Here is a 57,047-nt window from a genome sequence, read left to right as displayed (position 1 = left end):
TTCTCCTGGTCGGGGCCGACGCGCGCGGGCGCCGGCCGCATCGCGCGGGACGGTTCAGTCGAGGCCGAAGCCGATCATCGCCTTGGTCTCGAGGTATTCCTGGAGACCGGCCTCGCCCCATTCCCGGCCGTTGCCGGACTGGCGGTAGCCGCCGAACGGCGCGTGGACGTCCGGGGGCGGGTAGTTGATGTGGACCTGGCCGCCGATGAGCCGCCGCGCCACGGCGCGCGCCCGGTCGCGGTCCCGTCCCTGCACGTAGGCGGCGAGCCCGTAGCGCGAGCCGTTGGCGATCGCGATCGCCTCGTCCTCGCTGTCGTAGGCAAGGATCGACAGGACCGGGCCGAAGATCTCCTCCCGCGCGATGGTCATGTCGGGAGTCACGTCGGCGAAGATTGTCGGGCGGACGTAGAAGCCGCGGTCGAGGTGGTCCGGCCGCTCCGGGCCGCCGGCGACGAGCCGCGCGCCCTCCGCGATGCCGGTGCGGATCAGCCCGACGACGCGCTCGTACTGGGTGCGGTTGACCACCGGGCCGAGATCCGTCTCGGGGTCCGCGGTCGGGCCGAGCCGGAAGCCCGCCGCCGCCTCGGCCGCGATGGCGGCCGCCTCGTCCATCCGGGCCCGGGGCACGAGCATCCGCGTCGGGATCGAGCAGGACTGGCCGGAATTGGTGCAGCAGGCCGCGACGCCGCGCCGGACCGCCCGATCGAAGTCGACGTCCTCCAGCAGGATGTTGGCGGACTTGCCGCCGAGTTCCTGCGCGACGCGCTTGATGGTCGGGGCTGCCGCCCGGGCGATCTCGATCCCGGCGCGGGTCGACCCGGTGAACGAGACCATGTCGATCCCCGGATGCGCGGCGATCGCGGCGCCGACGCCGGGGCCGTCCCCGTTCACGAGGTTGAACACGCCCGGCGGCACGCCCGCGTCGTGGAGCACCTGCGCGAACAGCATCGCGCTGACCGCCGAGTACTCGCTGGGCTTCAGCACCATCGTGCAGCCGGCCGCGAGCGCCGGGGCGATCTTCACGACGATCTGGTTGATCGGCCAGTTCCAGGGGGTGATCAGGCCGCAGACGCCGATCGGCTCGCGCCGGATCCGGGTGGTGCCGCGATCCTCCTCGAAGGCGAAGCGCTCCATCACCGCGATGAGCGCGTTGAGGTGCGCCGGGCCCCGCGCCGCCTGCCCCTTGCGCGCGAAGCCGATGGGCGAGCCCATCTCCTGCCGGATCGTCTCCGCGAAGATCTCGAACCGCTCCTCGAAGAGCGCGAGGATCCGGCGGAGGAGCGCGACGCGTTCGGCGGGCGCCGACTCCGAGAAGGCCGGGAAGGCGGCGCGGGCCGCGCGCACGGCCCGGTCGACATCCGCGGCATCGCCGAGCGCGAGGGTGCCGAACGCCGTCTCGGTGGCGGGGTCGATCAGCGGGAACGGCTGAGCCGAAACCGGCTCGACCCAGGCGCCGTCGATGTAGAAGCGGCTCAGGTCCGTAAGCGCCATGGTCTCAGGCTCCCTCGGCCAGCAGGCGGTACATCTCGGTGTGGTCGGCCGCGGGCCCGACCTCGCCGGCGATGGCGTGCCAGGTCTCGATGCAGTGCCGGCCGAAGCCGAGCGGGTAGTCGACCGAGTCAGCCAAAGCCCCAGCGATGCCGAGATCCTTGTCCATCAGCTTCAGCGAGAAGCCCGAGGCGAAGCTGCCGCTGAGCATGAACTGCTTGACCTTGTTCTCGGAGGTGTTGCTGCGCCCGGACGAGGCGTTGAGCACGTCGGTCATGGCCTCCGGCGCGATGCCGAAGCGCTGCGCCACGTGGAGCGCCTCGACGGTGGCGAGCAGGCCCGCGGCGGAGACGAAGTTGTTCAGCGCCTTGGCGGCGTGGCCCGATCCCGCTTGGCCGATATGCAGGACGGATGAGCCCATCGCCTCCAGCACCGGCCGCCAGCGGGCGAGGAGATCCGCCTCGCCGCCGACGAGGATCGCGAGCGTGCCGTCCACGGCCCGCCGCACGCCGCCCGAGACCGGCGCGTCGAGATAGCCGAGCCCCTTCCCGGCGAGCGTCTCGCCGAGCGCGCGGGAGCGCACCGGCTCCGACGAGCTCATGTCGATCACGGTGGCGCCGGCCGGGAGCGCGTCGGCCCAGCCCTCGTCGAGCAGCACCGCCTCGACGATGGCCGAGTTCGGCAGCATCGTGATCAGCAGGTCGAGTTCGGACGCGTTGTCCCGCGTGAGCGTCGCCGCGCCGAGATCCCGGGCGAGCGCGTCGGTCCGGCCTGCATCCGCGTCCAGCAGGCGGAGCGCGTGCCCCGCTCGGGCCAGGCACCGGCTCATGGGATCGCCCATCATGCCGAGGCCGATGACGCCGATGGTTCTCTGTTCCATGCCGTGAATATCCCTCTGAGCGACGGCCGGACTGGCCCGGCGCCGCGTGTCCCCGTCAGCGCAGGGCGGAGAAGTCCGTGGGGGCGAGGAAGGTGTTCTCGATCCGGGCGACGATCGGCCGGTCCTTCTCGGTCTCGGCGCGGGCGGCGATCCAGTCCGGATCGGCCTGGAAGGCGTTCCAGCGCGCCTCGCGCTGGGCCATGTCCTCCCACTTGAGCAGGTAGGTGAGCGCGTGGTTGTCGGGACCGACGAGCGTGGTCCAGAAGCCGACCTGCTCGATGCCGTATTTCTGGAAGAAGCCGAGCGTGGTGGAGCGGAACCGCTCCAGCAGGGCCGGCAATCGGGTCGGGGCGCAGTAGTAAACGCGCATCTCGACGATCATGGAATCCTCCGGTCAGTAGGTCGGTGAAGCGGTCGGAGGCAGGTCGACGCGCGCGATCCAGCCGGCAACATCCGCGGACGCCGGCGGGTAGATCGCGAGAACCTGCGGATCGTGGCCCGGGACGATGTGATTTTCGGACTCGGCCAGATGCCGGACCGTCCGATAGCCCTCGAACATGTCGCCGACATTGTAGACGATGGGATAGGCGAGCCGGCGACCGATATTGGCGTAGAAGTGCGCGGCGTCGGAGGCCAGTACGACCCAGCCGCGCGCGGTCCGGACTCGGACGATCTGCAGGCCGTCCGAATGGCCGCCGACCCGGTGGAGGGTGATCCCCGGATACAGCGTGTCGGTCGTCTCGCGGAAGCGGACGCGGTCCTCGAACAGGCGGTCCACCATCGCTTTCACGTCCTCGGCGGCGAAGGGGTGGCGGACCTCCGGATGGCACATGCACCGGCCGGTGCAGAACGCCATCTCGCGTTCCTGGACGTGGAAGCGGGCCGTCGGGAACAGGTCGTGGTTGCCGGCGTGGTCGTAATGCAGGTGGGTCAGGACGACGTCCTCAACCCGCAGCGGGTCGACACCGATCCGCGCCAGGCCCTCCTCGACCGGCCGCACGATGCTGCGGCCCCGCTTCGTCGCCATCGCGCGGTCGAAGCCGGTATCGACGACGATCGTCCTGCCACCGCCGACGACGACCCAGACGAAGTAATCGATCGGCATCGGGCCGTCGTGGATGTCCCCGCCGATGAAGTTCTCGCGGGCCATACGGTGATGATGCGCGTACTTGATCGCGTAGATCTCGTAGATCTCTGCGTCCATGCGGGCGTTTCCTTCGGACGGCCGGTTGACCCGGCTCATCCTCGCGGATGCCTCTCATCCGCGAGCCGAATGGAGCACATCGTCCGACAATCTGTCAATCTGGCAAAATCTGGTCCGCAATCGCCGGTCAGGCCGGCGCCCTCGGGCGACGCATCGCGAAGCCGAACACCCACAGGGACAGGCCGAGATTGATCGCCGCCACGGCCAGCATCACCTCCAGCAGGGGCAGCAGGCCGAGTCGTTCGGCGACGTAGCCGCAGGCCAGGGGCGTGATCGCCTGGCCGAGGAGCGGGAGGCGGGCGAGCCGGCCCATCGCCGCCGCGTACTGGCCCTGTCCGTAGAGCGCCAGCGGCAGCGTGCCCCGCACGACGGTGCGCATGCCGTTGCCGGCGCCGTAGAGCACCATCGCGAGCCACGCCAGGGACGGGATCGTCGCCAGCAGCAGGAGCCCCAGCCCGACGCTGGCGCTCGACAGGAGCAGGGACCAGGCCGGATGGGCGCGGCGGCCGAGGGCCAGTTCGACGACGCGCACGCCGACCTGGGCGGGACCGATCAGGCCGGTCAGGGCCACCGCGGCGGTCGCGCCGACGCCCAGCGTCTGCAGCAGGTTGAGCAGTTGCACCGAAGTGGCGGTCATGATCATCGCCGCCATCGTGAAGGTCACGGCGAGCAGGCGCTCCGCCGGCAGGCGCGCCGCTTCGGTCGAGCCGGTCGGCTCGTAGGGCCGGGGCGCCGCGGCGGGCTCGACCGCGCCCCGGCTCCGGGCCGGCAGAGCCCAGGCGAAGAGTGGGACCACGAGCGCGACGGACAGGATCGCGTAGGTGAGGCAGGCCCCGCGCCAGCCGACATGGTCGACCAGGAACCGCGTGGCCGGCCAGCAGAGCGAGACCGCGAAGCCCGACGAGATCGCGATCTGGGTCATCGCCCCGCGCGCGTTAGCGCCGTAGGCCTGGCCGATCGCCGCGAAGAGCGGGTCGTAGAGTGCGGCCGCCATGCCGAGACCGGCGACCATCCAGGCGAGCAGGAAGACCGGGAGGGACTGCGCGACCGCCATCAGCACGAGGCCCGCCGCGATGATCGTGGCGCCGGCTACGAGGACCGGCCGCCCGCCGTGACGCCGGATCATGCGGCCGACGAACGGCGCGGGCAGGCCCGACACGAAGATCGCGAGCGAGAGCGCGCCCACCACCATCGCCTGCGGCCAGCCGGTCTCGGCGACGATCGGGTCCGAGACGACGGCGGTGAGGAAGAACGTGCCGCCCCACAGGACGATCTGCGTGACGCCGAGGGCGACGTTGCCGGCGATGGTCGGACGCGGCAGCGTATCGGGCGGCTCTGAGCCGCGCGCGGTTGGGGCGCCGGGCACGATGATGATGTCTCCACGTGGTCGTCTTCGAGGCTGCAGGGCCTCGAGCCTCACTAGCGCGCTACCGGGCCGATCAGCCCCGCAATCCTCGATCTGCAGCCGTGCGCGGGGTTCGGAGGTGACGGCGGGGTCGACGGCGACCGGCCTCAGGGCCGCGACGGATCCTCCGGCAGGAACCGCGCCACCGCGTCGTGGATCGTCGCGGCGATCTCCATTTCCCGACGCTCGAACTCGTCGAGCAGGCCGGACACGGCGACCGCCAGCGGGCGGCCCTTGCCGTCGATGCGCCTGGGCAGCGGGACCGCGATCGAGCCTGCGCCCGTCGTGACGAGCCCGCGGGAGAAGAAGTGCCCGTCCCGACGCAGCCGCGCCAGATTGGCCAGGACGGCCGCGAGCGCGATGGGCGGCTGCTCGGCCGGCGCCTCCGCGTTCGTGCGGCGGACCAGCGGACCGATCTCGGCCTCCGGGCTGTCGGCGAGGAGCGCGGTCCCGGTCGCCGACCAGACGACGAGGCGGCGCGTCCCGGGCGGGACGTGGAAGCGCATGGCGGTGCGGGCCTGCAGGACGTGGAGGTACTGCGAGAAGATCGCGTTGCGCGCGGCGAGGATCACGGTCCCACCCGTGCGCTCCGAGAGGTGCTCGAGCATGCGCACGAGGCTGCCGTCTCGCACCGGTCCCTTGTCGAGCCACGCGCCGAGGAGCGCCACCCGGGGCGACGGCAGGAAGCTGCGGCTCGCCGGGTCGTAGTCGAGATAGCCGAGCCGGACGAGGCTCTTCAGGAGCACCGAAGTCGAGGATTGCGGGACGCTCAGCCGCTCGGCGATCTCGGAGACCCTGGCTTCCCGCTGGATCTCGTCGAACAGCTCCAGGATCTGAAGCACCCGTCCGGCGGACTTCACCAGGGCCACATCCGAACCGGCGGGATCGGCCCCCACCGTCAGGTCGGTGGACGCAGTGCCCCGCGGAGCGATGCGCTCAACCATGACGCGACGCGCGAAACGACAGTCCCGGAGGCCGCACAGCTCGAAACGGCCCTGGTCGCCCACGCCCGGATCCGTGGTGATCGCAGCGCATCGCAGGCACGTTCCCTCCTCCGCCGCGCCAACAGCCCGCGCCGCTCGCCGGCACTATAGATCCGGCATGCCCGGCGACTCCCATCATATACGTGATATTCTTCAGCATATGGGCGATGGCGGTTGATGCCGGGTTCGGGCTCTGCCCTACTCGTGCGCGGTGTCGGACCCGCCTGACTGACCGGCACCGGGAGACCGCGCGGCAAGCGCGGCCCTGCTCGGGAGGAATGCCGATGTCGCTCCGCCACGCGGCCGTCGCCGCGCGCCTCCTCGCCGCCGCGCTGATGCTCCCGGCCCTCGGCGGGGCGGCGCGGGCCGAGACGGCCTCTGTCCGCATCGGCCTGCAATACGGCCTCGTCTACCTGCCGGTGATGATCGCGCAGAGCGAGGGGCTGTTCGACAAACGCGCCAAGGCCGCGGGGCTCGACGGCTTGTCGGTCACGCTGACGCGTTTCAGCGGCTCGACCGCGATGAACGACGCGCTGCTCTCCGACAGCGTCGAGCTCGGCACCCTCGGCTCGGCCGGTGCCCTGATCGCCTGGGACAAGACCCGCGGGAGCCAGCAGATCAAGAGCCTCACCGCCCTGAGCTCGGTCGTCTACACGCTGTTCACCGGCAAGCCCGGCGTCGCCGCGCTGAAGGACTTCACCTTCGGCGACAAGATCGCGGTCCCGGCCTTCAACTCACCCCAGGCGATCCTGCTGCGGGTCGCGGCGGCCCAGCAGCTCGGCGGATCGGCCAAGGCCGACGCGCTGATGGTGAGCCTGCCCCATCCGGACGCCACCGCGGCGATGCGCGCCGGACAGGGGATCGCCGGCTACTTCGCGACGCCACCCTTCACGCAGGTCCTGCAGGCGGATCCCAAGATCCGGACGGTCATGACCTCGACCGGCCTGATCGGCAGCGGCGACATCACCGCCGCGACCCTGAACGCCAAGCAGGGCTTCGTCGACGCGAATCCGAAGGTGGCGCAGGCGATCCGCGCCGGGATGGAGGACGCAGTCGCGCTGATCCGCAGCGACCCCAAGCGCGCGGCGTCGATCTACCTCGCCTCCGAGCAGGTGCAGATCGATCGCGCGCAGGTCGAGACGATCCTGACCGACGGCTCCATCGTCTACGACGTGGCCCCGAAGGGCATGGTCGCCCTCGCCAAGGCCATGGCGACGCAGGGCTTCCTGCGGAAGGTGCCGGGCGACTGGCAGGAGATCTTCTTCCCCGGCCTCGAGGGCCGCGACGGCAGCTGAGCGCCGCGGATTCGGCGCCGCCAGCCCGTCCCGCCGCTCAGGGAGCCCCGATGCACAGTTTCCGCTTCAGCGCCGAGCCGCTCCCGCCCGAGGCCGAGGCCGCCCGCGCGTCCGTCCGCGCCTTCCTCGACGCGGAACGGGCGGCCGGGCATTTCGTCCCGCACCGGACCTCGTGGACGACCTTCGACGCCGCCTTCAGCCGGCGCGCGGGGGCCGCGGGCCTCATCGGCCTGACGATGCCGGAGGCCTATGGCGGCCACGGCCGCTCCGACCTCGTCCGCTTCGTCGTCACCGAGGAGATGCTGGCGGCCGGCGCCCCCTGCGGCGCGCACTGGATCGCCGACCGCCAGTCGGGCCCGCAGATCCTGCGGCACGGCACCGAGGCGGCCAAGCGGGCGATCCTGCCGCGGATCTGCCGGGGCGACTGCGCCTTCGGCATCGGCATGAGCGAGCCGAATTCCGGCTCGGACCTCGCCGCCGTCCGGACCCGCGCGGTCCGCGACGGCGACGATTGGGTGATCAACGGCTCCAAGATCTGGACGACGAACGCCCATCAGGTCGACTACCTGCTGGCCCTGGTCCGGACCGGCGAGCCGGGGCCGGACCGGCACGGCGGGCTGACCCAGTTCATCGTCGACATGGCGGCCCCCGGGGTGACGGTGCGGCCGATCCTCGACCTATCGGGCCATCACGAGTTCAACGAGGTGTTCTTCACCGATTACCGCGTCCCCGACGCGATGCGGGTCGGCGCCGAGGGCGCGGGCTGGGGTCTCGTCACCGAGGAGCTCGCCTTCGAGCGCTCGGGGCCCGACCGCTTCCTGTCGGATTACCGGCTGCTCGTCGAACTCGTCGACCGGATCGGGCCGGAGCCGGACCGGTTCCAGGCGGTCGAGACCGGGCGGATGGTGGCGCAGCTCACCGCGCTGCTGGGCATGTCGGCCTCGGTGGCCCGCCTCCTCGACCAGGGCGTCGTGCCGGGCGTCGAGGCGGCGCTCGTCAAGGATGTCGGCAACGGCTTCGAGCGCGCGGTGCCGGAGATCGCCCGGCGGCTGGTGCCGGTCGAGCCGAGCCTCACCGCGCAGGGCGACGCCTTCCGCGAGGCTCTGGGCGGCGTGACACTGCGGGCACCGTCCTTCACGCTGCGCGGCGGCACCCGCGAGGTCCTGCGCGGCGTCATCGCCCGGGGGCTGGGGCTGCGATGAGCCGGATGGAGCACGCCGAGGCCGGCGACGCGGTCGACGGGATCGTCCTCGATCAGGTCGAGCGGCTGCTCGCCCAGCACCTCACGCCGGCGCTGCTGGCCGCCTGCGACGGGGCCGCGGGCGCGGCCGCAAGGGCGGCGGATCTCTGGCCGGCGCATCTCTGGACGGCGCTCGCCGAGAGCGGCCTGCCGCTGGTGCTGGTGCCCGAGGCGGAGGGCGGGATCGGCCTCGCCGCCGCCACCGCCGCCCGGCTGATCCGGCGCTGCGGCCGGGCCGCCCTCCCCCTGCCCCTGCCGGAGACCGTCGCGGGCGCGGCGCTCTGGGTCGCCGCGGGGGGACAGGCGGGCGACGGCGCCCTGTCGCTGGCCCCGGGCGGTGGCCCCGTGCGGATCGCGCCGCACGCGGAGGGCTTCGTCCTGGACGGACGGGTCGCGCAGGTGCCCTGGGGCGGTTCGGCCGCGGCCCTCCTCCTCGACGCCGTCGACGCGGCCGGCATCCCGCACCTCGTGCGGATCGCCGCGCCCGGGACGCTCCGCGACACGCACCACAACCTCGCCGGCGAGCCGCGTGACACCCTCGATCTGACCGGCTGCACCGTCGCGGCCGCCGACGTCCGGGCCGCGCCGGGCTGGGCCGCCGGAGCGGACGCGCCGTCCGTCGAATCCGTCGGCGCCTGGGTCCGGGCGCAGCAGATGGTGGGCGCCCTGGAGACCTGCCTCGGCTTGGCCCTCGCTCACGCCCAGGAGCGGCAGCAATTCGGCCGGCCGCTCGCCAAGTTCCAGGCGATCCAGCACATGCTGGCCGAGGCCGCGGGCCATGTCGCCGCCGCGACCGCAGCCGCCGACCTTGCCGCCGCCTGCTGGGGCGACCCCCGCTTCGTCCTCGCCACCGCCATCGCCAAGGCGCGCTGCGGCGAGGCGGCGGGCCACGTCGCGGCGATCGGCCACCAGATTCATGGGGCCATGGGCTTCACCCAGGAGCACCCGCTTCACCGCGCGACGCGACGGCTGTGGTCCTGGCGCGACGAGTTCGGATCCGACGCCCTCTGGCAGGAGCGGATCGGGCGCGCGGTCTGCGCGGGCGGCGGCGCGGCCCTCTGGCCGATGCTGGTCCGCCTGCGCGGCGGCGCCGGCTGAGATGGGAGACCTGTTCGTGCCGGATCACTCCGCCGAGACTCATCCCGCAGAGACGAACACGGCCGGGCCGCTCGCGGGCGTGCGGGTGGTCGACCTGACCAGCGTGATCATGGGGCCCTCGGCGACGCATATCCTCGCCGATCTCGGCGCCGACGTGATCAAGATCGAGACGCCGGAGGGCGATTCCTTCCGGCATTACCGGCCGGCCCGGGGCGCCGGGATGGGCGGCAACTTCCTGCACCTCAACCGCAACAAGCGCAGCGTCCGCCTCGACCTGAAGCGGGCCGCGGCGCGGGCCGCCCTCGACCGGCTGATCGCCACGGCCGACGTCTTCGTCCACTCCATGCGGCCCGACGCGATCCTGCGCCTGGGCTACGGCTACGCGCGGGTGCGCACGCTTAACGCCGACATCGTCTACTGCGGCGCCTACGGGTTCGGGGCCGACGGTCCCTACGCCCACAAGGCGGCCTACGACGACCTGATCCAGGCGGGCTCGGGCCTCGCGGCGCTCCAGACCGCCGCCTATGGCCAGCCCGGGTACCTGCCCACGGTGCTGTGCGACAAGATCGCCGGGCAGGCCATCGCCTGCGCGATCCTCGCCGCCCTCTACGAGCGCCGGGCCGGCGGCGGCGGGCAGGCGGTCGAGGTGCCGATGTTCGAGACCATGGTGGAGTTCAACTTCGTCGAGCACATGGTCGGCTACGCCTTCGAGCCGCCGCTCGGTCCGCCGGGCTTCAACCGGGTCTTGAGCCCGCGGCGCAAGCCCTACCGGACCCGGGACGGCCACGCCTGCATCCTGCCCTATTCCGACCGGAACTGGCGCGACTTCTTCATCCACACCGGCCGGCTCGAGTTCGTGGACGATCCCCGCTTCGCGCCGCTCGCCGTGCGGGTGGAGAACATCGAGATCCTCTACGCCCTGGTCGAGGAGGAGGCGGCGCGCCGGACCACCGCCGAATGGGTGGCGTTCTGCGACTCGGTGAGCATCCCGTGCATGCCGGTCCTCGGCCTGGAGGACCTGCCGGAGGACGCGCACCTGAAGGCGGTCGGCTTCTTCGGCAGTGCCGAGCACCCGAGCGAGGGGCGCTACCGCACCATGCGCCGGCCGGTCTCGTTCAGCGGCAGCCGCTTCGCGATCCGCCACCACGCCCCGCGGCTCGGCGAGCACACCGCCGAGGTCCTGGCCGAGGCCGGGCTCGAACCGGCCGAGATCGCCGCCCTGATGGACGCGCCGGACAAGCCCGACACCGCGCCCCTGGAGGCCGCCCGATGAGTGCTGAAGCCGAGACCGAACCCCACGGCGCGGGCGAGGACCTGCTGTTCTCCGTCGCCGAGGGCGTAGCCACCATCACGCTGAACCGGCCCGAGCGGAAGAACGCCTTCACCTTCCCGATGATCGAAGCCTGGACGGCTGCCCTGCAGCGCTGCCGCGCCGACGCGGCGATCCGCGTCGTGGTGGTGACCGGCGCGGGCTCGGCCTTCTGCAGCGGCGGCGACATCGTCGAGATGGGCGAGCGCCTCGACCAGCCGCCGGCCCGGCGCAAGGAGGAGCTCTACGGGCGAATTCAGCGCATCCCGCTGACGCTGGAGGATCTCGACAAGCCGGTGATCGCCGCCCTGAACGGCGTGGCCACCGGCGCCGGCCTCGACCTCGCCCTGATGTGCGACCTGCGCTTCGCCGCCAGGAGCGCCCGCTTCGCCGAGACCTACGTGCGGGTCGGCCTCGTCCCCGGCGCGGGCGGCGCCCATTTCCTGCCCCGCCTCGTCGGGACCGCGAAGGCGCTGGAGCTGTTCTTCACCGGCGATTTCGTCGATGCCGACGAGGCCCTGCGGATAGGCCTCGTCAACGGCGTCCACGCCGACGCGGACCTGATGCCGGCCGTGGCGGCGCTGGCGCGGAAAATCGCCAAGGCGCCGCCGCTGACGCTGAGCCTGATCAAGCGCGCGGTCTACCAGGGCATGCGCAACGACCTGCGCACCAACCTAGACCTGATCTCCTCGCACTACGCCGTCGTCACCGCGACGCCCGAGCATCGGGAGGCCGTGCAGGCTTTCATCGGGGGGCGCGACAGGACCTGACGCGTCGGGCCCCGGTCCCATTGCCGCCCGCATCAAGACCAAAACGTTTGTGCGGGCGACATCTTCCCCCCGGCGTCGCACTTTCGCGCTTGTCGCCACCGCGCCCACCTGCAAGTCTATCCAAAATTCAATCCGCGCAACGACGCGGAGCTAACGTCTGGGAGGACGCGATGACGGCTCGGATACTCGGTGCGCTCGTGTGTGCGCTCGCCTTCGTCACGCCGGCCGCGGCGCAGAGCCCCATCGTCATCAAGTTCAGCCACGTCACCACCACCGACACGCCCAAGGGCCAGGGCGCCGAGCGGTTCAGGCAGCTCGCCGAGGAGCGCACCAAGGGCGCGGTCAAGGTCGAGATCTACCCCAACAGCACGCTCTACAAGGACAAGGAGGAGGTGGAGATGCTCCAGCTCGGCGCCGTGCAGATGCTGGCGCCGTCCACGAGCAAATTCGGACCCCTCGGCGTGAAGGAGTTCGAGGCCTTCGACCTGCCCTACATCTTCCCCAACGAGCAGGTGCTGCGGCGCGTCCAGGACGGACCGATCGGCCAGGGCCTGTTCAAGAAGCTCGAGACCAAGGGGATCAAGGGGCTCGGCTACTGGGACAACGGCTTCAAGATCCTCACCGCCAACAAGCCGATGCACGCCCCCGAGGACGTGAAGGGCCTGAAGTTCCGGATCCAGTCCTCGAAGGTTCTGGAGGCGCAGTTCAAGCAGCTCGGGGCGCTGCCGCAGGTGCTCGCCTTCTCCGAACTCTACCAGGCGCTGCAGACCGGCGTGGTCGACGGCCAGGAGAACCCGCCGTCGAACGTGACGACCCAGAAGCTCAACGAGGTGCAGAAGCACGCCACGCTGACCTATCACGGCTACATCGGCTACGCGGTCATCGTGAACAAGGGCTTCTGGGACGGGCTGCCGGCCGACATCCGCACCACGCTCGAGGGCGCCATCAAGGATGCGACCGCCTACGAGCACGAGATCGCCGACAAGCAGAATGAGAAGGCGCTCGCCGACATCCGCGCCACCGGCAAGACCGAGGTCTACACGCCGACTGATGCCGAGAACGCCGCGTGGCGCAAGGCCCTGGCGCCGGTCCAGCGCGAGATGGCCTCCCGCGTCGGCAAGGATCTGGTCGCGGCGCTGAACAAGGAAGCAGAGGCGGCGCCGAACAACTGATCCCGCCGCCGCGCCCGGACCGACCATGTTGCTGAAACTGCTCGATCGGCTCGAAGAGGTGCTGATCGGAACCCTGATGGCGGCCGCGACCGTCATCACCTTCGCCACGGTGGTGCACCGGTTCCTCTCCGGCATCCCGGCGCTGCAGGACTACACCGACCGGATCGACTTCGGCTGGTCGCAGGAACTGTGCATCTACATGTTCATCTGGGTCGCGAAGTTCGGCGCGGCCTACGGCGTGCGCACCGGCATCCACGTCGGCGTCGACGTGCTGGTCAACCGCCTGCCGCCGGGCGCGCGCCGGGTGATGGTCCTGATCAGCCTCGCGGCGGGCGCGCTGTTCACCGGGATCGTCGGCACGCTCGGCACGAACTTCGTCTGGCGCATCGGCCACACCGACCAGACGACGCCCGACATGGAGATCCCGGTCTGGATCGTCTACCTCGCGATCCCACTCGGCTCCTACCTGATGTGCTTCCGCTTCCTGCAGGTCGCGTGGAGCTACTGGAAGACCGGACACTTGCCCGCCCGCGACCACGCCCATGTCGACGGCGTCCCGACCGTCGAGGGTGTCGACCCGATCCAGCTCGGCCGCGAGGGAGGCCCCGCATGAGCGGCCTGATCATCTTCGGGCTACTCATCGCCCTCATGCTCACCGGCATGCCGATCTCGATCGCGCTCGGCCTGACGGTGCTGACCTTCCTGTTCACCCTCACGCAGGTGCCGATCGAGAGCGTCGCGCTCAAGCTGTTCACCGGGATCGAGAACTTCTCGATCATGGCGATCCCGTTCTTCATCCTCGCCGGCAACTTCCTGGCCCATGGCGGCGTGGCGCGGCGGATGATCGCCTTCACGACCTCCCTCGTCGGGCACTGGCCGGGCGGCCTCGGGCTCGCGGGCGTGGTCGCCTGCGCGCTGTTCGCCGCCGTGTCGGGATCGAGCGTGGCGACGGTCGTGGCGATCGGCTCGATCATCCTGCCCGCCATGGTCGCGGAGGGGTATCCGCGCCGCTTCGGCGCCGGGGTGATCACCACCTCGGGAGCGCTCGGCATCCTCGTGCCGCCCTCGATCATCCTCGTGCTCTACGGGGTGTCGACGAATTCCTCGATCGGCAACCTGTTCCTCGCCGGTGTGATGCCCGGCATCGTCCTGTCGGCCATGCTGGCGAGCGTCACCTTCGTCATCGCCAAGCGCCGCGGCTATCCGCGCATGCCGAAGGCGTCCTGGGCCGAGCGCCTGCGCGCCTTCCGCGAGAGCGCCTGGGGCCTGTTCCTCGTGGTGATGGTGATCGGCGGCATCTACGCCGGCATCTTCACCCCGACCGAGGCGGCCGCGACGGCGGCCGTCTACGCCTTCGTCATCGCGGTGTTCGTCTACCGGGACCTGAAGCTGTCGGACGTGCCCCGCGTGCTCCTCGCGTCCGCCAACATGAGCGCGATGCTGCTCTACATCATCACCAACGCGGTGCTGTTCTCGTTCCTGATGACGTCGGAGAACATCCCGCAGACGATGGCGGCGTGGCTGATCGCCATGAACTTCAGCCCGCTGGTCTTCCTGCTCGTCGTCAACATCATCCTGCTGATCGCCGGCAACGTGATGGAGCCGTCCTCGATTCTGCTGATCATGGCGCCGATCCTGTTCCCGATCGCGGTCAAGCTCGGGATCGACCCGATCCATTTCGGGATCATCATGGCGGTCAACATGGAGGTCGGCCTGTGCCACCCGCCGGTCGGGCTCAACCTCTACGTGGCGAGCGGGATCGCCCATATGGGCATCTCCGAGCTGACCGTCGCCGTACTGCCCTGGCTGCTGACGATGCTGGCCTTCCTGGTCCTAGTGACCTACTGGCCCGCCCTGTCCCTGTGGCTCCCGCGGGCGCTCGGGGCGATGTGACGGCCTGACGACCGGCGGAAGGACCTGACCGTCACGCTCGGCGCCGGGACGGCCGCTCCGGGCGCCCGTCCCGATCGCACCGGCACGGGCCGGCAGGAAGCCTGAGCATCCCTGCCGTGTCCGGAAACCGCCGCTCAGGCAGGCTGCGCGACCGCGGTGCTGCTGTGCCGCAGGGTCAGCGACAGGCAGACGATGGCGAGGACGCAGGCCGCCAGCAGGAGAATGAAGCAGCCGTTCCAGCCGTAATGGTCGGTCGTGTAGCCGACCAGCGCGCTCGCCGCGACGGAGCCGCCGAGATACCCGAACAGGCCCGTGAAGCCCGCCGCCGTCCCGGCCGCCTTCTTCGGCACGAGCTCGAGGGCCTGGAGGCCGATCAGCATCACCGGCCCGTAGATCAGGAAGCCGATGCAGATCAGGGCCGCGAGGTCGACGCCCGGATTACCCTCGGGATTGAGCCAGTAGACCAGCGTCGCCGCCATGACGCCGAACATGAACACCACGCCCGTCGCGCCCCGGTTGCCGCGGAACAGCTTGTCGGACAGCCAGCCGCAGAGAAGGGTACCGGGAATGCCGGCCCACTCGTAGAGGAAGTATGCCCAGGAGGTCTTGTCGACCGAGAAGTGCTTGGCCTCCTTCAGGTAGGTCGGCGCCCAGTCCAGCACGCCGTAGCGGAGCAGGTAGACGAAGACGTTGGCGAAGGCGATGTACCAGAGCATCCGGTTCTTCAGCACGTGCTCGACGAAGATCTCGCGCGTGGAGAACTCGCGCTCGTGGTTCGCGTCGTAGCCGTCCGGATAATCGTCCTTCCAGGCCTCCACGGAGGGCAGCCCGCAGGATTGCGGCGTGTCGCGCATGGTGATGAAGGCGAAGACCGCGACGCCGAGCGCCACGGCGGCGGGCACGTAGAACGCCGCGTGCCAGTCGTTGAACCAGGCCAGGCCGAGCAGGAAGAGCGGGCCGATCAGGCCACCGCCGACATTGTGCGCCACGTTCCAGACCGAGACGACGCCGCCGCGCTCCTTCTGGGACCACCAGTGCACCATCGTGCGGCCGCTCGGCGGCCAACCCATGCCCTGGAACCAGCCGTTGAGGAACAGCAGGACGAACATGATGCCGACGCTGGAGGTCGCCCAGGGCACGAAGCCGAACAGGAACATCACCAGCGCCGAGAGCACGAGGCCGATCGGCAGGAAGTAGCGCGGGTTGGAGCGGTCCGAGACCATGCCCATCAGGAACTTGGACAGGCCGTACGCGATCGCGACGGCGGAGAGCGCGGTGCCGAGCTCACCGCGGCTGTAGCCCTGCTCGACGAGGTAGGGCATCGCCAGCGAGAAGTTCTTGCGCAGCAGGTAATAGCCCGCATAGCCGAGAAAGATGCCCGCGAAGATCTGCCAGCGCAGCTTGCGGTAGGTCGGATCGACGCGATCCGTCTGGATGGGTGGCCTGTGGGCCGCGGGAGCGAGAAAGCCGATCATGGCGCGCCTTGGTGCTTGAGACCGCGGATGGACCCGGGCTCATCCCGGGCGCATCTCGGATTGGACGGGGTGCTGAGGTGCAGCGCTCAGCGTCGCGCCGTATCGGCGCGCCGACGCGCGATCCGCGCGTCCGGTCTCGACCTGTGGCGATGGTGGACGGCATGGTCCGGTCGCGGCATCGTTTCCTCCTGTGATGCGGCGCCTCTCCGGCTCGGCCGGGTCGCCGTCTCTCGGTCTCGCTGCGTCCTTGCCGGTCTCAGACGGCGGCGGCCATCGCGCCGTCGGTGCGGCCGGTCATGGACGCGATCCGCGCTCGGAGCGCCGCGACCTCGTCGGGCGAGAAGGCGAGACCGAGCTTCGACCGGCGCCAGAGAACGTCCTCGGCGGTGCGGGCCCATTCCCGGTCCATCATCCAGCGCAGCTCGCCCTCGTGGAGGCCGTGTCCCAGATCGGGTCCCAGATTCGAGGCGATGCGCAGCGCGTCCGTCCCGTAGGCGGCCACCATGCGCTGGACCGTGGCGGCGCCGAGCCGGGGCGCGGCGCGGGCGAGGCGCGCCTCGAGCTCGGCCACCCCGTCCACCGGGAAATCGCCACCCGGCAGTGCGGCGCCTCCGGTCCACGAGCGGCCGCGCGCCCCGAGGCGCTGACCGATCTCCTTCAGGGCATCCTCGGCCAGCTTGCGGTAGGTGGTGATCTTGCCGCCGAAGATGTTCAGCACCGCCGCCTCGCCGGCCGCGCCGTCCGTCTTCAGCACGTAGTCGCGCGTCGCCTCCTGCGCCGCGGAGGCGTGATCGTCGTAGAGGGGGCGCACCCCCGAGAAGGTCCAGACGATGTCGTCCCGGCGAAGCGGCGTCGCGAAGTACTCGCTGGCGGCGCTCAGGAGATACTCGATTTCCTCCTCGGTGATCGCCGCGTCGGCGGGATCGCCGGAGAAGTCACGGTCCGTCGTGCCGACGAGCGTCGTGTCGTTCGCGTAGGGGATCGCGAAGATGATGCGCCCGTCCGCGTTCTGGAAGATGAAGGCCCGGTCGTGGTCGTAGAGCTTGCGCAACACGATGTGCGAGCCCTGCACGAGGCGCACGTGCTTGGCCTCGCTCCGGCCAAGCGGGCCCTGGATCACCCGGTCGACCCAGGGGCCGGCCGCGTTGACAAGGAAGCGCGCGGCGATCTCCTCCTCGCGGCCGGTCCGAAGCTCGCGCCGGACGATGCGCCAGAGATCGCCCTCGCGCCGGACCGAGACGACGCGGGTCCCCACCGCGATCTCGGCGCCCCGCGCCTCGGCGTCGCGCGCGTTGAGCACCACAAGGCGCGTGTCGTCGACGCGCGCGTCCGAGTACTCGAAGCCGCGCCGGAACTCGGATTTGAGCGGGGCGCCGACCGGGCCGGAGAGGTCCACGGGGCGCGTGCCGGGCAGGCGCTTGCGGCCGCCGAGATGGTCGTAGAGGAACAGGCCGATCCGCAGCAGCCAGGCCGGACGCAGGCCCGCGTGGAGCGGCAGGACGAAGCGCAGCGGGCGCACGATGTGGGGCGCGATCCCCCAGAGCACCTCGCGCTCGGCCAGCGCCTCCCGCACGAGGCGGAACTCGTAGTGCTCCAGGTAGCGCAGGCCGCCGTGGATCAGCTTGGTCGACCATGACGAGGTGCCGCTGCCCAGGTCATTCTGCTCGGTCAGCGACACCGAGTATCCTCGGCCGGCCGCGTCCCGCGCGATGCCGCAGCCGTTGATCCCCCCGCCGATGACGGCAACGTCGAACGTCCGCATGATCCTCCCCCTCTCGTGCCGCGGCGTCGGACGCGCGGCTGCGAAAGCAGAGGAATTGAATACGAAACCAAAGGAAAGTCAATCGAAACCAATACGCTCAGCGACCGGTTTCGACGAGCCGCACTCCGGACGCGCGGCACAGGTCGCGCAGCGTGTCGCTCGGGCAGCGATCGGTCACGAAGGTGCCGACCTGGCTGAGTTGGGCGAGCCGGACCGGCGCGCTGCGCTCGAACTTGGTGGAATCGGCGACCAGCACGACGTGGCGCGCGTTGGCGATGATCGCCTGCGCGACCCGGACCTCGCGATAGTCGAAGTCGAGGAGGGCCCCGTCCTCGTCGATAGCCGAGGCCCCGATCACCGCGAAATCGACCTTGAACTGGCGGATGAAATCCACCGCCGCCTCCCCGACGATCCCCCCGTCCGAGCGGCGGATCAGGCCACCCGCCACGATGCACTCGATCTCCGGGCTGGGCCGCAGGGCGAGCGCGACGTTGAGGTTGTTGGTGATGACCATGAGGCCGGAATGGCTCAGCAGCGCCCGGGCGACGGCCTCGGTGGTGGTGCCGATATTGATGAACAGCGAGGAGCGGTCCGGGATCAGGTCGGCGGCCGCGCGCGCGATCGCCGCCTTCTCGGGCGCCGCGATCGCGTTGCGTGCCTCGTAGTCGAGGTTCTCGGCGCCCGCGCCGAGCACCGCCCCGCCGTGGATGCGCGAGAGGAGGCGCGCGTCGCACAGGTCATTCAGGTCCTTCCGGATGGTCTGCACGCTGACCGCGAACCGGCCGGACAGGGCATCGACCGAGACGCGCCCCTCGGTCCGGGCGACGTCCATGATCGCGTTCTGACGCTCCGAGAGCATGCCTTCAGACCTCCGCGCGGCGAAAACGAAACCGGTTTCGGTGCGAACGCGCGAACGATGCCGGAAAGCGAAGGCGCGCTCTGAACCGGCCTTCACGCCTAGCGGATTCACCTCCGGGAGGAAACGTCCGGACCCCGCGGCCCGGCCCGGCGGATGTTGACGATGCGCACCCGCGCGTCGACAAGCGCCGCGATGGAACGGTTTCGGTATTCGCATCGATGACGCGCGCGGCCGTCCCGCAGAACTGGTCTCCGGTCGGAGGCGGAGATCTCGGCGACCTGATCCGCGATCATGACTGGGCGGCGACGCCGCTCGGGGCCATCGCCTCCTGGCCCGCGCCCGTCCGGACCATCGTCCAGACCCTGCTGCTCTCGCCGGTCCCGACGGTGGCGATCTGGGGAAGCGACGGGATCCTGGTCTACAACCGGGGCTACGCGGAGGTCTGCGGCCCGCGCCATCCGGAGGCCCTCGGCGGGCGTCTCCTGGAACTCTGGCCGGAAGCCCGCACCTTCAACGCGCACGTGATCGCCAGCGGCCTGTCCGGTCGCCCGCTCAACTTCCGCGCCCAGGAACTGGAGCTCTGGCGACACGGGCATCCGGAGACGGTCTGGATGGACCTCGACTACACGCCCATCCTGGACGACGACGGGACGCCGATCGGCACGCTCGCCACGGTGCGCGACATCACCGAGCGCGTCCTCAGCGAGCGTCGGATCGCCGAGAACGAGAGCCGCCTCGGCTTCCTCGACCAGCTGGGCCAGGCAACCGCGAACGCCCACGACGCCGGCACGATCCTGGAGATCACCACGCGCTGCGTCGGCGCACACCTGAACCTGTCGAATTGCGCCTACGCCGACATGGATCCGGACGGCGACGGCTTCACCATCCGCGGCAACTGGCACGTGCCGACGGCGCCCTCGATCCTCGGGCACTACAGCCTCGCCGATTTCGGCGCCCTGGCCGTCCAGGAACTCAATGCCGGCCGGCCGCTCATCATCAACGACAACGCCGCCGAGCTCGCCCCGCACGAGGCCGAGGCCTTCCGGGCGATCGGGATCGCGGCCACCATCTGCATGCCGCTGGTGAAGGACGGACGGCTCGCCGCCCTGATGGCCGTCCACCACGCGCGGCCCCACCGCTGGTCGCGCGCCGAGCTCGCGCTCATCCGCGAAGCGACCGAGCGCTGCTGGGCGCATATCGAGCGTGTCGGCGCGGAGGCGAGCCTGCGGCTCAGCGAGGCGCGGCTCCGCGCCCTGGTCCACGCGACCTCCGACGTGGTCTACCGCATGAGCCCGGACTGGCAGGAGATGCGCCAGCTCCACGGCCGCGGCTTCCTGTCCGACATGGCGGAGCCGAGCGTGCGCTGGCTCGACCGCTACGTCGATCCGGCCGACAGGCCCGAGGTCATGGCCGCCGTCAACGACGCGGTCAGCCGCAAGGGCCTGTTCGAACTCGAGCACCGGGTTCGGCGCGCCGACGGCGGCGTCGGCTGGACGCTGTCGCGCGCGGTGCCGCTGATCGATTGGCACGGGACCGTCACCGAGTGGTTCGGGATGGCCAGCGACGTCACGTTCCGCCACGAGGCCGACGCGCGGCTCAGGGAGAGCGAGGCCCGCTTCCGCGCCATGGCGGACGACGCGCCGGTGATGACCTGGATCACCGACGAGACCGGGGCGTGCATCTACCTCAACCGGCGCTGGTACGAGTTTACCAGGCAGGCGGAGGCCGAGGCGCTCGGCCTCGGCTGGCTGGACGCGATCCATCCCGACGACCGCGCCCACTCCGAGCAGGTGTTCCTGGCGGCAAACGCCGACCGGGCGTCGTTCCGCCTCGAATACCGCCTCCGGGACGGGGACGGCCGGTACCGCTGGGCGCTCGACGCCGCGTCGCCGCGGTTCGCCTCCGACGGCGCGTTCCTCGGCTATTTCGGCTCGGTCATCGACATCGACGAGCGCCGCGAGGCCGAGGCGCGGCTGCGCACGCTGACCGACGTCGTGCCGGCCTTCGTCTGGTTCGCCTCGCCGGACGGCCGCCTGCATTACCTGAACGACCGCTGGTGCGCGTATACCGGCCTCGACACGCAGGCGTCGCTGCCCGATGGCTGGATCGAGGCGGTGCATCCGGACGATCGCGCGCGGACGGCGGCGGTCTGGGCGGACGCGCGCGAGCGGGGCGTCACCTACGAGATCGAGGTGCGCTATCGGCGGCACGACGGCGCGTATCGCTGGTACATGGCCCGGGCCGAACCGCTGCGCGATCCCGGGGGGACCATCACCGCCTGGTTCGGGACATCGACCGACATCCACGACCGCAAGCTGGCAGAAGACGGCCTGCGCGAGCTGAACGAGACCCTGGAGAGCCGTGTCGCCGAGCGCACCGGAGAGCTGCTCAAGACCGAGGAGGCGCTGCGCCAGTCGCAGAAGATGGAGGCCGTGGGCCAGCTCACCGGCGGCGTGGCGCACGACTTCAACAACCTGCTCACCATCATCCGCTCGTCCGTCGACTTCCTGCGCCGGCCCGAGCTGCCCGAGGCGCGCAAGGCCCGCTACCTCGACGCGGTGTCCGACACGGTCGATCGCGCCGCCAAGCTGACCGGCCAGCTTCTCGCCTTCGCCCGCCGCCAGACCCTGGACCCGCAGGTCTTCGACCTCGGCGACCGGTTGCGGGCCGTGGCCGAACTGCTCGACACGGTGACGGGCGCGCGGATCCGGGTCGTCACCGCGATCCCGGAAGTCTCCTGCGCCGTGCGCGCCGACCTGAGCCAGTTCGAGACGGCGCTGGTGAACATCGCCGTCAACGCGCGCGACGCGATGGACGGCGAGGGCACCCTCACGCTGCGATTGACCTGCACCTGCCCTCTGCCGGCGATCCGCGGGCACGCGGCGAGCGCGCGGCCGTTCGCGGCGATCGCGCTCACCGATACCGGCTCCGGCATCGCCCCGAACGTGCTGGACCGGATCTTCGAGCCGTTCTTCACCACCAAGGAGGTCGGCAAGGGGACGGGCCTGGGCCTGAGCCAGGTATTTGGCTTCGCGAAGCAGTCCGGCGGCGATGTCGCGGTCGAGAGCGTGCTCGACGCGGGGACGACCTTCACGCTCTACCTGCCCGAAGTCGCGGCCGAGTCCGCGCCGTACGCCGCCGTCGCCCCCGCGGAGCCGGCCTCCCCCATCGGTTCCGGCCAGCGCGTTCTGGTGGTGGAGGACAACGTCGAGGTCGGCACCTTCGCCACGCAGATTCTGGAAGATCTCGGTTACGAGACCACCTGGGCGGCGAATGCCGAGGAAGCCTTGGACCGGCTCGGACCCGAGGGAACGGAGTTCGACGTCGTGTTCTCGGACGTGGTGATGCCGGGGATGGGCGGGCTGGCCCTCGCGCAGGAACTCAGGCGCCGGATGCCGCGGCTTCCGGTGCTCCTGGCCTCAGGCTACAGCCACGTCCTCGCGCAGGACGGCGCGCACGGATTCTCGGTCCTGCACAAACCCTACTCGGCCGAGCAGCTCGGACGCCTGCTTCGGCAAGTCACCGCGCGGAAGCAGGGCGCGACGGCGACGCCGTGAGCTGCTGCGGCGCGCACGCGCGCCCTCCGGCTGTTTGCTGATGCAACCGGCGGTGTAAGACGGGCGCCGACGACCCGGAATGATGACGGTGCCGTCCCCCCGCGCGCGACTGACATGACGACGCCTGAACACCCATACGCGCCCGCCACCGGCGACGGCGGCCCGTTCGACGCCGAAGGCCTGCGGCTGACGCTCGACGAGGCCGGCATCTGCGGCTGGGCCCTCGACATCTCGACCGGGCGCGTCACGATCCTCCCGTCCTGCATCCGCCTGTTCGGCGTGCCGCCGGACCGTCTCACCACCCTGGACGAGATCCAGGCGCGCGTTCACCCGGACGACCGCGCCGCCCGGGCGGCGGCGATCGGGCGCGCGCTGACGGACGGCGAAAGCTACGAGATCGACTTCCGCGCCGTGCATCCCGATGGACGCGTTCACTGGTTACGCTCGCGCGGGCGCGTGCAGGTCGATGCCGGCGGCCGGCCGTGCCGGCACCGGGGCGTGGTCTTCAGCATCCACGCGCAGAAGCAGGCCGACGAGGAGTTGCGGGCGCGCGAGGCGCACCTGCGCTCGATCCTCGACACGGTGCCCGATGCGATGATCGTCATCGACGAGCAGGCGCAGATCAAGTCGTTCAGCGCGGCCGCCGTGCGCCAGTTCGGCTACGGCTCGGACGAGATGGTCGGGCGGAACGTCAGCGTGCTGATGCCGGAGCCGTACCGCAGCCAGCACGACGCCTACATGGCCCGCTACCTCCGGACGGGCGAGCGCCGGATCATCGGCATCGGCCGCGTCGTGGTCGGCCAGCGCAAGGACGGCTCGACCTTCCCCATGGAGCTGTCGGTCGGCGAGATGCGCTCGGGCGGCGAGCGCTACTTCACCGGCTTCATCCGCGACCTCACCGAGCGGAACGAGACCGAGACGCGCCTGCAGGAGCTGCAGTCCGAGCTGGTGCACATGTCGCGCTTCACCGCCCTCGGCGAGATGGCCTCGACCCTGGCCCACGAGATCAACCAGCCGCTGACGGCGATCGCGAGCTACCTGAAGGGCTGCCGCCGCCTCCTCGGGCGCATGGAAGGCCCCGAAGTGCCCCTGCTCGCCGACGCGGTGAATCAAGCGGCCGACCAGGCCCTGAGAGCCGGGCAGGTGATCCGGCACCTGCGGGATTTTGTGTCGCGCGGCGAGAGCGAGCGCCACATCGAGGGATTGCCGAAGCTGATCGAGGAAGCGAGCGCCCTGGCCCTCGTCGGCGCCAAGGAGAAGGGCGTGCGCGTCCGCTTCGATCTCGACCCGGACGCGCCCCTCGTGATGGCGGTCCGGATCCAGGTGCAGCAGGTCCTGCTCAACCTCATCCGCAACGCGATCGAGGCCATGCAGGACGTCGCCCGGCGCGACCTGACCGTCGCCACGCGGGCGCTGCCCGCCGAGGGCCTGGTCGAGGTGCGCGTGTCGGATACCGGGACCGGCATCGCGCCCGAGATCGCCGAGCAGCTCTTCCAGCCCTTCGTGACGACGAAGGCGAACGGCATGGGCGTCGGCCTGTCGATCTGCCGGACCATCGTCGAGGCCCACGGCGGCAAGATCCAGGCCGGACCCGGTCCGGACGGCGGGACGACCTTCCGCTTCACCCTGCGCACCTTCGACCGCGAGGAGATGGCTCATGTCGAGTGACGCGCCCGTGCACATCGTGGACGACGATCTCGCGGTGCGTCAGGCGCTGGCCTTCCTGCTAGCGACCGACGGGCTGACCGTCCGCGTCCATGATTCCGCGACCGCCTTCCTGGCGGCGGAGCCCGAGCGCGTCGGCTGCGTCGTCACCGACGTGCGCATGCCCGGCATCGACGGCGTCGAGCTCCTGCACCGCCTCCGTCAGCGGGGCAGCCTGCCGCCGGTCATCGTCATGACGGGCCACGCGGACGTCGCCCTCGCGGTCGCGGCCATGAAGGCCGGCGCGGTCGACTTCATCGAGAAGCCGTTCGACGACGAGGTGCTCCTCGCCAGCATCCGCTCGGCCCTGGCGCGCTCGGACCGGACGGCCAAGCGCGCGTCCGAGCGCGACGCGGTGCGGGCGCGCCTGGCCGAATTGACCGAGCGCGAGCGGCAGGTGCTGGAGGGACTGATCGCCGGCAAGGCCAACAAGGTGATCGGCCTCGATCTCGGCATCAGCCCGCGGACGGTGGAGATCTACCGGGCGAACGTCATGTCCAAGCTCCAGGCCGGCAGCCTTTCCGAACTCGTCCGCATGGCCCTGATCGCGGGGCAGACGGACGGCGACTGAGCGCGGGAGCGGTCCCGCGGGCGGCCGGTCTCTCGGGCGCCCCGGGCGCAGCATCCGGGGGCGGTGGTCCGAGCCGGGATCCGCGTCGACGCCGTCTAGGTCGTGGCCAGCATGCCTTCCCCGAGGAAGGAGCCGGGCCCCGGCACGCCGGGCAGAGCGAAGAAATAGCCGCCGCCGATCGGGCGGATGTACTCTTCGAGCCCCTCGCCGGACAGACGGTTCTGCACGGTGATGAATCCGGCGGCGAGGTCGGCCTGGTAGCAGACGAACAGCAGGCCCATGTCGAGCTGGCCGGCGGCGGTCAGCCCGCGGGAATAGTTGTAGCTGCGGCGCAGGATCAGGCTGCCCTCGGTGCCCGGCAGGCGCGGATTGGCGAGACGGATATGGGCCGCGAGCGAGATCGCCTCGCCGTCCGGGTCGGCGGCGTAGTCGGGGACGTCGCGCTCGTGTCCCTGCCGGAGCGGCGCGCCGCTGCCCTTGTGCCGCCCGATGATGGCCTCCTGCTCGCCGAGCGGCGTGCGGTCCCAGCGCTCGACGAGGGTGCGGATGATCCGCACGACCTGGTAGCTTCCGCCCGTCGTCCAGGCCGGCTCGTCCTGCCCCGCTCCGACCCAGACGTAACGGTCCATCATCCGGAGGTCCCGCACGTCGAGGTTGGCGGTGCCGTCCTTGAAGCCGAGCATGTTGCGCACGGTGTCGGCCCCCATGGTCTTCACCACGTGGGGCGGGAGGAAGCCCTCCATCTTCCAGCGCGGCGTGAGGAGGCCGGGCGTCGCCTTGATGACGTCGCGCAGGGCGTGGATGTTGGTCTCGGCGGTGTTCGAGCAGAACTGGATCAGCAGGTCGCCGTGGCACTGCGCCGGGTCGAGGGCGTCGTTGGGGAAGCGCTCCATCGGCCCGAGATGGCGCGGGCGAGCGCGACCCAGGCCGAACCGGTAATCGAACAGGCTCGCGCCGACCGAGACGGTGGCGGTGAGATTGTCCGGGAGGATGGTCGGCCCGAGGATGCCGGAATTGCGCGGCGGGAGCTGCGGGTGAAGATCGGGCACGGCACCGCCGCGCGTCAGGAAAGCGAGGCGCTCGGTGAGCGTCCGGAACAGGTGGGGCAGCTCGCCGCGCCGCTCGGCCAGCACGTCGAAGGCGACGTACAGGGCGGCGGCCGGCTGCGGGGTGACGATCCCGGCCTGGTGGGGGCCGTAGAAGGGCTGAGCGAGGAGCGTCCCTTCCGTGGCGATGGTCGGCGTGGCGTCCTCGGCCCGGGCCGGGCCGAGGAGCGCGGCGGCTCCGAGTCCGCCGAGAAGCTGGCGGCGGGTGGTGACCGGTGACGGAAAACGCATCATCGCTCGGCAAGGTCTGTGTGTGTTGCCCCCTGTAGCCTCGAACAAAGGCCACAGGGCGGCACCTCGACAATGATATCAGTCTAGACCCAACCGGCCACGCAGCGTCGACAGATCTTCAGCCAGAAGGGTGATGGGCCCCTTCAGGGCGTTGCGGTCCCGGGCGGTGAGGTTGTCGTAGCTCTGGAAGCCGCCGTCCGGACTGCGGTAGCGCGCGAGCAGGTCCTCGACTCGCTTGTAGCTGCGCTCGACCCGGGCCACGAAGTCCCGGTCCGTCAGCAGCGGCCGCAGGAGCGTGAACACCACCTTCGAGCCCTCGATATTGGCCTGGAAGTCCCACAGGTCGGTGCGGCTGTAGCGCTCCTCCTCGCCGCTGATCTTGGTGGCGGCGATCCCCTCGATCAGGGCCGAGGCCGCCCCGACCGCCCGGGCGGGCGGGATGGCGAGCGCCGCGAGTCGGTCGCGCAGGGTCACGGTCTCGGCGGTGAGCCGCTCCGCGACCTCGCCGAGCCCCTCCGTGGTGCCGAGGGTGAACAGCGCCATCTCCAGCCGATGGAAGCCGACGAAGGCGGGATCGCGCTCGCGCAGCTCGAACTCGTCGCTGCGCACGTCGAGACGCTTGATCAGCTCGGGAAACAGGGCCGCCACCGGCTCGATGCGCTCGTAGGGCGCGCGCGCCGGGGCGTAGAGCCGGCGCGCCTCCGCGAGCTGCCCGGCCTGGATCGCCGCGACGAAGCGCGCGGTCTCGCGCACGAAGGCGTCGGCCTGGGCCACGACGTAGGTCCTGTACGCCGCGAGGGCCGCGGCCAGCTCCGGCGGCACCGGCCGGGACGGCCGGGCGGGACGCGGGCTGTCCGGCATGTCGAGGGACCAGCCCGGGCGGGGATCGCCGACGCCGATCAGCGTCGCCAGAGCGAGGGCCGCGATGCGGGATCGGTCCCGGGCGAGGCTTGGAGACGCGGGCATGGGCGGCGGCGCATCGTGACACGGGGCGCGGCCCGAGCCGGCCGCATCGACCGGCTAATCGAGGCCTCACCGGCGGGCAACTGCCGACCGCGGCGGCGGTTCGCGGCGGGCCCTGGTCGACCGGCCTTCCGGCGGCCTCGCGGAGCATGATCGCGGCGCGCTCAGACGAGGAGCGGGATCACGATCGCGAGCAGGACATTCCCGCCGACGAGCAGGATCAGAGGAAGCGTCTCCATACCGGTCAGCCCAGGCAGGACCGGGCGCGGATCCCGGCCATCGCGGGCTTGACCGGGCAGGCGGGCGCGTCCGCGGCGTAGCTCCGGGTGCCGGCCGGCTGCCCGGTGACGGCCTGCGAGAGCGCCGGCAGGTAGGTTGTGCCGACCATGATGCCGGCCGAGAGCAGGAGGCGGGCGATGACGTCGAGCATGGTGTTTCCCCTCATTCGGCCTTCGAGGACCGTTGTGCGGGGCGGTATCTACGCAAGCGGTGCTGCGGGAATATTGCGTCCCGTGTTGCTTCAGCGCTCTCGGGAAGTCATCGCGCCGATGGCACAATAACGGACTGTGTCGTCGCGGAATCAGCGACGGATCGGGGAGCGGGACGGGTGACGGGGCGCGGGACACGGTGCGCGGCGCGATGATCCGCGGGTTGGGGAGGTCCGGGATCGCGCGCCGCATCCTCGTGGTCGGCGCGATTCCGATTCTCGTCGCGGCCGCCATCGCGCTGGGCGCCTGGATCCTGCTCTACGAGGCCGAGCGGGCCCGGACCGGCGCCGTGGTGGCGACGGAGACCGCACAGACGCTGACGTCGATGAACCGGGCGCGGGCGGATGCCGTCAGCGGCGGCACCGCGCGGCGGGACGAGGCCGAGCGACGCTTCGACGAGCGGGCCGCCACGGCGGCCGGGCAGCTCGAACGTCTGGAGGGTCTCGCGCGCACCCGCGGCCAGTCGGCTCTCGTGGCGACCGTCACGGGCGATCTGAACTCGCAGGTGACGCGCATGCGCTCGCTCCTGCTCTCCGAGCGGACGGCGAACGCGACGATCGTCGATATGGCCCGGCGGGCGGACGCCCTGGTGGCGCTGACCGACGTCGCGCGCCGGCGCCAGCAGCAGGACAACGCTCAGCTGATCGCCGTCCTGGCCGTCAAGGATGCCGAGCTGGAGCGGAACCAGGGCGTCGTCACGGCCCTCCGGGAGCTCCGGGAGGCGATCAGCACCGCGGAGCTGAACCGGGCGCGCATCGGCCGCCCGGTCTTCCCGATCGAGTTCGATGAGCTCGCCGCCGACCTGCGGCAGCTCGATGCGGTGGGCGACCGGCTGCGCCGCGTCCTGCGGGTCGACGGCGAAGCGGGGGCGGCGGACCGGGCGACGGAGCTCCTGAAGGCGTACCGCGACCGGAGCCGGACCGAGGACGGCCTCAACAGGGTGCTCTCCGAGGGCTTCGAGCTGACCCGCGCGACCCAGGCCGGCCGCGTCCTGGTCGAGTGGTGCGACCAGCTCGTCCAAGTGAACGTCACCCGGCAGAACCGGCTGTACGAGGAGGTCGCGCTCCTGATCCGTCACTCGGTCCTCTCGAACGAGGCCGAGCTCTCCGCCCAGGACATCGCCCTCACGGCCCTGCGCCTGGCCCGGCGGACGGATGCGGCCCTGGCGCGCCGGGATACTGCGGAAGCGTCGCGGGTGCTGGAGGCGGGCGCGGAGCTGTCGGGCACGTCCCGGACGCTGCTCATCCCGGTGAGCATCCGGGACGAGATGGCGGAGGCGATCGACGGGTGGCGCACGCAGCTCGCCGCGACGATCGGGAAGATCGGCGAGCAGAACGAGACCATCGCCGACATGGACAGCCGCGCCGCCACGATGAGCGCCAACGCGCAGACCTTGAGCCGGGCCTTCATCGACGATGCCGACCAGTTCGGCAGCGTGATCCGGCAGTTGCTGGTCGTGGGGGCGGTCGGCGCCCTGTGCCTGGGGATCGGCGCCGCCGCCGCGGTGGCGCGCTCGATCACCCGGCCGCTGCACGCGCTCCAGCACAGCATCGTCACCGCCGCCGCCGCGCCCGCCCCCGAGGATATCGGCCGCGACAGTCACCTGCTCACCCGACGCGACGAACTCGGCGACATCGCCAGGGCGACCAACGCGTTCCTGGAGCAGATCCGCCGCCGCGAGGCGGACCGGCGCAACGCCTCTCAGCGCGCCGACGACGCGCTCACGACCCTGCGGCAGGCCCAGGAGGACCTGATCCGCGCCGAGCGGCTCGCCTCGCTCGGGCAGCTCGTGGCGGGCGTCTCGCACGAGATCAGCACCCCGCTCGGCATCGCCCTCACCACGGCGACGCAGGTCCAGTCCGACTCGGCCGCGTTCGCGCGCATGGTCGGGGACAACCAGCTCTCCCGGTCGCGGCTGACCCAGTATGCCGGGCGGATGCGGGAGGGCGCGCAGCTCCTGACCAGCAACCTGATGCGCGCGGCCGATCTCCTCTACAGCTTCAAGCAGGTGGCGGCCGATCAGGCCATCGAGGACCGCCGCCCGCTGAACCTCGCGGACTGGATCGACGAGCTCCTGAAGAGCCTGCGCGCCCTGGCGCGGCCGGGCCGCCACGTCTTCGAGGTCGACTGCCCGCCCGATCTCGTCGTCGACACCCTGCCGGGGATCCTGGCGCAGGTCGTCTCGAACGCCGTCAAGAACGCGATCGAGCACGGCTTCCAGGATCGGGAGGGCGGCCGCATCACCATCACGGGGATCCGGTCCGGGGACGGCATCGGCCTCTCCATCGCCGATGACGGGCGCGGCATCGACGGGGCCGACCTCGGCCGCGTGTTCGACCCGTTCTTCACGACGGCCCGCGCCCGCGGCGGCACGGGCCTGGGCCTGCACATCGTCCACAACCTCGTGGTGAACCGCCTCCAGGGGCGGGTCGAACTGCAGAGCAGCGCGGGTGCCGGCACGGTGCTGCGGCTGTGGCTACCGGAGCGGCTGGCATGAGCGGCGCGACGCACCTCACCCGGCGCGGCGTCGGCCTCCCGAGGCTGCCGAGCGCCGGCCTGCTCATGACGCTGCTCGTCGGGCTACTCGTCGGGCTGCCCGCCGCGCTGCGCCCGCTGCCCGCCGCGGCCCTCACCGAGATCCAGTTCTGGCACGCCCTGGACGGGCCGAACGGCGAGCTGGTGACCCGCCTCGCCGAGACCTTCAACGCATCGCAGCCGGACTACCGGGTCGTGCCGGTCTACAAGGGCTCCTACGCCGAGACGATCAGCAGCGGCATCACGGCCTACCGCACCGGCGCGGCGCCGCACCTGCTGCAGGTCTTCGAGGTCGGCAACGGCACCATGGCGGCCGCCGTCGGCGCCGTCAGATCCGTCGCCACCGTGATGCGGGAGGCCGGGCTCTCGGTGACGCCCGAGGACTTCCTGCCGGTCGTCGCCACCAATTATCGGGATGCCGAGGGCGGGATGCTGTCGCTCCCCTTCAACGTCTCCTCGACGGTGATGTGGATCAACCGCGACCGGTTCCGTCTGGCGGGACTCGACGCCAAGCAGCCCCCGGCGACCTGGCCCGAGGTCTTCGAGGCCGCGCGGCGGCTCAAGGCGGCGGACGGCAAGCGGTGCGCCCTGTCCTCCGCCTGGCCGACCTGGGTGCATCTCGAGCAGCTGTCCGTCTGGCACGACCGGCCGCTCGCGACCCGCTCCAACGGCCTGGACGGCTACGATGCCGAACTCGTCTTCAACGGCCCGCTCCAGGTCCGCCACCTGCAGAACCTCGTCGACCTGAAGCGCGCGGGCGTGTTCGAGTACAACGACCGCGTCAATCGCGGCGAGAGCCGGTTCGTCTCGGGCGACTGCGCGATCTTCCTCACCTCGTCCAGCCTGTACGGCAAGGTCGCCACCGCCGCCCGGTTCGACTGGACGGTCGTGCCCATGCCCTTCTATCCCGACGTCGTGCCGGAGCCGCAGAACGCGATCCTGGGCGGCGGCTCGCTCTACGTGATGCAGGGCAAGACGCCGGACGAGTACCGCGGCGTCGCCCGGTTCCTGGCCTTCCTGATGGACGGGCGGCAGCAGGCCGCGATGTACCGGAACACCGGCTACATCCCCACCACGCGCGCCGCCTACGACGACGCGGTGGCGGAGGGCTTCTTCGAGCGGCACCCGCAGCTCCACGTCGCCGTGCAGGAACTCACCCGGCGGCCGCCGACACGCAACACCGCCGGTCTGCGCCTGGGCAACATGCTGCAGATCCGGGACATCTGGGCCGAGGAACTGGAGGCGGCGCTCGACGGCGCGAAGGCGCCGCAGCGGGCCCTCGACGACGCCGTGGCGCGGGGCAATCAGGTGCTGCGGGTCTTCCAGCAGCGGACCAAGAAGTGAGCGTGGCGGGCGGTCGGCCCACACCGTCATCGCGCGCGCCGCGAAGCGACCCAGGGATGCGCGCCGTTAGTGGACGTGGCGCTGCTGGATTGCTTCGCTCCGCTCGCACGGACGGCGCTGTCGTTGCCGTCAGCGGGAGTCGCGGAACCGCACCGTCTCGAACAGGTGGCGGCCGAGGGGATCCATCGTCAGGCCGAGCACGTCGTCGCGGAGCGCCAGATGCACCTTGGTGTGGGCCAGGGGCACCCAGGGCATCGCGCGCCGGGCGATGGCCTGAGCCTGCCGGTACAGAGCCTGGCGCGCCTCCCGGTCGCCGGTGCGGCGGGCGGCCTCGACCAGCCGGTCGTAGGCCGGGTCGCACCAGCGGGCGAGGTTGGCGCCGCCGGTCTGGGCGGCCTTGCAGCCGAGCAGGACGTTCAGGAAGTTGTCCGGGTCGCCGTTGTCGCTCGTCCAGCCGTAGAGCATCAGCGTGGGCTCTCCGCCGTATAGGGCGGCGCGGTAAGCGTTCCAGGGACGCGTGACCGGGCGCGCGCGGATGCCAACTTGCGCGAGGTCGGCCTGGATCATGTCGGCGACGCGCCGGCCGTTCGGGTTGTAGGGTCGGCTGACTGGCGGATACCACAGGTCCACGTCGAAGCCATCGGCGAGCCCGGCCTCGGCCAGCAGGCGCAGCGCCTCGCCGCGGTCGAAGGGGGTGTCCGGCAGGTCCGCGTCGTGGGCCCAGATCCCGGGCGGCAGCGGCCCCTGCGCCAGGATCCCGGCATCGCCGTAGACGCCCGCCACGATCGCCCGCCGGTCGATGGCGAGGTTGACCGCGCGCCGCACCCGGACGTCGCCGAAGGGCGCACGGGTCGTGTTGAGGGCGAGATAGGCGACGTTCAGCTCGGCCAGCGCGAGCAGCGTCAGGCCCGGCTCTGCCCGGATCGCGTCGAGGTCGCCGGTCGCCGGGAACGCCATGGCGTGGCACTCGCCGGCCCGCAGCTTGTTCAGCCGGACCGCCGCGTTCGGCGTGATCGCGAAGACGAGACCGTCGGGGCGCTCGCCCGGCTCGTTCCCGTCCGCGGCGCGGCGCCAGTAATCCGGGAAGGCGCGGTAGCGGAGGACCTGATCCGGCCGGTACCCCTCGAAGACGAACGGGCCCGTCCCGATGGGCGCCCGGGCGAGGTCGTCCGACGCGTTGCCGGCCGCGAGGGCGGCCGCGTACTCGGCGGACAGGATGGCGCCGAAGGCCTGCGCGATGTTGGCGAGGAAGGTGGTGTCGGCCTCGCGCAACCGGAAGCGGACGTGGCGCGGATCCGGGGCGTCGACGGCCTCAATCAGGTCGGCGAGGCCGAGATCGTGGAAGTAGGTGAAGCCCTGCGCGGCGCCGTCGGGCCCGGAGCGCCGCTGCCGGGTGAACGAGAACACCACGTCGTCGGCGTTCAGGGCACGCGTGGGGGTGAAGCGCGCGTTGGCGTGGAAGCGGACGCCGTCCCGCAGAGCGAAGACGTAGGTCCGGCCGTCCTCCGAGACCGTCCAGGATTCGGCGAGGGCCGGGCGGATCGTCGTGGTGCCGGGCGCGAACTCCACGAGCGCATTGTAGACCTGCCACGCGGCGTTCATCGTGGTGGTGGTCGTGGCGCGGGCGGGATCGAAGGATTCCGGACTGCCTTCCGAGCAGAACACGAAGGTGCGCGCCGACGCCGGGCCGTGACCCAGGATCAGCGCCGAGATGAAGCCGGCCGCCAGGGCGCGCTGCCCGGCGCGGTATGCCGCGGCCGGCCTCACGGCGTCCGGATCGCGCCGGTCCGCGGCCGGGCGGCAGCTCCGGCACCCTGGGCGGGAAAGTCGACCTGCACGACGGTCCCCTGGCCGGGCTCGCTGCTGACCGCGATGCGGCCGCCGAGCTTGGCGGTCACGAGATTGTGGACGATGTGCATGCCGAGCCCCGTGCTGCCGGCGCTGCGAGCCGTCGTGAAGAACGGGTCGAAGATCCGGTCGAGGTGCTCCGGCGGGATGCCCTGACCGGTGTCGCGGACCTCCATCCGCACGAGGCCGCCCTCCCGCTCCGACACGTCCACGGTGATCCGTCCCGGCTCCCCCGCGCGGAAGCCGTGCACGACCGCGTTCGCGATGAGGTTGGTCACGATCTGCGCGAGCACGCCGGGATTGGTGTCGATGACGAGGTCCGCGGGGCAGGCGCGCTCCACCGTATGGCCGCCCTTGCGCAGCATCGGCCTGAGGCTCGCCAGCAGGTCGTCGAGCCAGGTCGCCAGCACGACGCTGCGGCTCTCGTCGCTGACGCGGTCCACCGCGACCTGCTTGAAGCCCTGGACGAGGTCGGCGGCCCGCGTGAGATTCGTGCAGAGCAGGGTGGCGCCCTCCTCGACCCGGTCGACGAAGTGGTTCAGCCGGGACCGCGACAGCGTGCCGGCAGACAGGCCGGTGCGGAAGGCCCGCGCCTCGTCGCTCATGAGCGTCCCGGTGGTGAGTGCGATGCCCAGCGGCGTGTTGATCTCGTGGGCGACCCCGGCCACGAGCTGCCCGAGGGAGGCGAGCTTCTCGGCGCGGACGAGGTTGTCCTGGGTCCGGCGCAGCTCGACCAGGGCGACGTCCGCCTGATCCTTGGCCCGGCGCAGCGCGCCTTCCCGGCGGGTGATCTCGGAGACGAACACCGCGGTGGCGCGGGCGATGTCGCCGAGCTCGTCCCGGCGTGCCGTGCCCCGCACGGCCGCCCCCGCCGGGTTACCCGTCAGCATGACCATGTCGCCCTGGAGGGCGCGCAGCGGCACCAGGATCGAGCGGGCGACGAGGATCACGACCAGCGCGCCGAACAGCAGGAGCCCGGCGGCGCCTGCGAGCAGGATCCGCTGGATGAAGACGCCGGACCGGTCGGCGTCCTCCACGAAGGCGTCGTTGAGCGCCTTGGCGCTGTCGATCATCGTCGCGGCGAGCCCGTCCATCGCGACGATCATGGCGTTCTGCTGCCGCAGGCCCCCGATGGTGGTGGTGAGGCGCCCGCGCCACCCGTCGAGGGCCTGGACCATCTCGGCCTGGATCAGCGGCGAGATCGGCAGCGAGGCGGCGCTCCGGGCGAGGCGCTCGCCCTCGTCGCGCATCCGCTCGGCGAGGGCCGCGTCCCGGTGCAGGAGGGCGCCCGCGGTGCGCGGCCCCAGCTTGAGGGTGCCGATCGCGACGTTCTGGGTGGCGCGCTCGATCTCGTTGGCCTCCACGGAATAGGCCAGCAGCTGCGCCACCTCGTCGTGCAGGCTCTCCTGGCCGGACGTCTCGATCTTCAAGGTGCGCTCGATCCAGGCGTCGAGCTTCGCGCGGAGGTCCGGCTTCCACCCCGCCGTCTCGGCGGTGAGCGCGTCGAGGGCCTCCGCGTCGGCGTCCCGGCCGTCGGCCCGCAGCGCCGCCGCGAGGTCGCGGCTGGCGGCGCGGAAGAGGCCCTGCGCGCGCGGGCCGTCGCCCTCCGAGACCGCCGCTCCGGCGGGGCCGGCCGCGGGGGCCTCGCTCCGGGCCGCGGCCTGGGCGGCGAGCACGGCGCTCTCCGCGCTGCGGGCTCTCAGGGCGTTGAGGCGGGCCACGAGGCCCCGGGCGACCCGCAGCGCCTCGACCTTCTCGGCCGTCGAGCGCGCGAGGTCGGCGTTCGAGGCCTGCTGCCGCAGGCGCGCCCGGTCGGTGAGGTCGATCAGGGTGTCGGCCCGCTGCGTCATCTCGCGGATCAGGCCGTCATTCTCCCGAGTCCGGCGGACGAAGGCGTCCATCTCGCCCCGGTAGCGGGCCAGCGCCCGCTCTACCGAGGCGGTCCGCGCGCGCTGCTCGTCGATGCGGGCGAAGCCGGCGAGCCGGCCGAGGCCGGCCTCGGCCCGTGCCGTCAGGCTGGCGAAGCGCTCGGCGTAGGCGGGCCGGTCCTGCGCGTCCGCGGCGGCGTACTGGTCGCGGACCAGGCGGGCGGTGGCGATGTCGTGGTACACGTCGGCGGCCAGGACCGCGCCGCGCCGGGCGCGCTCCTCCTGCGCCAGGAGGAGCCAGCCGGCCATGGCGATCGCGCCGGCGGCGAGGATCGGCACGCCACCGACCAGGGCGATCTTGGGTCCAACCCGCATCCGCGTCCCGACATAGGGGTCCGGCAGCAACTTAAGGCCGTGCCGGAGAGCGGTGCAATCGGGCGGCGCTCCGGCGACCGGATCACCCGGTGTCCGCGCGCAGTCTTCGGTCGCTGCCGCCCGCCTCGTCATCGCGCGCGCAGCGGAGCGACCCAGGGCTGCGCGCGCCCGGCCGATACGGCGCCGCCGGATCGCTTCGCTGCGCGCGCAGAGACGGCGTCGAAGCCATCCACCACGGGCGGTCTCAGCGATGTCGGGATCGGGGCGGCCGCGGGTCCGGGCCGGCCAGCACGGCATCCTGCGCGTCACGCGCGCGATCGCGCGGCGCCGGCACGCCGAACCGCTCGGTGCAGGTCGGCAGTCGCCGCGGAGCGCGTTCTCCGGCGCGCAGCATGCGGCGCAGTGCACCGAGCAGGTCGGGATCTTCGTCGGCACCGGGGTCGTCGCTGAAGTGCGGCATGGCGGTTCGCGCCCCTCACCGACGGCCGGGCGCGGCGTCGACCGCGATGAGCCGGACGCGACGGCCCGCCGGGTCGCCGACCGGGCCGGCACCCGCGCAGGCGCCGGGCGGGTACGGCCAGGCCGCCCCGCCACAGGCGGCGCCGTCACGGGCCGCCGCGGAGGCTTTTGCGCCCCCGCTGGCCTGCATCGGCACCGTGCTGGCCGCTTGGGTCCAGCCGACGAGCGCCAGGACGCAGAGCGTGCCGAAAGCCGCGGCCGACGAGGTACCGATCACGTGTCGCATGGCCCGTCCTCCGGGCACCTCCGGCCCTCGGTCCTGCCACGCTGATAGGGACGCTCCGTACCGCGGATATTGCTTTCAGCCAGATCTGGAGCGTGAATTGTTGCGTCACCCCATCACGACGCAACATTGATCCGGGTCGCATCAGTCGCCCTCGGGCCGGAATATGTATCCGAGCCCCCGCACCGTGCGGATGTAGCGCGGATTGCCGGGGTCCGGCTCGACCTTCTTGCGGATGCGGTTGATCCGCACGTCGATGGCACGGTCGAACGCGTCCGGGTCGCGGGCGTCCGCGAGGTCGAGCAGGCGCTCGCGCGAGAGCGCCCGCCGCGGATTGTCGGCGAACGCCTTCAGCAGATCGAATTCCGAGCGGGTGAGCGCCTGCTCCAGACCGGCATCGTCGCTGAGGCGCAGGGCGTCGAGCTCCAGCCATTTCGTGCCGAACCGGATGCGGCGCCCGCTCATGGGAATCGGGGCCGGCGGGGCGGTCGGCGTCTGTACGCGGCGCAGGACCGAGCGCACGCGGGCGACCAGCTCGCGCAACTCGCAGGGCTTGGGCAAGTAATCGTCGGCCCCGAGTTCCAGCCCGACCACGCGGTCGATCGCGCTCGCCGTGGCGGTGAGCATGATGATCGGGATCGCGGTCCGGGCCTTGAGGTCGCGCACGATGGAGAGCCCGTCCTCCTCGGGCATGTTCAGGTCGAGCACGATCAGGTCCGGGCTGTGGCCGGCGAGGTGCTCCCGCAAGGAGCGCCCGCCGTCGCACAGGACCACCGAGAACCCGTGGAGCTTCAGGTAATCCCCGACCATCTCGCGGGTCGCCGCCTCGTCGTCCACCACGGCGATCGACGGGATCGCCGCACCGCCGCGGGCGGCGCCGGGGGCGGGGCTGTCTGGTATGGTCATCGCAGCGGTGCGCACTTTCCGGGTTCGCTCTGGAACGAATGCAGGAATCGTATCGGCTCACGGTAGCGTGACAAGTTTTCAACACGATTTCTAGCGTAGTCGTCCGATTGCGAGCAGCATTTCAGGTCATAGCCATGGACGATGACACCCTCACGCTGATCCCCGACGACCTCGACGAGGCGCAGCCGACCGCGGGAGCCTGGGTGATCGCCGTGATCGACGACGATCCGGCCGTGCATGACGGCACGCGCTACGCGCTGGCGAGCTACACCCTCGACGGGCGCGGCCTGGAGATTCTCACCGCCCGTTCGGCTGCCGAGGCGCGGGTGCTGCTCGCCGAGCGCCGCGACGTGGCGGTGGTGCTGCTCGACGTGGTGATGGAGACCGACAATGCCGGGCTGGAGCTGGTGGACTACATCCGGCGCGAGCTCCGGCAGGAGACCGTGCGCATCATCCTGAGGACCGGCCAGCCCGGGCAGGCGCCGGAGCGGCGGATCATCGTCGACTACGACATCAACGACTACAAGGCGAAGACCGAGCTGACCGCCGACAAGCTGTTCACCAGCCTCACCGCGGCCCTGCGCGCCCATCAGCAGCTCAAGCGCCTCGACGAGACCCGGCGCGGGCTCGAGATCATCATCGACGCCGCGCCGATGCTCCTCGATCACAAGTCGATGCAGCGCTTGGCGGAGGGTGTCCTCACCCAGGTCGCCTCGCTCCTGAACGTCGCCTGCGCCGGCATCTTGGTCCTGCGCGAGACCGCCGCCCCGCAGGAGCGCTTCTGCGTTCTGGCCGGCTCCGGCTGTTACGGCCACTACGCCGGCCGCGAGCCGTGCTGGCCGCTGGAGGAGCGGGTGCAACCCCTCGTCGAACGCGCCTTCGCCGAGCGCCGGCACAGCTTCGGCGAGCACTGGTCGACCCTGTATCTGCACACGGCGAGCGGCAGCGAGATCGTCGCGCTGATCGAGGCCGACCGCCAGTTGTCCGAGACCGACCGGTCGCTCATCGCCCTGTTCACGAGCCGGCTGTCGATCGCCTTCGACAACGTCATCCTCTACGAGCGGCTGCAGCTGACCAACGCCGACCTCGAGCGGCGGGTCGTCGAGCGGACCGCCGAGCTGATCCGGGCGAATCGCCGGCTGGACCTGCAGCGCTCAGACCTGCGGCGCGCCAACAGCCTGAAGACCGAGATCCTCGGCACGATCGCGCACGATCTGAAGAACCCGCTGGCGGTCATTCTCGGCCGCGCCGAGATGCTGTCCGACCTGATCGACATGCAGGGCGACCGGGAGCAGATGCGGGCGCAGGTGCAGCACGTGCGCACCAGCGCCAAGGGGCTGACGACTATGATCGACAGCCTCATGGCCGACGCGATGAACGACGCCCTCGACATCAGCCTGCGCCGGGAACCGGTCGATCTCGCAGGCCTCGCCCGGGAGGTCTGCGAGGCCGACCGGCCGCTCGCCGACGCGAAGGACCAGACCCTGGTCTGCGAAGGCCCGGACGAGTTGTTCCTCTGCGGCGACGCCGAGCGCCTGCGCGAGGCCCTCGACAACCTCGTCTCGAACGCCATCAAGTACAGCCCGGTGGGCGGGGCGATCACGGTCCGGGTCAGCCGCGAGCCGGGCCCGCGCGGCGCGGAACTGATCTGCGCCGTCGCCGACCACGGGCCCGGCCTCTCGCCGGAGGATTCGGCCCGCGTGTTCGGGCGGTTCCAGCGCCTGTCGGCCAAGCCCACCGGCGGCGAGAACTCGACCGGTCTCGGGCTCTCGATCGTCCGTCGGATCGCCGAGCTTCACGGCGGCCGCGCCACGGCGGAGAGCGCCGGTCCGGGGCTGGGAGCGGTCTTCGCGATCCGCTTCCCGGAAGAATCCGTCGGGCTGATCTGAGGGATCGCCGGGTCAGTCCGTGCCGCCACGCGAGACGTCGCGCAATCCGGCGGCAGAGGAGCTTGACCACGACGCCGCTCCGAGCCGGCCGATCACCGGCCGCGTCCGCGAGGGGACGGCCGATGGCGACGCGCAGGATGACGAAACCGCGTCCGGATCCGACCGGCTCGTCGCTTGGTCGATGATCGCGGGTCTCGCACCGGCTCTGATCCAGTACGCGCACGGCGTCGCCCTGCCCGCGCGCTTCGTTGGACCGGCAGGACGATCCCGGCTCCGATCGCGTCGCGAAGGACGCGCGATGCCGCCGGGGAGCCGCTCAAGGCCGCGACGGGCGCGCCTCTGCGTCACCGTCCCCCGGTGATCGGGTCCGGAGATAGGCGATGAGATCCGCCCGATCGAGGGGATCGGGAAGGCCGCGGAAGGTCATGCTCGTGCCGGGCGCCAGCTTCGCCGGGGCGGCGAGCCAGAGGTCCATCCGCTCCGGTGTCCAGACGCCGCCCAGCGCCCGGAGCGCCCCGGTATAGCCGTAGCGCCGGCTGTTGCTGGCGACCGGCTTGCCGAGCACGCCGTAGAGTTCGGGTCCGTTCCGATCGCCCGCCCCCGGGCTGATCGTGTGGCAGGCGGCGCACTGACCGAACAGCCGCCCGCCGCGCTCCGCGTCGGCCACCCGCATGACGTCGTCGAACGTCGGGGTCTCGCCCAGGGCGCGGCGGCGCTCCCGTCCGTCGTCCGAGCAGGCTGAGGCGAGCAGTACCAGCGCCAGTGCCGAGACGCGCGAGGGACGACGCGGGATCCGCGGGCGCGTCCGCCTGAGACACCGGAGCATCGCGTTCCCTTCGCGGTCAGAGGGGTCGGACCGGCATGGGCCGGTCGGCCGTTGGGGAGCGCGGCGCGCCGAGCACGATCCAGCCGACGACCGGGGCGGCGCGCGACCGGGCGGCGCAGCTTGGCCGAGCGCGGGAAGCTCGCGCCGCCTCTGCCGGCTCAGACAACGGTGGAGATCGCGCCGGGCGGGTGCGCCAGCAGCGTCGCGAGCAGGCTGAGGCCGTACCGGAGCGTCTCGGCGTCCGGCGCCGCGCCCAGGGAGACGCGGATCGCTTCCGGGGCGGCCCCGACCGCGAAGGCGTCGCTCGGGACGACCGACACGCCGAGCTGGCGCGCGTGGGCGCCGAACTCGCCGCGACGCCAGGGATCGGGCAGCCGGAGCCACAGATGGTGCCCGCACGGATGCGCCCAGACGTCCAGGTCCCGGAGCGTCTCGCGCGCGACCGCCTGCCTGAGCTCGTTCTCCTGCCGGATCGCCGCGACGATGCCGTCGAGCTCGCCCTCGGCGATCCAGTGCGAGGCGAGCGCGGCCGTGAGGGGCGAGGCCATCATGTTGATGGCGCGCAGTTCGGCCGCCAGCCGCACCGCCTCGTTCGTCCCCGGGACCGCGACGTAGGCGATGCGCAGGCCGGGACTCGCGCATTTGGACAGCGTCGCGATGTGCCACGTGATGTCGCTCGCCTGGGACGCGATGGGAGCCGGCGCGTCGTGGGGCAAGGCGCCGTACGCGTCGTCCTCGATGATGGCGACGCCGTGCGTGCGGGCGATCTCGGCGATCCGCCGACGCCGGATTGCCGGCAGGGTCGCCGTGGTCGGGTTGTCGAGGGTCGGCACGAGGTACAGGGCCCGCGGCCGATCGGATCGGCACCGCTCGAGCAGGGCGTCCGGGTCGAGCCCCTCCGCGTCGCCGGCCACAGGCAGGAGGCGGACGCCGCGGCGCTCCGCGGCCATGCGCAGCCCGGGATAGGTGAGCGCCGGGACGCAGAGGGCGTCGCCCGGCTTCAGGACGGCGGCGAGCACGGCGGCGAGCACGACCTGGGCACCGCCGGCCACGAGGACGCGCTGCATCGGGAGCGCCCCGAGCCGTTGACCGAGCCAGTGGGCCGCCGCCGCCCGGTCGGCGAGGTTCCCGGCACTGTCCTGGTACTGCATCCGGGCCAGGAAGGTGGACGAACCGGCCAACCGCGACAGACCCGCCTCCAGGCGCTCCGCCAGCCGCGCCGCCTCCGGCTGGGGCGGCATGTTCATGCTGAAATCGACGCTGCCGGACGGATCGGGCCTGCGCATCTCCGCGGCCGGCGATCGGGACGCCCGGACGAAGCTGCCCCGGCCCGCGGTCGCGTCGATCAGGCCCGTTCGGCGCGCCTCGTTGAAGGCGCGCGTGACCGTCGTGAGATCGACGTTGAGGTGCTTCGCCAGGGCGCGCTGCGGCGGAAGGCGCGCTCCCGGCGAGAGCCGGCCGGCCCGGATGTCCTCGGCCAACGCCCGGACGATGGCGAGGTACTTGGGCCCCGTGTCGCCGGCGATTGTCGGGCTCCAGGATTCCATCATTGACCCCTGTAATCCCACCACTGTATGCATACATTGAGCGTGCGGCCAGATCTGTCAGTGTTCGTAACAAGCCGCGATCCGCCGGAAACCTGACGGATGGCTCAGTCTCAACCGCGATTGTATGGCTTGATATGCCATACAATCGGCAGGCGCAAGGCCGGTCGATCAGGGATCGGCGGCGGCCTGTTGCTCAGGACCGTCGATGATGCAGAGGACCACCGACCAATCGCTCCTGTCCGTCGGCCTGCGCTGCCGCTGCCCGCGCTGCGGGACAGGACGCCTGTTCGACGGCTTCATCACCCTGCGGCCGCGCTGCGAGGCGTGCGGGCTGGACTACGGCTTCGCCGATCCGGCGGACGGGCCCGCCTTCTTCATCATGATGACGATGGCGTTCCCCGTCACCGCTTTCGGGATCTGGCTGGAACTCACCTACGATCCGCCGCTCTGGGTCCACGCCGTGGTGACGCTGCCGCTGCTCCTCCTGGCCTGCGTGCCGATCATCCGGCCGCTGAAGGGGCTCTTCATCGCCAGCCAGTACATCAACAAGGCCGAGGAGGGACGCCTCGCGGTCCCGAAGGCACCGGTCTCCGGTCCGACGTCGCGGGACTGACCGCGTCGCCGGTGCGTGCGCGCCGCCGCGATGGTCAGGCGGCGGTCGCGGCACGTTGACCGGAAGTCGACCGCCGGGCTAGCCTCGCGGAATCAGAGTATTCCGGGATATCTCGTGGGCAGAATGTTTCGCGTGATCGTCCCGGCGCCGAGGCTGCGCGACGATAGTGGGAAGCGTACACGGGCAGATTTGGCATCTCGGCGGATGCCGGTGATCGGGACGCGCGGCCGCGCAGGAAAGTCTTCGGTCCGGCCGCTTCTCACGTCACGGGACGGGCTCCGTGAGGCGCCCGCCGCCGGCTCGACGGCGCGGGGCGGGATGGCACCGCGACCGATCGCCCTGTCGCGGCGAGCGGGCCGAACCTGACGGGAGGGGGGTTATCGATACCGCGATCGAACGCCTGGAGCGCGCCATCGGCCGCGCGGCCCGCGGCCTCGTCGGGCGTCGCCACGTGGTGGAGCTGGTGCACCTCGCGCTGGTGGCGCGCGAGCATCTCCTGCTGATCGGACCGCCCGGCACCGGCAAGTCGGCCGCGGTGCGGGCCTGCGCCGCCGGGACCGGGGCGCGCTGCTTCGAGTACCTGATCGGACGCTTCACGGAACCGGCCGAACTGTTCGGCCCGCTGGACCTCGAAGCCCTGCGCGCGGGCAAGCTGCGGCCGGACATCTCCGGCATGCTGCCGGAGGCCGAGTTCGCCTTCCTCGATGAGGTCTTCCTCGGCTCGACCGCGATCCTGAACGCGCTTCTCGGCGTGCTGAACGAGCGCCGCTACCGCCGGGGGCATTTCGACACTGCCGTCCCGCTGCGCTGCTGCGTCGGCGCCAGCAACGCCCTGCCGGAGGATCCCGGTCTCGCGGCCTTCGCCGACCGCTTCCTCGTCACGGCCTTCGTCGATCCCCTGGCCGACACCGACCTGGAGGCCCTGCTCGCCGGCGATCCGGTCGCGTCCGTCGAACCCGGCGACGGGGAGGCGCCGCTGACGCTCGCGGAGATCGACGCGCTCGCCGAGGCCGCCGCGCGGATCGACCTCGCGCCGGTCCGGCCTGCCTACGCGCAGGTGGTGCGGAAGCTGCGCGCCCGCGGCGTGCGGCTGAGCGACCGGCGCGTGGTGCGGGGCCAGTCGCTCGTCGCGGCGGCGGCGCTCATCGCGGGCCGGACGGCCGCGGAGGAGGCCGACCTGTGGCCGGTGATCCACCTCGTCCAGGACCGGATCGCGCAGGACGAGGCCCGCGACCTGCTGCGCGTCGAGCTCGGCGCCGCGGCGAGCCCCGTCCTGCCCGCGGCCGCCAAGGCGGCGGGCTACGGTCCGGCCGCGCGGGCCGCGGACCTCGCCAGGGAGGGGGAGGCTCTGGCCGCCTCCGCCCCGGACGACCGCACCGCCCCCGCCTTCGAGGCTTGGCTGGTCCGCGCCGAATCCTTCCTCGTGCAGATCGACGCCGCCTTCGGGGCGGAGGAGCGCCCGCCGGCCCTCGCCGCGGCGCGGGACGCGCTGCTGACGCGCTGCCGGGCACCGGTCGCGGGCGTGACTCCGGCGTGATCCAGGATCCGGCGCGTCTTCCCCTGCGATTGATGCCGGCGGACGGCGGCTCGCCGGTGGGTCTGCGCCTCACCCGCAGCGACGCGGCCGGTCTCTTGGCGCGGATCGCCCCGCGGATCGGCCGCTACGCCACCCTGCGCCTCGCGCTGGCGGGCGGCGAGGCCGTCCTGTTCGCCCCCGACACGGGCTCGGGCCGGCCGGCGCTGCCCTGGTGCGCGACGCCGCTCGGGTGGCTGGCGGCCGACGGGCCGCTGCTCCTGCCCTTCGGGTGCCGCCTCGCCGTGCCAGCGCCCTGGCGCGCCGAGGTCGCGCGCCGCCTGCTCGACCGGCACGGGATGGGCGGTCCGGCACTGCTCGTTCCCGACGGCGAAACCCTGCGCCTGCTCGACCTCGCCGGTTCGCGCGCCGTGCCGGACATCGATACCGGCCGCCTGGGAGAGGCGGCGTGAGCGCCGCGTCGACCGGTCCGCGGACGACCCTTCCGCCGGCGCTCGCACCGTGGACGGCGCTCTTCTCCGACATGGCGGAACCGGATCTGCGGATCCTCGCGGCGCTGGTCGAGGCGCTGCGGCCCCTCGTCGAGCGGGCCGACGGCGCGGGCGGGCAACCGCAGGGCGAGATCGACGGGCTGGGGGACCTCGGAACCCGCGGTGGGATCGAGCGCCTTGTCGCCTCGGAGTGGCTCTGGCGCGACCTCGATCCGGACGCCTTCCTGCAGCGCGCGGCCGAGCGCGACCTGCTGACCCTGGAGCCGGTCTACCGTCAGGCGGCGGATGCGGGCGCCGTGCTGGTCGTGGTCGATGCCGGGCCGGAACTCCTCGGCGCCCCCCGCCTCGTGGCCTTCGCGGCGCTGCTCTGCCTGGCCGGCCTCGCCCGGCGGCGCGGCGCGCGCCTGCTCTGGGCCTCGACCGCCACGCCGGAGCGGCGCTGGCTCGGCGCGTTGAAGCGGTCCGACGCCGCGATCCTTCTCCGCGAGAGCGCCGCCACATCCCTCGACGCGGTCGAACTCGAACGGGTCGTGGCCGAGCCGGTCGCGACCCGCGCGGCCGGGCGGCCCGGCGCCAGCCTCTGGCTCATCGGCGGGTCCGACCTGCCCGAAGCGGCGCGGCCGTGCCGGCGGATCACCATCGTGGAGCGGCCGCGTCTCGGGCCGGACGGCCTCGCCGTGGCCGCCGACGTCACCGTGCTGGACGCCACCGGCCAAGTCGCCGCCGCGCGCCTCGACCTCCCGCCGGAGCGCGAGGCGGTGGCGCTGTTGCGCGACCCGTTCCGGCCCCGTCCGGCTCCCGGACGCCCGCCGTCCCGGCGGTCCGCGCCCGACCGGAGCGCGGCGCCTCCGGACTGGGCGCCCCGCGGGCTGGCCTTCGCGCCCTGCGGCGAGCACCTCCTGGTGGCGCGGCCCGACGGCATCCTCATCGTCCCCGTCACCGGCACCTCCGGCGCGCTGCGCCTGCCGGTCGCACCCCACGAGCGCCTCGTGGGGCTCGCCGTCGGCCGGTCGCGGATCCGGGCCGCGTGCCTCAACGTCTACGCCGACGACGCGCGCCTGACGCTCCGCAGCTGGACCTTCGACCGCTCGGGCGCCGCTGCGACGTTCGACCGGCGGATCCCGCGGGACCATCCCCTGGTGAGCCGGCGCCTGCCGAAGGCGGTTCTGCCGCCCCTCGGGACGCTGAAACGCCGCAACCGGTCCTGGCTCCTGGCGGCCGACGGCACGGCCTTCCTGGTCTCGGAGACGCGGCTGATCGAGTACGCGCCGCTCGCGGGCGAGCTTCCCCTCGCGGTTACGCCCGCCGGTCTGCTGATGCGCGATCGCGCGGACGGGGTGATCGCGCGGCGGCCTTCCGACGGGAAGGTCGTGGCGCGGTTCCCCGGCCGGGCCGGATCGCTGCGGCCGGGCGGCGGCCTCGCCCTCTGCGCGGTGCGCGGGCAGCCCACCCTGGGGATCGAGCAGGCGAGCGGGCACTGGCACGTGGTGAACGCCGCGGACGGAGCGGTCGCGCACCTCGGGCCGCAGGGCCGGATCATCGGCATCGTGCCCCCGTACGACGGCGTGCGCGCCCAGGCCGTCGGAAGCCTCCTCGCCCTCCATCTCGACCACGACGAGGCGGGATCGGCGCGCCTGACGTTCCGGACCCCGGACGGCGCGGCGGCGGGCGATCCCCTGACGCTTCCGGACGCGACCCTCGAGGCGGTGCGCGTCGCCGTCGATGCCGATGCCGTCCCGTGCATCGCGGCCGCGCGGTGCGACGCCGCGGGCTTCGTCGCCGCGCTCGCCTTCGGCCAGCTCGACCGCGGATGGTCCCACCTGAGAGATCTCGGCGCGTTCGCGGAAACCGTCCCGTGCCTGGGCGCCTGAGGCCGCCGCCGGTCCCCGATGCCCGGGAGCCGCTCGCGGCCCTGCGCCCGCGCGGCTGGGTGCATGCCGGCACGATCCCCCTCGACGGGATCCTGATGGCGCGCGGCCCCGCGGGGCCGGACTGGCGCGCCCGGCTCCTTCCCTGGCTCGAGCACGCCGCGGAGGTGCGGGCACGCGGCGATCGCGTGCTCGTGCTGTTCGCCGCGCCCGTCACGCGGGACTGCGCGGCCCTCGGACCGGTCCTGCCGGTCGTGCGCAGTGCCGGGATCCTGACCGCCGTGCCCCTCGCCGAGCCGGAGCCGCCCGTCGCCGCGGCCCTGCGGGACCATGTCGTCCACATGACGGGGGGACGCCTCGCCGCCGAGCCGCTGGCGGCCTTCGCCAGTCTCGACATCGCCGGTTGGTGGGATCTCGACGCGATCGCGGTGCATCCGGCCGAACGCCTGCCGGTCCTGCGACCGGCGCCGCCGGCGCGCCGCCTCGTCAGCGCCCCCGCCCTCGTCGCCGACGCGGACCCCCTCGCGCCGGTCCGCGACGCCGTGACCCGGCGGCCGCGGCGCCGGACGAAGCACGTCCTCGGCGATCTCGTCACCCGCGGCCGGCGCGTGATCGGCGGCGCGTTGGAGCTCCTCTGGACCGCCTACGTCGTCCTGCTGGCCTCCATCATGGTCGGCGCCATGGTGCTCGGCTTCGCCGAGAACGTCCGGACGACGGCGGAGCACGGGGCCGCCGCGGCCCACTGGGGCAGCCTCGCGCTGCCGGTGCTGGTCCTTCTCGTCCTCGCGTGGTTCGCGTTCTGGCGTCGCGGAGCGCGGGCCGGGCGTGAGGCGGCTGCGCCCTCGGCCAGCCCGCCCGCCGCGACCGGCACCGGGCGCACGCCCATCTGGCGCCGGGCGGCGGCGTGGCTCGCGTGGCGCTCGCCCTACGCGGCCCATCTTCGCCGCCTCTATGCCCGGCGGCTCACCGAGGTCGAGCGGCTGTTCGCGGCGGGGCGCGTCGACGAGGCCCTGTACCGGGCGATCGGTCTCGGCGGCGCGGCGCGGCGCGGGAGCGCCTTCGCCGACCTGCCCCTGACCGGGCCCGGGCTGCGCAGGAGCCTCGACCTCGATCTCGGGCCGCAGCGGGCGAGCGGACTGAGCCTCGCGCCCGCGGACGAGATCCGGCTCGCGGCGCTCTACCGCGCGCAGGCCGCGGCGATGGCCGGACGCGGCGACACGGAACGCGCGGCCTTCGTGCTCGACAGCCTGGTCGGGAACCCGCACGAGGCGGTGCGCCTCCTCGCGGAATCCGGGCGCCTCGAGACCGCAGCCCGTCTGGCCGAGGCGCGCCGCCTCCCGCCCGCGACGACCGTCCCGCTCTGGTTCCGGGCGGGGCAGACCGAGCGGGCCCTGGCACTCGCCGCCCGCCACGAGGCCCACGCGGAGCTCTGGAAGGAACTCGAGGCCGACGATCCGTTCCGACCGGTCCTGGCCGAGGCCTGGGTCGCGCGCCTCGTCGGGATCGGCGCCCTGGATCGCGCCGCCGCGGTCACCTTCGGCCTGCCGGCTCTGGCCGAGCGACGACTGGACTGGATCCGGCAAGCCCTCGACGCCGAGACGCCGGTGCCGGCCGCGCCGCTCGCCCGGGCCCTGCGCGCTCTGTCCTGGGAGGGACGGGACGGCGACCGGCTGCACGCCGCCTTCACGGACCTGGTGAGCGGGACCGGGGCCGAGGCGGCGGCGCGCCGGAGTGCGGTGGCCGCGCTCCTGCTCGACGCGCAGTTCGAGGGCGGTCCGGTGCGGCCGCCGACGCCCGCCTTCGCGCTCCTCTGCCGCGGCCTCGCGCGCCGCCTCGCCGCGGATGACGGCATCCTCGGCCACGATGCGGAGCGCGCCCGGCTCGCCGGGCGCCTCGCGGAAGCCGGCGGACAGGTCGCCCTGCGCCAGCATCTCCGGCAGCTCAGGACGCGCACCGCACCGTCCGCCTCCCGCCTGGCGGGCCCGCTCGTCGTCCCTGACGGCCCGGCGCTGGCCGAGATCGCCGATGCCGCGCTCCTGTCGGGCGGGCGGCTGCTCCTGGGCTACCGCTCCGGGCTCGTGCGCCTCCTCGGCCGCGCCGGCCGCGAGCGCTGGCGGGGACAGGTGGATGGCCTGACGGGCTTCGCGTGTCTCGGCGCGGGCGACCGGGCCCTCGTTCTGCGCGAGACGCTCGACGGCCCCGACGTCCAGCTCTTCGACGCCGGCACCGGACGGCTCCTGCCGCTCGGTCCCCTGCCGATCACGCACTGGCATGGTCAGGCGGACGAGACCGGCTGGCTCGTCTTCGACGGGGAGGCGCTCGTCCGGCTGGACACCGCCTCGCTCCTCGGTCGCGCGGGCGGCGCGCCCGGCTCCGACGGCGCCCTGGCGCACCATTGGCGCCTGCCCATGACCGAACCGGGCCGGCCGCTGCTGCTCGCTGCCTTCGCGGACGCGAGCGCCCTGATCTACGCCCGGCACGACGGCCTGATCGAGTGGTGGAGCCTGTCCTCCCGCACCCTTGCGGTGACGTGCCGGTTCTGGACGCCGCCCGATCGCGGCGTCGGCGTGCTCGGCCTGACCGAGGCCGTCGCCTGGTCCCTCGAGGGGACCGGCGTGCATCCGCACCTGCGGGCGCATCCCCACGCTTTCACGACGGCCTCCCGGGAGCAGGAGCGCGCGTTGATCGAGGCCGCCGCGCGCGCGGAGCCCGCGGATCCGCCGCGCCTAGTCGCGGCGGAGAACGGCCGCCTCTGGGCCGCGACCGCCACCGAGGAGGGGACGCTCTGGGCCGGCGTGCCCGGCGCGAACCGGATCCGCGGACCGGCCGTCCTGTGGCAGGGCAGCGGGAGCCTGCGCGCGCGCTTCGCTCTCGAGGGCGACGCCGCGGCCGTCTTCGACGAGCGCGGTCGCCTGATCGTGTTCGAGACCGTCACCGGACAGGTGACCCTGCGCCTGATCTGACCGGCCGGGCTCGCGCACAGCCTTGGGCACGCGACACCATCCGGGCTAGCTTCCCCGTCGGACGACGACGTCGCTGCCCCGGCGACCGGCAGGCTCACCCCGACGATCCCATGCGGCCCCGCACGCCTCCCCTCTCCACGCTCAGGCTCTTCGAAGCGGCCGGCCGCCATCTCAGCTTCGCCCGCGCGGCGTCCGAACTGAACCTGACGCCGAGCGCCGTGAGCCACGGGATCGTCGGCCTCGAGAAGGCGCTGGGCGTCAAGCTGTTCGTCCGGGAGCCGGGCCGGCTGGCGCTGACGCGCGAGGGGGCCGAGTACCTGACCTACGTGTCCGAGGCGCTGTCCCTCATCCTGATCGGCACGCGCCGCCTGCCCACGCCGCGATCGGGCATGACCCTGGCCATCAGCTGCGCACCGACCCTGGCGACGCGGTGGCTGCTGCCCCGGCTCCCGGCCTTTCGCAGCCGCCACCCGCAGATCGCGATCCGGATCGACACCTCCCACCGGCAGGTCGGCTTCCCGATCGACGGCTTCGACTTCGCCCTCCGTCTCGGCCGGATCCCAACTCCGCGCCACCGCAGCGTCCGCCTGTTCGAGGATTGGCTGCTCCCCGTCTGCAGCCCGGCCCAGCACGGGGCCGTCACCGGTCCGGACGGCGCCCTCGACCTCCGGCGCGCGACGACGATCCACGTCACTTCCGCGACCGAGGACTGGCAGGCCTGGAGCGACGCGTCGGGGGCGGCGGAGCTGGCCTCGGCCGACACCCTGCACGTCGACACGTTCGCGATGGCGCTCCAGGCCGCGGCCGCGGGCCTCGGCGTCGCCCTCGGCCGGGGGGCGCTCATGGACCGGGAGCTGCGCGAGGGTACGCTCGTCGGGGTCGGCCCCGCCGTCCCGGCGGCGACCTCCCACTGGCTCGTGAGCGCCGAGGGCGACGACCGGCAGGAGCCCGACCTGTTCCGGACCTGGCTGCTGGCAGAGGCGCGCCGGTTCGCGGCCGAGCAGAAGCGGCGCTTCCCGACCGGCGCCGCCTGAGAGCCCGACGGGACCGGGACGGCGCGCCCCGCCCGTGAGCGCCGTTCACTGCCCGTGGAAATCTTCTCGTTTGTCGCGCCGGCCACCGGCTGCGACCGTCTCCGAAGGCGACAGCCAACGGAGGCCGCGATGGCAACGATCGGGCGCGCGCGCGCAGGGCGACGGGGCGGGTTGCCGGTGGTGCCGGTGGCGGTCGCGGCCGGCCTGGTTCTGAGCGGCGCGATGGGCATCCGGCAGACCTTCGGGCTGTTTATCGGGCCCTTCTCCCTCGAGACCGGCATCCCGGTGGCGACGACCGCCCTCGCCATCGCCCTGCACAACCTCGTCTGGGGCTTCGCGCAGCCCTTCGCGGGCGCGGCGGCGGACCGCTACGGGGCCGCGCCGGTCGTCGCCCTCGGCGCACTGGTCTACGCGGGCGGCCTCGTCCTGACGGCGCTCGCGCCGACGGCGCCGACGCTGCTGCTCGGCCTGGGGCTGCTGGTCGGGATCGGGATCAGCTGCACCAGCTTCGGCGTCGTTCTGACCGCGGTCGGTCGCGCCTCCGCACCGGAGCGTCGCAGCGCGGCTCTGGGCCTCGCGAGCGCCGGCGGCTCGCTCGGCCAGGTGCTGCTCGTCCCGTTCGCGCAGTCCGTCACCGCGGTCGCGGGCGTGAGCGCGGGGCTCCTCGCGCTCGCGGCGATCATCGTCGCGCTCGCGCCGCTCGGTGTCGCGCTCGACCGCGCGCCCCGCGCCGGCGTGCCCGACGGCTCTTCGGCGGCCGTCAGCCTGTCCGAGGCGCTCCTGCGGGCGTGGCGGCACCCGGGCTACCGGCTGCTGACGCTCGGCTTCTTCACCTGCGGCTTCCAGCTCGCCTTCATCGCGACGCACCTTCCGGGGTACCTCGACCTCTGCCACATGCCGGCGGGCCTGGGCGCGACCGCGCTGGCGCTGATCGGCCTGTTCAACATGGCCGGGAGCTGGGGGTGCGGCTGGCTCGGAGGCCGGTACCGGCCGCAGCACGTCCTGGTCTGGCTCTACCTCATCCGCGCCGCCGCGATCGGCACCTTCCTCGTCGCGCCGAAATCCGAGGCTGTCGTCCTCGCATTCGCGGCCGTGATGGGCCTGACCTGGCTGGGCACGGTCCCGCTGACGAGCGGCTTGGTGGCGCGGGTCTTCGGGATCCGTCACCTCGGGACGCTGTTCGGGATCGTCTTCCTCAGCCACCAGATCGGCTCGTTCCTCGGGGCGTGGCTGGGGGGCGTGGTTCTGGAGGTCTCCGGATCCTACGATGCGGTCTGGTTCGCCACGGCCCTCGCGGGCCTGATCGCCGCGCTCCTCCACCTCCCGATCGACGATCGTCCGGTCCCGGCGGCCACCGCCGAGGGGGTCCGATGACGCCCGTCCGCCACGCGCCGGCCGCGACCGCGGGTGTCGACGCGCGACCCGTGACGATCGCCTGCCGCGACGGCTACCGGCTCCGCGGCCACCTCTGGCGGCCCGAGGCGAGCCGACCGCCGGGCCGGGGCACGATCGTCGTCAATCCCGCGACCGGCGTCCGCGCGCGCTACTACCACGCCTACGCGCGGTTCCTGGCCGAGCGGGGCTTCGTCGTGCTCACCTACGATTACCGCGGGATCGGCGATTCGCGGCCCGCGCGCCTGAGGGGATCCGCCATCCGCTGGCGGGACTGGGGCGAGCTCGACTTCGACGCCGCCGTCCGATGGATTCGGCAGCGCGAGGCGGGGCCGCTCACGGTCGTCGGTCACAGCATCGGCGGCTTCCTCCCCGGCTTCGCCGAGGCCGCGGGCGCGGTGGACCGCATCCTCACCGTCGGCGCGCAATTCGCCTATCGCCGCGATTATCGCGCCCGCGAGAGGCTCAGCATGATCGCGAAGTGGCACCTGCTGATGCCGTGCGTGACCGCCGTCGTCGGCTACTTTCCCGGCCGTCGGCTCGGATGGCTCGAGGATCTGCCGGCCGGCGTGGCCTACGAGTGGGCATTCCGCGGGCGGCGCATGGAGGCGAGCTACCCGGCCGCCGAGCGCCCGGCCCTCCTCGCCCGCTTCGCCGTCGTCCGCGCCCCGATCCTGGCGGTCGGTACGCCGGACGACCCGTTCGGCACGCCGGCGGCGATCCGCCGGGGCCTCGGCTACTACGTGTCGAGCCCGCGCATCCAGGTACAGGTGACCGCGTCCGCGATCGGCGCGGAGGCGCCCGGCCATGTCAGCCTGTTCCACGCGCGCAGGAGCGGCGGATTCTGGGCCGACACGCTGCGCTGGCTGAGCGACGGACAGAATCCCTGGCCGGACTCCGTGATCGATCCGGGTCGCCCGATCCCCGCCTGACCGCGCGTATCGCGACGAACCGCTTCGGACGCGATTGAGAGGGCCTATCCCGCCCTGTGTCGCAGCTGCAGCGATCGCGCGATCTCCGAGCGCTTGGCGGCGTAACCCGGAGCCACCATCGGATAGTCGCGCGGCAGCCCGTACTTGGCGCGATATTCCTCCGGTGTCAGCCCGTAAGCCGTCAGGTGACGCTTGAGCGTCTTGTAGGACCTGCCGTCGATGAAGCTGATCAGGCCTTCGACCTGGATGGACGCGCGGATCTCCCGCGCGGTGGCGGCCTCGGGCGTCGCGACCGCGCGCGCCGGTCCCGCGCTGATCTGGCTCAGCATTTCGTACGTACTGGCTAAAATCTCACAGAGTTGAACAGGGGACACCGGATTCCGGATCACGTAGGCGCAGACGATCTTGATGGAATTTCTCAAGGACGAGTCAGAAATTTCTCCCGCACCGGCACCAACCTCAGGTAGCATACCTGCCATTCCCCCTCTAAATGCACCTTATGAGAGTTGTATATCAATTTTCGCATGTCAATCCGTCATCTTGATTGAGCTTCAAAAAAGAACATCGTGACCACTATTCTACTTATAGAAACAATGGCTACAAAATTTCTCAACCAGAAAGGGGCTTCATCCTCCCCGCGGATCTGGGTATCGGACAGGCTGCTGGACTGGATCTGCGACACGTCCGTGGCGGCGAGCCTGTCGGAAGCGGTCGCGCCGGTCCCGTACGGGACACCCACGGACGCGGATGGAGGCGCGATCGGCGGAATTCGCGCACGGCGGACGGTCGCCGACGACGCTGGCGCGACCGTTGCACCTCGGGTCCCAGGTCTGCGAAGAGCCCAGCCGGCACGGGACCGGATGCGGGGCGCCGGATCGCGTCGAGAGAGGATCATGACGGATCAATCCGCACGGACACGGGCGACAGAGTCCGGACGCCGTCCATGAAGGCGGGAGACGAGGGCGATCGCGTCGGGGCGATCTGCCAGGCCCTGAGGCGGGCCATCGTGGAACGGGCGCTCGCCCCCGGCGACCGGCTGCCGGAGGACGCCCTCGGCGAGCGGTTCGGGGTGAGCCGCACCATCGCCCGGCAGGCCCTGCTGCGGCTGGCCGGCGAGGGCTTGGTCGATCTGCGCCGCAACCGCATCGCCGTCGTGGCGACGCCCAGCTGGGAGGAGGCGCGCGACACCTTCGACGTGCGCCTCGGCCTGGAGCGGCTGGTGGTGCGCCGCCTCGCCGGGCGGCTCAGCGCGGAGCAGCGTCAGATCCTGCTGGACCAGATCGCGCGCGAGGAAGCCGCACGGGGCGGCCCCGAGGCGCTGTCGATCCGGCTCGCCACGGAGTTCCACCTGATGCTCGCCGAGATGACCGGCAGCGCCGTGCTGACCCGCTACGTCGCGGAACTCGGCTATCGCTGCGCCCTGATCCTGTCCCTCTACAGCCGCCCGCATTCCTCGGACTGCGCCGTGAGCGAGCACCGCGACATCGTCGCCGCCCTGGTCTCGGGCGACGCCGAGCGCGCCGCCGCGCTCATGGACCACCACCTCGACGCGGTCGCCGACCGGGCGCGGATCGTGCCCCCGGCCCCGCGCGAGCGCGATCTGGCACGCCTGCTGGCGCCCTACGTCGCGGGCGGCGGGGCCTGAGCCCGCCGCGTCAGGCCGTGAGGCCGTGCTTGGTCAGCAGGCGCTCGGCGCTGTCGTTCCAGACCTCCATGCCGACGATCAGCCCGTCGCGCACGGTGAAGCGGTCGACGTAGCGGTTGCCCTCGAACGGGGTGCCGTCCGGCCACGCGCCGTACAGGGTACCGAGGCTGTAGACCGTGGTGACGCCGTCGCCCGGCACCACATCCAGCCGCTCCATCCGCTTCTTCACCCAGGCGTAGCGGCCGGCATTGAAGGCCGTGACCTCGGACGGATGGTTGAACACCCGGGCGCCGGTGAACACGATCCGCGTGCCCGGCGCCATGTAGCGCGCAGCCGTCTCGGGATCCGGCACCATCGAGGCCTCCAGATAGGCGGTCACGTTGGCGGCGTCGCGCGCGGTCGCCGCGCTTTGGGTCACGTCAGTCATGCAGGCCTCCTGTCGGCCCAACGTGCCGCAAAAGGCCGGCCCGTGCATGCAGGAAGTGTATGCACTTTGACGCCAGATTGAGCACAGATTGCCTCCGACGATACAGGCACCGGTCTGTGCAGCGGCCGAAGCGGCCAATTCCTGGTGGCATGGAGGTTGCGCAAAGCAGGCTGCGCCCCGCTCCCGGAGACACGCCATGGCCTCCTTCCTGCCCCCGACCCTGCGCCGCTTCGCGGTGACGACGAGCGCCCTGCTCGGCCTCGCCGTCTCGGCCGCGCAGGCGGCCGACACCGTCAAGATCGGCCTCGTGACCGCCCTGAGCGGCCAGTCCGCGAAATCCGGCGAGGCGATCTCCCGCGGGATCGGTCTCGCCATCGACGAGATCAACGCCAAGGGCGGCGTCCTCGGAAGTCCCCTCGAACTCGTGGCCCGCGACGACGAGGCCAACCCGTCCAAGGGCGTGCTGGCGACCCGCGAGCTGATCCAGCGGGTCGGCGTCGTCGCGGTGGTCGGCGGCCTCGACACGCCGGTCTCGATGGCGATCGTGCCGATCGCCAACCAGATGAAGGTGCCGTTCATCGGCCCCTGGGCGGCCGGCACCGGCATCACCCGCAACGGCGCCGCCGACAACTACGCCTTCCGCGTCTCCGCGGTCGACGCCCTCGTCGACGAGGCGCTCGTCGCCTACGCGGTGAAGACCTACGGGGCGAAGAAGCCCGGCATGATCCTCGTCAACAACGCCTGGGGCGAGTCGAACCAGAAGGGCCTCAAGGACGCCCTGCAGGCGGCCAACCTCCCGGCGGCGGGCATCGAGAAGTACGAGGCCAACGACGTCGACATGGTGCCCCAGCTGTCCCGGCTGAAGGAGGCCGGGGCCGACGCGCTGTTCCTCGTCGGCAATGTCGGCCCCTCGGCCCAGGTGGTGAAGTCGCTGGACCGGATGGGCTGGTCGGTGCCGGTCGTCTCGCACTGGGGCCCGGCGGGCGGCCGCTTCGACGAGCTCGCCGGCCCGAGCGCCGGCAAGGTCCATTTCATCCAGACCTTCACCTTCGCGGGCAACGCGTCGCCGAAGGCGAGCGCGGTGCTCGACGCGCTCAAGGCCAAGTACCCGGCGATCAAGTCGATGGCCGACGTCACCCCCGCCGTCGGCATCGCCAACGCCTACGACGCGACGCACCTGCTGGCGCTCGCCATCCAGGCCGCCGGCTCCACCGAGGGCCCGAAGGTCCGCGACGGCTTCTACAAGATCGGCACCTATCCGGGCCTGATCAAAACCTACGCCACGCCCTTCGCCCCCGGCCAGCACGACGCGCTCGGCCCGAACGACTACGTGTTCACCCGCTTCAAGGACGGTGAGATCGTCGCGGTGACCAACTGAGCCCGGCGATGCTGACCTCCATCCTCGTCAGCGGCCTCGGCCTCGGCAGCATGTACGGGCTCGTGGCCCTGGGCTTCCACGTGACCTACGCGGTGTCGGGGACCGTGAACTTCGCGCAGGGGAGCGTCGTCACCCTGGGCGCGGTCCTGGCCTACGCGCTCGGCGTCACCCTCGGCTGGCCGATGCCGGCCGCGATCGTCCTGGCGCTCGCCGGCTGCGCCCTGTTCGGCCTCTTGGTCGAGCGGGCGCTGGTCCGCCCATTCGTGGCGCGCGGCTCGGACGCGTGGCTGCTCGCGACGGTGGCGGGCGGCATCGTCCTCGACAACACCGTGCTGTTCACCTTCGGCAAGGAGCCGCGCAGCTTGCCGTCCCCGCTGGCGACGAAGCCGGTGGAGATCCTCGGGACCGGCATCTACCCGCTGCAGCTCGTGATCCCGGTGGTCGGGATCGCGCTGGCCTTCGCGATCCGCACGGTGTTCCGGAAGACCGATCTCGGCCGTGTCCTGCTCGCCGTGGCGCAGAACGCCGACGCCGCCCGGCTGATGGGGATCGACGTGCGCCGCACCGTGGCCTGCGCCTTCGCGCTCTCGGCGGTGCTCGCCGGCATCGCGGGCCTGCTGATCGCGCCGCTCTTCTCGGTCTCGGCCGAGCTCGGCACGCTGTTCGGCATCAAGGCCTTCGCGGTCGCGATCCTCGGCGGCATCGGCTCCGCCACCGGGGTGATCCTGGCGGGGCTGCTCTACGGCCTGGTCGAGGCCGGCGTCACCGCGACCCTCGGCTCGACCTACACGCAGCTCGTGGTGTTCTCGGTGATCATCCTGGCCCTCACCCTGCGCCCCGACGGCCTGCTCGGCCGCGCCGCGGTCAACAAGGTCTGACGCGATGCCGTACCTGCGCTCAGGCCCGGCGATGCGGCTCGGCATCGCCGGCCTCACCGCCGCCGCGCTCGGCCTCGTGGCGCTGACCGCCGGCTACAGCCACTTCGTCATCGCCCTCGTGGCGCTGACCACGGTGGCCGGCGTCGGCCTCAACGTGCTCCTCGGCCTGACGGGGCTGATCTCCTTCGGCCAGGCCGGCTTCTACGCGATCGGCGCCTACGCGAGCGCGATCCTGACGCTCCACGGCGTCAGCTTCTGGCTGGCGCTCCCGGCGGCGGCCCTGATCGCGGCGCTCGTCGGCGGCCTCGTGGCAGTGCCGGCGATGCGGGTGAAGGGCCCCTACCTCGCCATGCTGACGATCGCCTTCGGCTTCATCGTCGAGCACGGCCTGATCGAGGGCGGCGAGCTGACCGGCGGCCAGAACGGCCTCGTCGTGACCGACGCGCCGAGCCTCCTCGGCGAGCCGGTGAGTGCGGCCGGCCTCGCGGTGCTGGCGGTGCTCGCGGCCGGGGCGAGCCTCGCCGGGTTCGATCTCCTCGCCCGCAGCCGCCTCGGCCGG

47 protein-coding genes (1 of these 47 running past the window's edge) are annotated in these 57,047 nt (G+C 72.2%); 26 read left to right on the top strand and 21 right to left on the bottom strand.

The window, feature by feature from the left end; translation table 11 throughout:
- Nucleotides 1–54 precede the first annotated feature (54 nt).
- The 6 genes from ACLBX8_RS16400 to ACLBX8_RS16375 all read right to left on the bottom strand — a co-directional run bounded on the left by ACLBX8_RS16400 (nt 55) and on the right by ACLBX8_RS16375 (nt 5,837).
- Nucleotides 55–1,491, bottom strand: coding sequence for an aldehyde dehydrogenase family protein (locus ACLBX8_RS16400; protein WP_447715515.1), 1,437 nt, complete (start codon nt 1,489–1,491; stop codon nt 55–57).
- A gap of 4 nt (nt 1,492–1,495) precedes the next feature.
- Nucleotides 1,496–2,368 (bottom strand): NAD(P)-dependent oxidoreductase, encoded by an 873-nt coding sequence (locus ACLBX8_RS16395; protein WP_447715514.1) that lies wholly within the window; start codon nt 2,366–2,368, stop codon nt 1,496–1,498.
- A 55-nt stretch (nt 2,369–2,423) separates the two neighbouring features.
- On the bottom strand, nt 2,424–2,750 hold the full coding sequence (locus ACLBX8_RS16390) for an NIPSNAP family protein (protein WP_020093160.1): 327 nt from the start codon (nt 2,748–2,750) through the stop codon (nt 2,424–2,426).
- A gap of 12 nt (nt 2,751–2,762) precedes the next feature.
- Nucleotides 2,763–3,572 carry an N-acyl homoserine lactonase family protein gene (locus tag ACLBX8_RS16385; RefSeq protein ID WP_447715513.1) on the bottom strand — a complete coding sequence of 270 codons (810 nt, stop codon included), beginning with the start codon at nt 3,570–3,572 and terminating at the stop codon, nt 2,763–2,765.
- A gap of 127 nt (nt 3,573–3,699) precedes the next feature.
- Nucleotides 3,700–4,938, bottom strand: a complete 1,239-nt coding sequence (locus ACLBX8_RS16380; RefSeq protein WP_447715512.1) for an MFS transporter — start codon at nt 4,936–4,938, stop codon at nt 3,700–3,702.
- A 146-nt stretch (nt 4,939–5,084) separates the two neighbouring features.
- Nucleotides 5,085–5,837, bottom strand: coding sequence for an IclR family transcriptional regulator (locus ACLBX8_RS16375; protein WP_447698945.1), 753 nt, complete (start codon nt 5,835–5,837; stop codon nt 5,085–5,087).
- Nucleotides 5,838–6,244: 407 nt separating this feature from the next.
- Here ACLBX8_RS16375 and ACLBX8_RS16370 point away from each other — a divergent pair, with 407 nt between their 5' ends.
- The 8 genes from ACLBX8_RS16370 to ACLBX8_RS16335 all read left to right on the top strand — a co-directional run bounded on the left by ACLBX8_RS16370 (nt 6,245) and on the right by ACLBX8_RS16335 (nt 14,737).
- Nucleotides 6,245–7,255 (top strand): ABC transporter substrate-binding protein, encoded by a 1,011-nt coding sequence (locus ACLBX8_RS16370; protein ID WP_447698946.1) that lies wholly within the window; start codon nt 6,245–6,247, stop codon nt 7,253–7,255.
- 50 nt (nt 7,256–7,305) lie between these two features.
- A complete protein-coding gene (locus ACLBX8_RS16365; RefSeq protein WP_447698947.1) occupies nt 7,306–8,457 on the top strand; it encodes an acyl-CoA dehydrogenase family protein in 1,152 nt (383 codons plus the stop codon).
- 5 nt (nt 8,458–8,462) lie between these two features.
- Nucleotides 8,463–9,593: an acyl-CoA dehydrogenase family protein gene (locus tag ACLBX8_RS16360; protein WP_447698948.1), complete on the top strand. Its 1,131-nt coding sequence runs from the start codon at nt 8,463–8,465 to the stop codon at nt 9,591–9,593.
- A 16-nt stretch (nt 9,594–9,609) separates the two neighbouring features.
- Nucleotides 9,610–10,866, top strand: a complete 1,257-nt coding sequence (locus ACLBX8_RS16355) for a CaiB/BaiF CoA transferase family protein (RefSeq protein WP_447698949.1) — start codon at nt 9,610–9,612, stop codon at nt 10,864–10,866.
- The gene (locus tag ACLBX8_RS16350) at nt 10,863–11,672 is read left to right on the top strand and encodes an enoyl-CoA hydratase/isomerase family protein (RefSeq protein WP_447698950.1); all 810 of its coding nucleotides are present in this window, start codon (nt 10,863–10,865) and stop codon (nt 11,670–11,672) included. Before ACLBX8_RS16355 ends, ACLBX8_RS16350 begins: the two co-directional genes overlap by 4 nt.
- A gap of 170 nt (nt 11,673–11,842) precedes the next feature.
- Complete coding sequence (locus ACLBX8_RS16345) at nt 11,843–12,844, top strand: TRAP transporter substrate-binding protein (protein ID WP_447698951.1); 1,002 nt, start codon at nt 11,843–11,845, stop codon at nt 12,842–12,844.
- 25 nt (nt 12,845–12,869) lie between these two features.
- A complete protein-coding gene (locus ACLBX8_RS16340; protein WP_447698952.1) occupies nt 12,870–13,457 on the top strand; it encodes a TRAP transporter small permease in 588 nt (195 codons plus the stop codon).
- Complete coding sequence (locus ACLBX8_RS16335) at nt 13,454–14,737, top strand: TRAP transporter large permease (protein WP_056533341.1); 1,284 nt, start codon at nt 13,454–13,456, stop codon at nt 14,735–14,737. Before ACLBX8_RS16340 ends, ACLBX8_RS16335 begins: the two co-directional genes overlap by 4 nt.
- A 134-nt stretch (nt 14,738–14,871) precedes the next feature.
- Here the strand turns inward: ACLBX8_RS16335 and glpT are convergent, their stop codons facing one another.
- The 3 genes from glpT to ACLBX8_RS16320 form a co-directional block, all read right to left on the bottom strand.
- Entirely contained in the window at nt 14,872–16,212 is a 1,341-nt protein-coding gene (glpT, locus tag ACLBX8_RS16330; protein ID WP_020093148.1) for a glycerol-3-phosphate transporter, read from the bottom strand.
- Between the two features lie 256 nt (nt 16,213–16,468).
- A complete protein-coding gene (gene glpD / locus ACLBX8_RS16325) occupies nt 16,469–17,974 on the bottom strand; it encodes a glycerol-3-phosphate dehydrogenase (protein WP_447681564.1) in 1,506 nt (501 codons plus the stop codon).
- A 97-nt stretch (nt 17,975–18,071) separates the two neighbouring features.
- Nucleotides 18,072–18,833, bottom strand: coding sequence for a DeoR/GlpR family DNA-binding transcription regulator (locus tag ACLBX8_RS16320; RefSeq protein ID WP_020093146.1), 762 nt, complete (start codon nt 18,831–18,833; stop codon nt 18,072–18,074).
- A 218-nt stretch (nt 18,834–19,051) separates the two neighbouring features.
- On the opposite strand from ACLBX8_RS16320, the gene ACLBX8_RS16315 reads away from it, so the two are divergent.
- From ACLBX8_RS16315 to fixJ, 3 genes are all read left to right on the top strand, one after another.
- On the top strand, nt 19,052–22,390 hold the full coding sequence (locus ACLBX8_RS16315) for a PAS domain S-box protein (protein ID WP_447698953.1): 3,339 nt from the start codon (nt 19,052–19,054) through the stop codon (nt 22,388–22,390).
- A gap of 114 nt (nt 22,391–22,504) precedes the next feature.
- Nucleotides 22,505–24,058, top strand: coding sequence for a PAS domain S-box protein (locus ACLBX8_RS16310; RefSeq protein WP_447698954.1), 1,554 nt, complete (start codon nt 22,505–22,507; stop codon nt 24,056–24,058).
- Nucleotides 24,048–24,665, top strand: coding sequence for a response regulator FixJ (fixJ, locus tag ACLBX8_RS16305; RefSeq protein WP_091978125.1), 618 nt, complete (start codon nt 24,048–24,050; stop codon nt 24,663–24,665). The genes ACLBX8_RS16310 and fixJ overlap by 11 nt, the downstream gene beginning before the upstream one ends.
- 95 nt (nt 24,666–24,760) lie before the next feature.
- On the opposite strand, the gene efeB is transcribed toward fixJ, so the two are convergent.
- The 3 genes from efeB to ACLBX8_RS16290 form a co-directional block, all read right to left on the bottom strand.
- Complete coding sequence (efeB, locus tag ACLBX8_RS16300; RefSeq protein WP_447699059.1) at nt 24,761–26,002, bottom strand: iron uptake transporter deferrochelatase/peroxidase subunit; 1,242 nt, start codon at nt 26,000–26,002, stop codon at nt 24,761–24,763.
- 78 nt (nt 26,003–26,080) lie between these two features.
- A complete protein-coding gene (gene efeO / locus ACLBX8_RS16295; protein WP_020093141.1) occupies nt 26,081–26,968 on the bottom strand; it encodes an iron uptake system protein EfeO in 888 nt (295 codons plus the stop codon).
- Nucleotides 26,969–27,209: 241 nt separating this feature from the next.
- On the bottom strand, nt 27,210–27,395 hold the full coding sequence (locus ACLBX8_RS16290) for a hypothetical protein (protein WP_020093140.1): 186 nt from the start codon (nt 27,393–27,395) through the stop codon (nt 27,210–27,212).
- 209 nt (nt 27,396–27,604) lie between these two features.
- Between ACLBX8_RS16290 and ACLBX8_RS16285 the strand changes: the two genes are divergently transcribed.
- Both ACLBX8_RS16285 and ugpB read left to right on the top strand, forming a co-directional pair.
- Nucleotides 27,605–29,950 carry an ATP-binding protein gene (locus ACLBX8_RS16285; protein WP_447715511.1) on the top strand — a complete coding sequence of 782 codons (2,346 nt, stop codon included), beginning with the start codon at nt 27,605–27,607 and terminating at the stop codon, nt 29,948–29,950.
- Nucleotides 29,947–31,332: a sn-glycerol-3-phosphate ABC transporter substrate-binding protein UgpB gene (gene ugpB, locus ACLBX8_RS16280; RefSeq protein WP_447715510.1), complete on the top strand. Its 1,386-nt coding sequence runs from the start codon at nt 29,947–29,949 to the stop codon at nt 31,330–31,332. Before ACLBX8_RS16285 ends, ugpB begins: the two co-directional genes overlap by 4 nt.
- Nucleotides 31,333–31,461: 129 nt before the next feature.
- Here ugpB and ACLBX8_RS16275 read toward each other — a convergent pair whose 3' ends face one another.
- The 5 genes from ACLBX8_RS16275 to ACLBX8_RS16255 form a co-directional block, all read right to left on the bottom strand.
- On the bottom strand, nt 31,462–33,099 hold the full coding sequence (locus ACLBX8_RS16275; RefSeq protein WP_447715509.1) for an ABC transporter substrate-binding protein: 1,638 nt from the start codon (nt 33,097–33,099) through the stop codon (nt 31,462–31,464).
- Entirely contained in the window at nt 33,096–35,423 is a 2,328-nt protein-coding gene (locus ACLBX8_RS16270; RefSeq protein WP_447715508.1) for an ATP-binding protein, read from the bottom strand. The genes ACLBX8_RS16275 and ACLBX8_RS16270 overlap by 4 nt, the downstream gene beginning before the upstream one ends.
- Before the next feature lie 244 nt (nt 35,424–35,667).
- On the bottom strand, nt 35,668–35,883 hold the full coding sequence (locus ACLBX8_RS16265) for a hypothetical protein (RefSeq protein ID WP_447715507.1): 216 nt from the start codon (nt 35,881–35,883) through the stop codon (nt 35,668–35,670).
- Nucleotides 35,884–35,898: 15 nt separating this feature from the next.
- On the bottom strand, nt 35,899–36,168 hold the full coding sequence (locus tag ACLBX8_RS16260) for a hypothetical protein (RefSeq protein ID WP_020093134.1): 270 nt from the start codon (nt 36,166–36,168) through the stop codon (nt 35,899–35,901).
- Nucleotides 36,169–36,309: 141 nt separating this feature from the next.
- A complete protein-coding gene (locus tag ACLBX8_RS16255; protein ID WP_447715506.1) occupies nt 36,310–37,071 on the bottom strand; it encodes a response regulator in 762 nt (253 codons plus the stop codon).
- A gap of 134 nt (nt 37,072–37,205) precedes the next feature.
- On the opposite strand from ACLBX8_RS16255, the gene ACLBX8_RS16250 reads away from it, so the two are divergent.
- Nucleotides 37,206–38,960, top strand: a complete 1,755-nt coding sequence (locus ACLBX8_RS16250; protein ID WP_091680607.1) for an ATP-binding response regulator — start codon at nt 37,206–37,208, stop codon at nt 38,958–38,960.
- Nucleotides 38,961–39,276: 316 nt separating this feature from the next.
- Here the strand turns inward: ACLBX8_RS16250 and ACLBX8_RS16245 are convergent, their stop codons facing one another.
- A complete protein-coding gene (locus tag ACLBX8_RS16245) occupies nt 39,277–39,786 on the bottom strand; it encodes a c-type cytochrome (protein ID WP_447715505.1) in 510 nt (169 codons plus the stop codon).
- A gap of 158 nt (nt 39,787–39,944) precedes the next feature.
- Entirely contained in the window at nt 39,945–41,336 is a 1,392-nt protein-coding gene (locus tag ACLBX8_RS16240; protein ID WP_091680602.1) for an aminotransferase-like domain-containing protein, read from the bottom strand.
- 205 nt (nt 41,337–41,541) lie between these two features.
- Here ACLBX8_RS16240 and ACLBX8_RS16235 point away from each other — a divergent pair, with 205 nt between their 5' ends.
- From ACLBX8_RS16235 to ACLBX8_RS16200, 8 genes are all read left to right on the top strand, one after another.
- On the top strand, nt 41,542–41,946 hold the full coding sequence (locus tag ACLBX8_RS16235; protein ID WP_447715520.1) for a DUF983 domain-containing protein: 405 nt from the start codon (nt 41,542–41,544) through the stop codon (nt 41,944–41,946).
- Between the two features lie 280 nt (nt 41,947–42,226).
- Nucleotides 42,227–43,483: an AAA family ATPase gene (locus ACLBX8_RS16230; protein ID WP_447715504.1), complete on the top strand. Its 1,257-nt coding sequence runs from the start codon at nt 42,227–42,229 to the stop codon at nt 43,481–43,483.
- Entirely contained in the window at nt 43,480–43,932 is a 453-nt protein-coding gene (locus tag ACLBX8_RS16225) for a hypothetical protein (RefSeq protein ID WP_447698964.1), read from the top strand. The genes ACLBX8_RS16230 and ACLBX8_RS16225 overlap by 4 nt, the downstream gene beginning before the upstream one ends.
- Nucleotides 43,929–45,842, top strand: coding sequence for a hypothetical protein (locus ACLBX8_RS16220; RefSeq protein ID WP_447715503.1), 1,914 nt, complete (start codon nt 43,929–43,931; stop codon nt 45,840–45,842). Before ACLBX8_RS16225 ends, ACLBX8_RS16220 begins: the two co-directional genes overlap by 4 nt.
- A complete protein-coding gene (locus ACLBX8_RS16215) occupies nt 45,827–48,802 on the top strand; it encodes a hypothetical protein (protein ID WP_447698967.1) in 2,976 nt (991 codons plus the stop codon). Before ACLBX8_RS16220 ends, ACLBX8_RS16215 begins: the two co-directional genes overlap by 16 nt.
- Before the next feature lie 110 nt (nt 48,803–48,912).
- A complete protein-coding gene (locus ACLBX8_RS16210) occupies nt 48,913–49,836 on the top strand; it encodes a LysR substrate-binding domain-containing protein (RefSeq protein WP_447698968.1) in 924 nt (307 codons plus the stop codon).
- 129 nt (nt 49,837–49,965) lie between these two features.
- Entirely contained in the window at nt 49,966–51,210 is a 1,245-nt protein-coding gene (locus ACLBX8_RS16205; protein ID WP_447715502.1) for an MFS transporter, read from the top strand.
- Nucleotides 51,207–52,160 (top strand): alpha/beta hydrolase family protein, encoded by a 954-nt coding sequence (locus ACLBX8_RS16200; RefSeq protein ID WP_447698970.1) that lies wholly within the window; start codon nt 51,207–51,209, stop codon nt 52,158–52,160. Before ACLBX8_RS16205 ends, ACLBX8_RS16200 begins: the two co-directional genes overlap by 4 nt.
- A 44-nt stretch (nt 52,161–52,204) precedes the next feature.
- Here the strand turns inward: ACLBX8_RS16200 and ACLBX8_RS16195 are convergent, their stop codons facing one another.
- Nucleotides 52,205–52,630, bottom strand: a complete 426-nt coding sequence (locus tag ACLBX8_RS16195; protein WP_447698971.1) for a MucR family transcriptional regulator — start codon at nt 52,628–52,630, stop codon at nt 52,205–52,207.
- Nucleotides 52,631–53,103: 473 nt separating this feature from the next.
- Here ACLBX8_RS16195 and ACLBX8_RS16190 point away from each other — a divergent pair, with 473 nt between their 5' ends.
- Nucleotides 53,104–53,805, top strand: coding sequence for a GntR family transcriptional regulator (locus ACLBX8_RS16190; RefSeq protein ID WP_447698972.1), 702 nt, complete (start codon nt 53,104–53,106; stop codon nt 53,803–53,805).
- Nucleotides 53,806–53,815: 10 nt separating this feature from the next.
- Here the strand turns inward: ACLBX8_RS16190 and ACLBX8_RS16185 are convergent, their stop codons facing one another.
- Nucleotides 53,816–54,232, bottom strand: coding sequence for a nuclear transport factor 2 family protein (locus ACLBX8_RS16185; protein ID WP_273559235.1), 417 nt, complete (start codon nt 54,230–54,232; stop codon nt 53,816–53,818).
- Nucleotides 54,233–54,428: 196 nt separating this feature from the next.
- Between ACLBX8_RS16185 and ACLBX8_RS16180 the strand changes: the two genes are divergently transcribed.
- The 3 genes in view from ACLBX8_RS16180 to ACLBX8_RS16170 are tightly spaced (at most 8 nt apart) and all read left to right on the top strand, a layout consistent with a single transcriptional unit that may run on beyond the window.
- Entirely contained in the window at nt 54,429–55,610 is a 1,182-nt protein-coding gene (locus tag ACLBX8_RS16180) for an ABC transporter substrate-binding protein (protein ID WP_447698973.1), read from the top strand.
- Nucleotides 55,611–55,618: 8 nt separating this feature from the next.
- Nucleotides 55,619–56,488, top strand: a complete 870-nt coding sequence (locus tag ACLBX8_RS16175) for a branched-chain amino acid ABC transporter permease (protein WP_447698974.1) — start codon at nt 55,619–55,621, stop codon at nt 56,486–56,488.
- A gap of 4 nt (nt 56,489–56,492) precedes the next feature.
- Nucleotides 56,493–57,047, top strand: the 5' portion of a protein-coding gene (locus tag ACLBX8_RS16170; protein ID WP_447698975.1) for a branched-chain amino acid ABC transporter ATP-binding protein/permease. 1,914 nt of this gene lie beyond the right edge of the window; 555 of the gene's 2,469 nt are visible here — the first part of the coding sequence; the start codon lies at nt 56,493–56,495; its stop codon lies beyond the right edge, outside the window.

This window comes from Methylobacterium sp. D48H, assembly GCF_053345715.1.
The sequence above is the reverse complement of the archived record's forward strand: the minus strand, read 5'-3'. Positions and strand labels throughout refer to the sequence as shown.

What these genes read in the sequence shown, in the direction of transcription:
- ACLBX8_RS16365 (WP_447698947.1), top strand. Translation starts at nt 7,306, where the DNA reads ATGCACAGTTTCCGCTTCAGCGCCGAGCCGCTCCCGCCCGAGGCCGAG.
- ACLBX8_RS16200 (WP_447698970.1), top strand. Translation starts at nt 51,207, where the DNA reads ATGACGCCCGTCCGCCACGCGCCGGCCGCGACCGCGGGTGTCGACGCG.
- ACLBX8_RS16340 (WP_447698952.1), top strand. Translation starts at nt 12,870, where the DNA reads ATGTTGCTGAAACTGCTCGATCGGCTCGAAGAGGTGCTGATCGGAACC.
- efeO (WP_020093141.1), bottom strand. Translation starts at nt 26,968, where the DNA reads ATGCCCGCGTCTCCAAGCCTCGCCCGGGACCGATCCCGCATCGCGGCC.
- ACLBX8_RS16350 (WP_447698950.1), top strand. Translation starts at nt 10,863, where the DNA reads ATGAGTGCTGAAGCCGAGACCGAACCCCACGGCGCGGGCGAGGACCTG.
- ACLBX8_RS16285 (WP_447715511.1), top strand. Translation starts at nt 27,605, where the DNA reads ATGATCCGCGGGTTGGGGAGGTCCGGGATCGCGCGCCGCATCCTCGTG.
- glpT (WP_020093148.1), bottom strand. Translation starts at nt 16,212, where the DNA reads ATGATCGGCTTTCTCGCTCCCGCGGCCCACAGGCCACCCATCCAGACG.
- efeB (WP_447699059.1), bottom strand. Translation starts at nt 26,002, where the DNA reads ATGCGTTTTCCGTCACCGGTCACCACCCGCCGCCAGCTTCTCGGCGGA.
- ACLBX8_RS16250 (WP_091680607.1), top strand. Translation starts at nt 37,206, where the DNA reads ATGGACGATGACACCCTCACGCTGATCCCCGACGACCTCGACGAGGCG.
- ACLBX8_RS16255 (WP_447715506.1), bottom strand. Translation starts at nt 37,071, where the DNA reads ATGACCATACCAGACAGCCCCGCCCCCGGCGCCGCCCGCGGCGGTGCG.
- ACLBX8_RS16190 (WP_447698972.1), top strand. Translation starts at nt 53,104, where the DNA reads ATGAAGGCGGGAGACGAGGGCGATCGCGTCGGGGCGATCTGCCAGGCC.
- fixJ (WP_091978125.1), top strand. Translation starts at nt 24,048, where the DNA reads ATGTCGAGTGACGCGCCCGTGCACATCGTGGACGACGATCTCGCGGTG.
- ACLBX8_RS16235 (WP_447715520.1), top strand. Translation starts at nt 41,542, where the DNA reads ATGCAGAGGACCACCGACCAATCGCTCCTGTCCGTCGGCCTGCGCTGC.
- ACLBX8_RS16310 (WP_447698954.1), top strand. Translation starts at nt 22,505, where the DNA reads ATGACGACGCCTGAACACCCATACGCGCCCGCCACCGGCGACGGCGGC.
- ACLBX8_RS16390 (WP_020093160.1), bottom strand. Translation starts at nt 2,750, where the DNA reads ATGATCGTCGAGATGCGCGTTTACTACTGCGCCCCGACCCGATTGCCG.
- ACLBX8_RS16385 (WP_447715513.1), bottom strand. Translation starts at nt 3,572, where the DNA reads ATGGACGCAGAGATCTACGAGATCTACGCGATCAAGTACGCGCATCAT.
- ACLBX8_RS16270 (WP_447715508.1), bottom strand. Translation starts at nt 35,423, where the DNA reads ATGCGGGTTGGACCCAAGATCGCCCTGGTCGGTGGCGTGCCGATCCTC.
- ACLBX8_RS16360 (WP_447698948.1), top strand. Translation starts at nt 8,463, where the DNA reads ATGGAGCACGCCGAGGCCGGCGACGCGGTCGACGGGATCGTCCTCGAT.
- glpD (WP_447681564.1), bottom strand. Translation starts at nt 17,974, where the DNA reads ATGCGGACGTTCGACGTTGCCGTCATCGGCGGGGGGATCAACGGCTGC.
- ACLBX8_RS16240 (WP_091680602.1), bottom strand. Translation starts at nt 41,336, where the DNA reads ATGATGGAATCCTGGAGCCCGACAATCGCCGGCGACACGGGGCCCAAG.
- ACLBX8_RS16175 (WP_447698974.1), top strand. Translation starts at nt 55,619, where the DNA reads ATGCTGACCTCCATCCTCGTCAGCGGCCTCGGCCTCGGCAGCATGTAC.
- ACLBX8_RS16185 (WP_273559235.1), bottom strand. Translation starts at nt 54,232, where the DNA reads ATGACTGACGTGACCCAAAGCGCGGCGACCGCGCGCGACGCCGCCAAC.
- ugpB (WP_447715510.1), top strand. Translation starts at nt 29,947, where the DNA reads ATGAGCGGCGCGACGCACCTCACCCGGCGCGGCGTCGGCCTCCCGAGG.
- ACLBX8_RS16265 (WP_447715507.1), bottom strand. Translation starts at nt 35,883, where the DNA reads ATGCCGCACTTCAGCGACGACCCCGGTGCCGACGAAGATCCCGACCTG.
- ACLBX8_RS16320 (WP_020093146.1), bottom strand. Translation starts at nt 18,833, where the DNA reads ATGCTCTCGGAGCGTCAGAACGCGATCATGGACGTCGCCCGGACCGAG.
- ACLBX8_RS16395 (WP_447715514.1), bottom strand. Translation starts at nt 2,368, where the DNA reads ATGGAACAGAGAACCATCGGCGTCATCGGCCTCGGCATGATGGGCGAT.
- ACLBX8_RS16180 (WP_447698973.1), top strand. Translation starts at nt 54,429, where the DNA reads ATGGCCTCCTTCCTGCCCCCGACCCTGCGCCGCTTCGCGGTGACGACG.
- ACLBX8_RS16345 (WP_447698951.1), top strand. Translation starts at nt 11,843, where the DNA reads ATGACGGCTCGGATACTCGGTGCGCTCGTGTGTGCGCTCGCCTTCGTC.
- ACLBX8_RS16370 (WP_447698946.1), top strand. Translation starts at nt 6,245, where the DNA reads ATGTCGCTCCGCCACGCGGCCGTCGCCGCGCGCCTCCTCGCCGCCGCG.
- ACLBX8_RS16195 (WP_447698971.1), bottom strand. Translation starts at nt 52,630, where the DNA reads ATGCTACCTGAGGTTGGTGCCGGTGCGGGAGAAATTTCTGACTCGTCC.
- ACLBX8_RS16210 (WP_447698968.1), top strand. Translation starts at nt 48,913, where the DNA reads ATGCGGCCCCGCACGCCTCCCCTCTCCACGCTCAGGCTCTTCGAAGCG.
- ACLBX8_RS16205 (WP_447715502.1), top strand. Translation starts at nt 49,966, where the DNA reads ATGGCAACGATCGGGCGCGCGCGCGCAGGGCGACGGGGCGGGTTGCCG.
- ACLBX8_RS16400 (WP_447715515.1), bottom strand. Translation starts at nt 1,491, where the DNA reads ATGGCGCTTACGGACCTGAGCCGCTTCTACATCGACGGCGCCTGGGTC.
- ACLBX8_RS16315 (WP_447698953.1), top strand. Translation starts at nt 19,052, where the DNA reads ATGACGCGCGCGGCCGTCCCGCAGAACTGGTCTCCGGTCGGAGGCGGA.
- ACLBX8_RS16335 (WP_056533341.1), top strand. Translation starts at nt 13,454, where the DNA reads ATGAGCGGCCTGATCATCTTCGGGCTACTCATCGCCCTCATGCTCACC.
- ACLBX8_RS16290 (WP_020093140.1), bottom strand. Translation starts at nt 27,395, where the DNA reads ATGCTCGACGTCATCGCCCGCCTCCTGCTCTCGGCCGGCATCATGGTC.
- ACLBX8_RS16260 (WP_020093134.1), bottom strand. Translation starts at nt 36,168, where the DNA reads ATGCGACACGTGATCGGTACCTCGTCGGCCGCGGCTTTCGGCACGCTC.
- ACLBX8_RS16245 (WP_447715505.1), bottom strand. Translation starts at nt 39,786, where the DNA reads ATGCTCCGGTGTCTCAGGCGGACGCGCCCGCGGATCCCGCGTCGTCCC.